At 65.1% G+C, this 57,671-nt stretch carries 46 protein-coding genes (2 of these 46 running past the window's edge); 25 read left to right on the top strand and 21 right to left on the bottom strand.

The genetic code is table 11. The annotated features are described in order from the left end of the window. From J8F10_RS33395 to J8F10_RS33380, 4 genes are all read right to left on the bottom strand, one after another. Window positions 1–107: the 5' end (the start) of a sigma-54-dependent transcriptional regulator gene (locus tag J8F10_RS33395; protein ID WP_210661231.1), read on the bottom strand. 1,381 nt of this gene lie to the left of the window's left edge; the window shows 107 of its 1,488 coding nt (coding positions 1–107); the start codon lies at window positions 105–107; its stop codon lies off the left edge, out of view. 24 nt (window positions 108–131) lie between these two features. Continuing rightward, window positions 132–1,523 carry a sensor histidine kinase gene (locus J8F10_RS40470; protein WP_210661229.1) on the bottom strand — a complete coding sequence of 464 codons (1,392 nt, stop codon included), beginning with the start codon at window positions 1,521–1,523 and terminating at the stop codon, window positions 132–134. A 472-nt stretch (window positions 1,524–1,995) separates the two neighbouring features. Next, window positions 1,996–2,322 (bottom strand): ATP-dependent Clp protease adaptor ClpS, encoded by a 327-nt coding sequence (locus J8F10_RS33385; RefSeq protein WP_210661227.1) that lies wholly within the window; start codon window positions 2,320–2,322, stop codon window positions 1,996–1,998. A gap of 235 nt (window positions 2,323–2,557) precedes the next feature. After that, a complete protein-coding gene (locus J8F10_RS33380) occupies window positions 2,558–4,321 on the bottom strand; it encodes a SpoIIE family protein phosphatase (protein WP_210661225.1) in 1,764 nt (587 codons plus the stop codon). A 193-nt stretch (window positions 4,322–4,514) separates the two neighbouring features. Between J8F10_RS33380 and J8F10_RS33375 the strand changes: the two genes are divergently transcribed. The 4 genes from J8F10_RS33375 to J8F10_RS33360 all read left to right on the top strand — a co-directional run bounded on the left by J8F10_RS33375 (window position 4,515) and on the right by J8F10_RS33360 (window position 8,305). Continuing rightward, window positions 4,515–4,787: a hypothetical protein gene (locus J8F10_RS33375; protein WP_210661223.1), complete on the top strand. Its 273-nt coding sequence runs from the start codon at window positions 4,515–4,517 to the stop codon at window positions 4,785–4,787. Between the two features lie 362 nt (window positions 4,788–5,149). After that, the gene (locus J8F10_RS33370; protein WP_210661220.1) at window positions 5,150–5,716 is read left to right on the top strand and encodes an RNA polymerase sigma factor; all 567 of its coding nucleotides are present in this window, start codon (window positions 5,150–5,152) and stop codon (window positions 5,714–5,716) included. A 7-nt stretch (window positions 5,717–5,723) separates the two neighbouring features. Next, window positions 5,724–6,494, top strand: coding sequence for a hypothetical protein (locus tag J8F10_RS33365; RefSeq protein ID WP_210661218.1), 771 nt, complete (start codon window positions 5,724–5,726; stop codon window positions 6,492–6,494). Between the two features lie 95 nt (window positions 6,495–6,589). After that, window positions 6,590–8,305, top strand: a complete 1,716-nt coding sequence (locus J8F10_RS33360) for a hypothetical protein (protein WP_210661216.1) — start codon at window positions 6,590–6,592, stop codon at window positions 8,303–8,305. 73 nt (window positions 8,306–8,378) lie between these two features. Here J8F10_RS33360 and J8F10_RS33355 read toward each other — a convergent pair whose 3' ends face one another. Continuing rightward, entirely contained in the window at window positions 8,379–9,779 is a 1,401-nt protein-coding gene (locus tag J8F10_RS33355; protein WP_210661214.1) for a BBP7 family outer membrane beta-barrel protein, read from the bottom strand. Window positions 9,780–9,909: 130 nt separating this feature from the next. Here J8F10_RS33355 and hemB point away from each other — a divergent pair, with 130 nt between their 5' ends. Next, the gene (gene hemB, locus J8F10_RS33350; protein ID WP_210661212.1) at window positions 9,910–10,932 is read left to right on the top strand and encodes a porphobilinogen synthase; all 1,023 of its coding nucleotides are present in this window, start codon (window positions 9,910–9,912) and stop codon (window positions 10,930–10,932) included. Window positions 10,933–11,005: 73 nt separating this feature from the next. Here the strand turns inward: hemB and J8F10_RS33345 are convergent, their stop codons facing one another. Then, window positions 11,006–11,500, bottom strand: coding sequence for a sigma-70 family RNA polymerase sigma factor (locus tag J8F10_RS33345; protein ID WP_210661210.1), 495 nt, complete (start codon window positions 11,498–11,500; stop codon window positions 11,006–11,008). 568 nt (window positions 11,501–12,068) lie between these two features. On the opposite strand from J8F10_RS33345, the gene rtcA reads away from it, so the two are divergent. The 9 genes from rtcA (at window position 12,069) to J8F10_RS33305 (ending at window position 25,923) form a co-directional block, all read left to right on the top strand. Beyond that, window positions 12,069–13,103 carry an RNA 3'-terminal phosphate cyclase gene (gene rtcA / locus J8F10_RS33340; protein ID WP_210661208.1) on the top strand — a complete coding sequence of 345 codons (1,035 nt, stop codon included), beginning with the start codon at window positions 12,069–12,071 and terminating at the stop codon, window positions 13,101–13,103. Then, complete coding sequence (locus tag J8F10_RS33335) at window positions 13,103–13,819, top strand: 4Fe-4S single cluster domain-containing protein (RefSeq protein ID WP_246523730.1); 717 nt, start codon at window positions 13,103–13,105, stop codon at window positions 13,817–13,819. The genes rtcA and J8F10_RS33335 overlap by 1 nt, the downstream gene beginning before the upstream one ends. Continuing rightward, complete coding sequence (locus J8F10_RS33330; RefSeq protein WP_210661206.1) at window positions 13,816–14,994, top strand: hypothetical protein; 1,179 nt, start codon at window positions 13,816–13,818, stop codon at window positions 14,992–14,994. Before J8F10_RS33335 ends, J8F10_RS33330 begins: the two co-directional genes overlap by 4 nt. A gap of 104 nt (window positions 14,995–15,098) precedes the next feature. After that, a complete protein-coding gene (locus J8F10_RS33325; RefSeq protein ID WP_210661204.1) occupies window positions 15,099–15,671 on the top strand; it encodes a hypothetical protein in 573 nt (190 codons plus the stop codon). 163 nt (window positions 15,672–15,834) lie between these two features. Continuing rightward, window positions 15,835–18,054, top strand: a complete 2,220-nt coding sequence (locus tag J8F10_RS33320) for an AAA family ATPase (RefSeq protein ID WP_210661202.1) — start codon at window positions 15,835–15,837, stop codon at window positions 18,052–18,054. A gap of 47 nt (window positions 18,055–18,101) precedes the next feature. Next, a complete protein-coding gene (locus J8F10_RS39525) occupies window positions 18,102–18,284 on the top strand; it encodes a hypothetical protein (protein ID WP_246523728.1) in 183 nt (60 codons plus the stop codon). A 33-nt stretch (window positions 18,285–18,317) separates the two neighbouring features. Then, window positions 18,318–18,584 carry a hypothetical protein gene (locus tag J8F10_RS33315; RefSeq protein WP_210661200.1) on the top strand — a complete coding sequence of 89 codons (267 nt, stop codon included), beginning with the start codon at window positions 18,318–18,320 and terminating at the stop codon, window positions 18,582–18,584. Window positions 18,585–18,841: 257 nt separating this feature from the next. Next, a complete protein-coding gene (locus J8F10_RS33310; protein ID WP_210661198.1) occupies window positions 18,842–22,342 on the top strand; it encodes a hypothetical protein in 3,501 nt (1,166 codons plus the stop codon). Window positions 22,343–22,482: 140 nt separating this feature from the next. Beyond that, window positions 22,483–25,923 carry a hypothetical protein gene (locus tag J8F10_RS33305; protein ID WP_210661197.1) on the top strand — a complete coding sequence of 1,147 codons (3,441 nt, stop codon included), beginning with the start codon at window positions 22,483–22,485 and terminating at the stop codon, window positions 25,921–25,923. Window positions 25,924–26,279: 356 nt separating this feature from the next. Here the strand turns inward: J8F10_RS33305 and J8F10_RS33300 are convergent, their stop codons facing one another. Continuing rightward, window positions 26,280–26,999 (bottom strand): DUF1264 domain-containing protein, encoded by a 720-nt coding sequence (locus J8F10_RS33300; protein ID WP_210661195.1) that lies wholly within the window; start codon window positions 26,997–26,999, stop codon window positions 26,280–26,282. A 523-nt stretch (window positions 27,000–27,522) separates the two neighbouring features. After that, the gene (locus J8F10_RS33295) at window positions 27,523–28,848 is read right to left on the bottom strand and encodes an MFS transporter (RefSeq protein WP_210661193.1); all 1,326 of its coding nucleotides are present in this window, start codon (window positions 28,846–28,848) and stop codon (window positions 27,523–27,525) included. Window positions 28,849–29,300: 452 nt separating this feature from the next. Here J8F10_RS33295 and J8F10_RS33290 point away from each other — a divergent pair, with 452 nt between their 5' ends. Continuing rightward, window positions 29,301–30,650 carry a DUF1501 domain-containing protein gene (locus J8F10_RS33290; protein ID WP_210661191.1) on the top strand — a complete coding sequence of 450 codons (1,350 nt, stop codon included), beginning with the start codon at window positions 29,301–29,303 and terminating at the stop codon, window positions 30,648–30,650. 348 nt (window positions 30,651–30,998) lie between these two features. Here the strand turns inward: J8F10_RS33290 and ypfJ are convergent, their stop codons facing one another. From ypfJ to J8F10_RS33270, 4 genes are all read right to left on the bottom strand, one after another. Beyond that, on the bottom strand, window positions 30,999–31,802 hold the full coding sequence (gene ypfJ, locus J8F10_RS33285) for a KPN_02809 family neutral zinc metallopeptidase (RefSeq protein WP_210661189.1): 804 nt from the start codon (window positions 31,800–31,802) through the stop codon (window positions 30,999–31,001). Window positions 31,803–31,841: 39 nt separating this feature from the next. Then, the gene (locus tag J8F10_RS33280) at window positions 31,842–32,225 is read right to left on the bottom strand and encodes a DUF2237 family protein (RefSeq protein WP_210661187.1); all 384 of its coding nucleotides are present in this window, start codon (window positions 32,223–32,225) and stop codon (window positions 31,842–31,844) included. A 2-nt stretch (window positions 32,226–32,227) separates the two neighbouring features. Continuing rightward, window positions 32,228–32,875: an alpha/beta fold hydrolase gene (locus tag J8F10_RS33275; protein ID WP_210661185.1), complete on the bottom strand. Its 648-nt coding sequence runs from the start codon at window positions 32,873–32,875 to the stop codon at window positions 32,228–32,230. A 97-nt stretch (window positions 32,876–32,972) separates the two neighbouring features. After that, window positions 32,973–33,962, bottom strand: coding sequence for a malate dehydrogenase (locus J8F10_RS33270; protein WP_210661183.1), 990 nt, complete (start codon window positions 33,960–33,962; stop codon window positions 32,973–32,975). Window positions 33,963–34,420: 458 nt separating this feature from the next. Here J8F10_RS33270 and gap point away from each other — a divergent pair, with 458 nt between their 5' ends. From gap to J8F10_RS33245, 5 genes are all read left to right on the top strand, one after another. Next, window positions 34,421–35,470, top strand: a complete 1,050-nt coding sequence (gene gap, locus J8F10_RS33265) for a type I glyceraldehyde-3-phosphate dehydrogenase (RefSeq protein WP_210661181.1) — start codon at window positions 34,421–34,423, stop codon at window positions 35,468–35,470. Window positions 35,471–35,654: 184 nt separating this feature from the next. Then, window positions 35,655–36,860: a phosphoglycerate kinase gene (locus J8F10_RS33260; RefSeq protein WP_210661179.1), complete on the top strand. Its 1,206-nt coding sequence runs from the start codon at window positions 35,655–35,657 to the stop codon at window positions 36,858–36,860. A gap of 96 nt (window positions 36,861–36,956) precedes the next feature. Then, complete coding sequence (gene accD, locus J8F10_RS33255) at window positions 36,957–37,805, top strand: acetyl-CoA carboxylase, carboxyltransferase subunit beta (RefSeq protein WP_390891156.1); 849 nt, start codon at window positions 36,957–36,959, stop codon at window positions 37,803–37,805. Window positions 37,806–37,927: 122 nt separating this feature from the next. Next, window positions 37,928–38,830 carry a serine/threonine protein kinase gene (locus tag J8F10_RS33250; RefSeq protein WP_210661175.1) on the top strand — a complete coding sequence of 301 codons (903 nt, stop codon included), beginning with the start codon at window positions 37,928–37,930 and terminating at the stop codon, window positions 38,828–38,830. A gap of 237 nt (window positions 38,831–39,067) precedes the next feature. After that, window positions 39,068–40,660 carry a DUF6798 domain-containing protein gene (locus tag J8F10_RS33245; protein ID WP_210661173.1) on the top strand — a complete coding sequence of 531 codons (1,593 nt, stop codon included), beginning with the start codon at window positions 39,068–39,070 and terminating at the stop codon, window positions 40,658–40,660. Window positions 40,661–40,672: 12 nt separating this feature from the next. Here the strand turns inward: J8F10_RS33245 and J8F10_RS33240 are convergent, their stop codons facing one another. The 3 genes from J8F10_RS33240 to J8F10_RS33230 form a co-directional block, all read right to left on the bottom strand. Next, window positions 40,673–41,410: a Uma2 family endonuclease gene (locus J8F10_RS33240; protein WP_210661171.1), complete on the bottom strand. Its 738-nt coding sequence runs from the start codon at window positions 41,408–41,410 to the stop codon at window positions 40,673–40,675. A gap of 71 nt (window positions 41,411–41,481) precedes the next feature. Next, a complete protein-coding gene (locus tag J8F10_RS33235) occupies window positions 41,482–44,013 on the bottom strand; it encodes an ATP-dependent Clp protease ATP-binding subunit (RefSeq protein WP_210661169.1) in 2,532 nt (843 codons plus the stop codon). Window positions 44,014–44,312: 299 nt separating this feature from the next. Continuing rightward, the gene (locus J8F10_RS33230; protein WP_210661167.1) at window positions 44,313–44,888 is read right to left on the bottom strand and encodes a DUF6940 family protein; all 576 of its coding nucleotides are present in this window, start codon (window positions 44,886–44,888) and stop codon (window positions 44,313–44,315) included. A gap of 486 nt (window positions 44,889–45,374) precedes the next feature. On the opposite strand from J8F10_RS33230, the gene J8F10_RS33225 reads away from it, so the two are divergent. Beyond that, window positions 45,375–47,231, top strand: coding sequence for a WD40 repeat domain-containing protein (locus J8F10_RS33225; protein ID WP_210661165.1), 1,857 nt, complete (start codon window positions 45,375–45,377; stop codon window positions 47,229–47,231). A 181-nt stretch (window positions 47,232–47,412) separates the two neighbouring features. Then, window positions 47,413–48,540 (top strand): hypothetical protein, encoded by a 1,128-nt coding sequence (locus tag J8F10_RS33220; protein ID WP_210661163.1) that lies wholly within the window; start codon window positions 47,413–47,415, stop codon window positions 48,538–48,540. A 147-nt stretch (window positions 48,541–48,687) separates the two neighbouring features. Here the strand turns inward: J8F10_RS33220 and J8F10_RS33215 are convergent, their stop codons facing one another. From J8F10_RS33215 to J8F10_RS33205, 3 genes are all read right to left on the bottom strand, one after another. Continuing rightward, complete coding sequence (locus tag J8F10_RS33215) at window positions 48,688–49,542, bottom strand: DUF3472 domain-containing protein (protein WP_210661161.1); 855 nt, start codon at window positions 49,540–49,542, stop codon at window positions 48,688–48,690. A gap of 14 nt (window positions 49,543–49,556) precedes the next feature. Further along, entirely contained in the window at window positions 49,557–50,579 is a 1,023-nt protein-coding gene (locus J8F10_RS33210) for a DUF4419 domain-containing protein (RefSeq protein WP_210661159.1), read from the bottom strand. Window positions 50,580–50,810: 231 nt separating this feature from the next. Further along, window positions 50,811–51,236 (bottom strand): TIGR03067 domain-containing protein, encoded by a 426-nt coding sequence (locus J8F10_RS33205; RefSeq protein WP_210661157.1) that lies wholly within the window; start codon window positions 51,234–51,236, stop codon window positions 50,811–50,813. Window positions 51,237–51,445: 209 nt separating this feature from the next. Here J8F10_RS33205 and J8F10_RS33200 point away from each other — a divergent pair, with 209 nt between their 5' ends. Continuing rightward, window positions 51,446–52,723, top strand: a complete 1,278-nt coding sequence (locus J8F10_RS33200) for a tetratricopeptide repeat protein (RefSeq protein WP_210661155.1) — start codon at window positions 51,446–51,448, stop codon at window positions 52,721–52,723. A gap of 193 nt (window positions 52,724–52,916) precedes the next feature. Here the strand turns inward: J8F10_RS33200 and J8F10_RS33195 are convergent, their stop codons facing one another. From J8F10_RS33195 to J8F10_RS33185, 3 genes are all read right to left on the bottom strand, one after another. Next, entirely contained in the window at window positions 52,917–53,957 is a 1,041-nt protein-coding gene (locus tag J8F10_RS33195; RefSeq protein ID WP_210661153.1) for a DUF933 domain-containing protein, read from the bottom strand. Between the two features lie 108 nt (window positions 53,958–54,065). Then, window positions 54,066–54,794, bottom strand: a complete 729-nt coding sequence (locus tag J8F10_RS33190; RefSeq protein ID WP_210661150.1) for a head GIN domain-containing protein — start codon at window positions 54,792–54,794, stop codon at window positions 54,066–54,068. Between the two features lie 27 nt (window positions 54,795–54,821). After that, complete coding sequence (locus J8F10_RS33185; RefSeq protein ID WP_210662301.1) at window positions 54,822–55,607, bottom strand: MBL fold metallo-hydrolase; 786 nt, start codon at window positions 55,605–55,607, stop codon at window positions 54,822–54,824. Window positions 55,608–55,827: 220 nt separating this feature from the next. Here J8F10_RS33185 and J8F10_RS33180 point away from each other — a divergent pair, with 220 nt between their 5' ends. Beyond that, window positions 55,828–56,850, top strand: coding sequence for a DUF1559 domain-containing protein (locus J8F10_RS33180; protein WP_210662299.1), 1,023 nt, complete (start codon window positions 55,828–55,830; stop codon window positions 56,848–56,850). A 305-nt stretch (window positions 56,851–57,155) separates the two neighbouring features. Next, window positions 57,156–57,671, top strand: partial view of a response regulator gene (locus tag J8F10_RS33175; RefSeq protein WP_210662296.1) — the 5' portion only. It continues 195 nt past the right edge of the window; 516 of the gene's 711 nt are visible here — the first part of the coding sequence; it begins with the start codon at window positions 57,156–57,158; its stop codon lies beyond the right edge, outside the window.

Genomic DNA, 57,671 nt, shown 5'->3' with positions numbered 1-57,671 from the left:
TCGTCCGCGGTTCGGACCGTGAGCGTTTCGTAAGTGGGCGGGTAGAACGCCTTGCGGAAGGCGTGCTGGATCGCCGGCTCGTCGTCGATCAGCAGTAACAGCGGCATCGCGTGTCTCGCGCCCGGGGCGCATTATCGGGTGGGGAGGCGAACCAAAAACGTGGCCCCGCCGGCCGGCCGATTGAACCCGTGCAGTCCCCCGCCGTGATCTTCCACGATTCGCCGGGACACCACCAGCCCAAGGCCGACCCCGGTCTCCTTGCCCGTCGCGAACGGCTCGAACAGGCGCGGGAGCATGTCCGGCGCGATCCCCGCCCCGGTGTCACTCACAGTGAGGGTGGCGTCGGTACCGTCGCGCCCGACGGTCAATTCGAGGGCACCGCCCGTCGGCATCGCGTCCAGCGCGTTGAGCATCAAGTTGACGACCACTTGGCGGAGCTGGCCCGGGTCCGCGTTGAGAGCCGTCGGCCCCGGTGGGGCGAACCGGACCGTGACCCCCTGCTGCGCCGCGCGCCCGCGAACCAGTTGTACGGCGCTGTCCGCGACCGCGGTCAGGTCGCACGCCACGCGCTCCAGTTTCGGCGGGCGTGCGTAGTCGAGCAACGTGCGCAGGGACTGCTCGATCCGGCCCAGTTCGTTGTCAATGAGGGTCAGATCGTCGTCCGTGAGCGCCCCGGCCTTGGGGTCCAGTCGGGCCATCTGAACGAGCAGTAGCACCGAGGTGAGCGGGTTGCGGATCTCGTGCGCGACCCCGGCGGCGAGTTGCCCCACGGCCGCCAGTCGCTCCGCCCGGCGCACGTCCTGTTCCCGCTGCTGTAATTGACGCACCACCTGTTCGACCCGGTTCGCGAGTTCGTCCGACCCGTCGGGGCCGGCGTGCCCGTCCCGTTGCCATTCGACGGTGGCGAGGTCCTGCATCCCGGACGCATCCTGGAGCCGAATCAGCAGCGAATCCACCGCCCGGCGGAGCCCGCGTGCCAACCCGTACCCGAGTAACAGACCGGCGGCCGACCCGAGCACCCCGACCGCGACGAACCCCCACGTCAGTCGGCGCAGGGTCGTCCGGTGGTCGAGTTCCGATTTCTCGATCTCCAGGGCGTTGAAGTCGCGCAACCGGTCGCACTCGGGAATGGTGTGCGAAGTCAGGTACTCGGCCGCCATCTCACCGAAGGTCAGCGAACACAGATACAGGTATTTGGTGAAACTCTCGGCCACCCGCTCCGCGAGGTCCTTCTCCGCCCCCTTGTCGGCCAGGCGCACGATCTCCGCGAGGTGCGACTTGACCCGCTCGTGGAGCGGCTCCAGGTTGGTTACCCCGCGCTGGTGGAGCGCGGCGAGATCAACGAGCGTCTCGTGCAGGTTGGCGGCCGCGCGCCGGCTCCCGATGTTCTCGTTCAGAACTTCGGCCGTTCGGAGCTGTTGCGCGTTCAGGTATACCGCCACCGCGACGGACGTGGCCAGCAGGAGCGCGCTGGACACGCTGGTAGCGAGTAACAGGCGCCCGGGGTAATTGTGTAACGGCACATCGCACCCGTGTCGGTGTCGGGCATCACCGGCAATATACTCTCCGCCCCCGCGCCCAGCGGACCAAGTGTCGTACCGGCGCGAAGTTCTCTTAGCGGCTCGGGCCGCACGGCGAACATCGCCTTAACAGCGGAGCACTCGCGATCCTCCGCTCGGCCCGAGTCCGATTCAGACGAAGCGCGGAGATTAGAAGAGCTTCCCAGTGAACGGGACGGCGCGAACGGATCGCGGTCTCGGCTTCGACCCAACTGATGTCCGCCGCAAAGCCGGGGGCCTCGAACGGTACGAACGCGCCGGGCCAACCCGATGTGGTTGCGCAGCGCGGGCGCTCGTGCGGCTGGAGTACCGTCGGCTCACCACCGGCGCCAGTTGGTTCGCGCCCAAGTGAGGATCGTCCGCGGGGCCGCTTGGCCAAGCCCCTCCATCGACTTCCCAACCCCGCTACTACGTAACTCGTACACCTTTTGCCTTGTCATTCGGCGGCTTCCAGTTCCGCGGTCATGGCCCCTTTGCAGCGCGGGATGCGGGGGTCGGCGCCGTAAGAGTGGATCTGGTCGCGCTTCAGTTCGGCGCGCTCCAGGCTGGTGGTGCAGACGATGGCGCGGCCCTTCGTGTCCACGATCTTCGCGAGCTGGTACCCCTTCTCGATCGGGTGGCCGAACAGGGCCTTCAGCATCTCGATCACGTACTCGTAGCTGTGGTCGTCGTCGTTGAGCAGCACGACGTGATAGGGGGGCTGCCGCTTCGTGCGCTGGTCCGTCTCGACTTCAGTGTCGGGGAGAGTGGCCGGTCCGGGCATGTCGCGTTCTCCGTAGCCCAGTGAGTCCCCTCTTATTGTCACCGATCCCGGCGCGGGGTCAACCCGTCAGGGGTTCTAAGTTCCAGAGTTCCAGCGGTTACACGTTCCAACAGTTCCACGTTTCACAGTTCCAAGTGGAGATGAAAAGCGAACGCATTTCGACTTGGGGCGCGGAGCCGCCGGAGCTCCGCGACTGTTGGAACGTGGGACGTGGGTCTCGGGCACTCCCGACGGATCACACCCGCATCTTCTGAATGCCGGCGGCGGCGATGCGGCTCGTGTTGGTGGTCGGCCCGGCGCCGGGCTCGAGGCGCCCGAAGGTGACCACGGCGATGTCGTCGTTCTGCGCGCGGCCGTTGGCGTGCTTGCGCACCGCGTTAACGAGGCGCTCGCCCAGGTGCTTGGGGCGCTGGGCGTCGGCGTTCAGGGCCGAGTCGTCGGGGACGAGGCACCGGTCCACGGCCTCGGGGCCGAACATCGCGCCGGCCGGGTTCATCGCGTCCGTCACGCCGTCGGTGAACATGGCCAGCGAGTCGCCCACGTCCAGCCGGACCGTGACCTGCACGAACGGGTACCCGGGCTGGGCGCCGATGGGCGTGCCGGTGTCGTCGAGGGAGATCGCGTCGATCAGTTGGTCGGTGGCCGCGCGGTACAGCTTGGGGCTCATGTGCCCGGCGTTCACGATGGTGAGCGCGTGGTCGATCGGGTCGAGGACCAGGACCGCGAGGGTCACGAACCGGTCGCCCATCGAGTTGCTCATCTGGTCGTTGAGCAGGGCCACGGCTTGCGCGAGGTCGGGCACGGTGAGCAGGCAGAACCGTACTTCGGAACTGAGTTTGGCGACGAGCAGCGCCGCCGAGACGCCCTTCCCGGCCACGTCGCCGAGCACGATGGCCATGCGCCCGTCGCGGAGCGGCACGAAGTCGTAGTAGTCGCCGCCGACCGTCTGGGCCGGCGAGTAGTGCGAGTAGAACTCGTACCCCAGCACGTCGGGCAGCGTTTGGGGCAGGAACCCGAGCTGCACCTTGCGGGCCAACTCGATCTCCTTCGCCTCCTTCTCGCGCTCGAGCATCTGGGCGAGCATCCGGGCCTTCTCGATCGAGATGCTCGCGAGATTGGCGACGATCGTGAGCAGGTTCAGGTCGTCGAGGCTGAACTTCTTGGTGCGGTCCTGGGTGTCCAGTTGGAGCGCCCCGATGGGGCGCCCGTCGGCGGTCGCGAGCGGCACGCACATCACCGAGCGGATCTTGAACTCGGCGATGCTCGCGGCCGGGCCGAGCGAGGCGTCGTTGCCCGCGTCCTCACTCAGGTACGACTGCATCGAGTCGAGGGTCTTCTTCACGATGGTCTTGCTGAACCGCGTGTCCTCCATCCCGGCCCGGCGGCTCTTGACCACTTTGGGCAGGGCGCGGCCGTTCTCCTCGAGCATCAGAACGAAGCACCGGTCGGCCTGCTTGAAGACCCCGAACAGCGTGTCGGCGATCTGCGCGAGCAGCGGGTCGAATTCGTGCGTGCGGGACAGGTTCGTGCTGATTTCCAGGAGCGCGCGGAGCCGGTCCGACGGGGCCACTTCCAGGAAGCTCTGGGCGGCCCCCTTCGTGGCCGAGCCCTCGATCGTGGTCTGCCCGTTCTCTTCCTCGTCGTCGGCGGTGCGGCCCTTGGACAGCCAGTCCGGGAGCGGCTGCGGGCGGACCGCGCGCTCGTCGTGGAACCGGAACAGGAAGTCGCAGATCTTGATCCGGTCGTCCGGCTTGAGCGCCAGCCGGCCCGTGACCTCTTTGCTGTTCACGTATGTGCGGTTGCGGCTCTTGAGATCCTCAATGAAGAACTGCCCCCCGACCCGCAGCACCTGCGCGTGCCTGCGGCTCACCGCGTGGTGCGGGATGACGATCTGGCACTCCTTCTCGTCGCGCCCGATCACGAGGGTCTCCCCGTTCAGGGGAATGTTCTTGTTCGGCGCGGACCCTTCGGGTGACTTCAACAGAATGAGTGACGGCATGGACAGCGCCCGCAATGTAGAAAACGGAACGACGATCGGAACAACGCGGACAAATCACCTCGAATGGTACCGCTCCGGCCCAATTTCCGCAAGCAACCAAACCAGGCGCACGCGCGCAGTTTCAGTTCAAGATAGAATACGCTTAACGGGGTCCGTGTCGGACAACACAGACGTAATTATCAGGGGAATAGTCATGTCCGGGAAGAAACCTCAGCGGCGGAAGAAAACCGCACCCAAGGTCACCGGAGTGGTCGGCGTGGGACTGGACGGTGAGGACGGGCACACCCGCGTGACCCGCACCGAGGAGATGGTCGTGGTCGGCGGCTCCGCGGGCACCCACGAGCGGATGCAGGAAACGGCGATCCGGTTCGGCGAGAACCTCGAAAAGCGGGGCAAAACGCTTCAGGAAGCGTCCGTCCACGAGGTCATCGACCTGCTCCGCGCCGCGATCGAAAAAACGGGCTGACCAATGAGGAAGAGTGGCCGCCGATGAACGCAGATAGACGCGGATTCAGAACAAGGCAGATTGGCCACAAAAAAGCACAAAGGGCACAAAAGAAGACCGAAAACCAAGTCGAGAAAGTAGTAACGGAACAGAGCGACTTTTGAGGTTCTGTCTTCTGACCTCTGATTTCTGTTCTCTTGGTTCCCTTTTGTGCCCTTTGTGCTTTTTTGTGGCCAATCTGTCTTTTGCTTTAATCGTGCCTTTCATCTGCGGCTCATCTTTCTCTTCGTGCTTTCGGTCCAAATTCCGCTCTGTGAGCCGCGAACACCATTTCTGAAACCCCTCCTTGCGTTCGCGGGTACATCAGAGTCAGAGGGTAGGTCGTGTCCGCCGACGCCGCGCTCGTGAAACGGTGCCTGACCGGTTGCCCGGCATCGGCGCGCGAACTGGTCGAGCGGTTCCAGTCCGACGTTCTCGCCGTTTGTCGGCGCCTACTCGCGAGCGAGCACGACGCCGAAGACGTTGCACAGGAAGTGTTTATCCGCGTGTTCCGGAGCATGAACCGGTGGGACACCGAGCGCCCGCTGCGCCCGTGGGTTCTGGGCATCGCGGTGAACCGGTGCCGCACCTGGATCGGCAAACGTGCCCGTGCGCCGAGCCTGGCGGACTACCTCGACGACACCCCCGACCGCAAGCCCGCGGACGACTCGGTGGAGCTGGCCGGCGAACTCCGCGCCGCGGTGGACGGGCTGCGACACGAGTACCGCGAAGTGTTCGTGCTGTTCCACGAGCACGGCCAGCCGTATGAGGAGATCGCGGAAGCGGTGGGGCGCCCGGTTGGGACGGTGAAAACGTGGCTGCACCGCGCGCGGCTCGAAATTCTGGATCGCCTGCGGAGTCGCGGACTCGTACCCGAAGAAGAAGTACCCAAAGCCCCTAGCCCGGGGTGAGCGAGCCATGCGAGAGCCTTACGATCTCTTCGACACCGAACCCACTCCGCCGGCGTGCCGTGCGACCGTTGACGGCATCCAGCGCGTGCTCGACGGCGACGTTCCGCCCGAAGCGCTCGACGCGGATCCGCACTTCGGCGCGTGCGCGACCTGCCGCGAGCGCCTGCGTGCCGCGCGGGTGCTCCTCTCCGTTCTCGCGACACCGAGCGAACCGGCCCCAGCGCCCGTAGACTTCACGGATCGCGTGCTCCACGCGGTACACGCAGATCGGCACACGCAGACGCGCCGAAGTGTCTACAAGGCCGCAACGTGGGCCGTGCTCACCGCGGCGGTTCTCTTGGCGGTGTTCGCCATTACGAATCCGGCCCAAAAGCCCGAACAGGACCCGGATATGTGGCTCCCGAAAGAAACGGCAAAACAAACGGAGGTCGCCCCGGAACCGCGTGTGAAGGGCACGCGCCCGACCCCGGACCCGATCCACATCGGCGATGAGGTCGCGAAAGCCGGTCAGGTGTTCCGCGACGCCCCGAAGCCGATCACGGATTCCGTCGCGCTCGCGCCGAAGCTGATCGATGTACTGGCCAACCCGTTCACGATGCCGGCCGGCCCGGGCGCGCCGATGGGAATGGAAGAGGTGCTGCAGCCGGCCCGCAAGTCGATCTCGGAACTGCCCGAGGCCGCCCGCCTCGTTCTCGAACCGGTCACCGGGACCGCACAGAAGGCGTTCAGCCGTTTGCTGCGCGACGTGGCTTCCGTGAACCCCAAACCGAACTCTTGAGTGCTTGGTGCGTTCTGCGTGCCGGCTCGTCTTAATCGTCTCCGAGTGACGGGCACGCTTCGGGTGCCCACTACTTTCAAACCGAGCGCCTTCCCATGCTCGTCCGCGCCGCTCTCGTTCTCACGCTCCTCCTCGGTCTCAGCGTTCCGGTTCTCGCGGCTCCCGTTCCGACCGCGCGCGACGAGGCCCTGCGGCTCGCGCCCACCGACTGCGCGATCGTGCTCGTGGTGCAGAACCTCCGCGACCACATGACGGCCCTCAGCGAGTCGCCGTTCGCCGCGTGGTTCCCCACGTCCGCACACGGCAAGCACCTCCTGAACTCGGACGACTTCAAGAAGTTCACCGACGGCGCGACGCCCGTTCTCGGCGCGCTCGGGCTCACCCCCACGGACCTGTTTCACGACATCATCGGCGACGCGGTGGTGTTCGCATACGCGCCCGCGCCGGCCGGCAACCCGAAGGGCGAGCGGTCGGTGATTCTTATCCGCCCGCGAAAGCCCGATGCGCTCGCAAAAGTGCTCGATGCGCTCAACGACATCCAGATGAAGTCGAAAGAGCTGAAGTCGCTGATCGAGCGCAAATCCTCTGGCGAAGTGTACTTCGAGCGTCAGAAACCCGACGGCCCGTCGGACTTCTACTGCTTCCGCGACGGCGTGTTCGCGTTCTCGCAATCGGAACCCGACATCAAGGCGGTCATCGAACGCGACAGGGGCGCAAAAGACAAGCCGCCGGTACTCGTCGAGCGCCTGACGAAGCTCGGTGTGGCCGATGCCGCGGCCGTCGTGCTCGTGAATCCACGTGCTTTAGACCTGGAACTCACGGCCAAGATCAAGAACGCAAACCCCGACGAAAAAGGGTTCCTCACGAAGTTCGCCGAGGTGTGGACCGCGACTGATGCCGCTGCGCTGTACCTGTCCGTTGAGAAAGACGTCGAACTCGGAGTGTCACTGCATTTCACCCCCGAGAAGCTCCCCGTCGGTCTGAAACCGTGGATCGTGGGCGAGCGCACGCCGTCCGCCCTGTGGAGCAGCGTTCCCGATAACGCCCTACTCGCGCTCGCGGGCCGCGCGAAGGTGAACGACATCATCGACGTGCTGGCGGCGCTCGCACCCATGAACGGCAAGCCCGGCGTTCGCGAGACACTGGAGCAAACGCTCGGCCCCGTCGTCGGGAAGGACAAACTCTCTCTGGTCTTGGAGGCGCTCGGCCCCGACGCGGTGGTGTGGGCCGCTCCGCCCGCGAAGGGCGCGACCGTGCCCGTAGTGGTCGCTGCATTGAAAGTGCAAACCGATGGGCCAAAGGGGGCGGAGGCGTCGAAGGCGCTGGTGCAGGCGCTGGAGTACGGCTTCCAGGTGGTTCGCATCGCGTACAACGCGAGCCACAAAGACCAGATCGAGCTGAAAGAAGAGAAGGACGGCGACGCGGTCATCAAGTCGCTCGCCAGCGACGGGTTCCCCGCGGGGGTGCGCCCGTGCTTCGCGCTGAAAAGTGGGTATCTGCTCGTTTCCTCGTCACCAGACGCAATCAAGTCGTTCCGCGCGCCCGCGAACGACGCCAAATCCGGGGGCGATGTCCCTCTCGCGCGATTCAACGCGGTCTCGGCACGCGACTACCTGACCGCACACGCTCCGCAACTCGCGAAGCTCCTGGCCGAAGCCGGCGCGGGCGACGAAATGGCACTGACAGCGCAACTCGGGGTGCTAGCCGCGGTTCTGGAGCCGATCGACAAAGTGGAACTGCTCACCCGCGGCGACGCGAACGGGCTGAAGGTCATGCTCCGGGTGAAGACCGCGAAGCCGCTGAAGAAGTAGGTCGCGGCTCGTTCGCTCATTCCCAGGTGCACGTGCCGCGTTTCGCGCACTTGGGGTGTGGTATCAAACCAACTCAGTACCGCGTTTCCAAGCCAATAATCAGCCCCTGTGCCCAGAAGTCGGAGCGGTTCACGATTCGTGCGGGGCGGTCGGACGCGAACCCGGGTCCGGCGCCGTTCACGATCGGGATTTGCCCCGGGTTCAGCGTGCGGTCGATCTGGTCGCCGGGCCGGACCGCGTCACTCAAGTAGACGAACGTGTAGCCGAGGTACACGCGGCCCGCGTCACCGAGCCGGAAGCCGAATTTGATCGTCCCCTCAGGCACTACCGCGAACACACCGTTGGCCGTGCGGCCCGCACTCGATGGCTGCACGTAAATGCCGCTCCCACCGAACCCGCGCGTCGCCAGTCCGCCGAGAACCGGCGTTTGCAGGACCGTCATCCCCTCGTTCTTCACCACCTCGTAGTTCTGGCCGAACGCGACCTTCGCGGTCATTTCGCAGAACACGCTCCCGCTGCGTGCGTCCGCGTGCAGCCCGAGTTGCCCGCCGTGGAACCGGTTGTGTGCGTCGAACTGGTCCGCGGTCCGGGCGATTCCGGGCATGTCCGCGAACCGGAGCTGCGTTTGCTCCATGCGCAAGCCCTCGTGAACCTGGAAGTAGCGCCAGCCCGCGAGCGCGTTGATTTTCAGGGACTTGTCGTCGACCAGGTTCGCGACCGTGTTTATTTCCCACCCCTGCACCCGGGTCGAAGTGGACACAGTAAACAGCGAACTGTTCACCCCCGGTTGCGCGAGTGTCAGGTACTCGTTCGCGCCGGTGGTGGCGTTCGTGTAGGGCAGCCCGAAGCTGCGCACGGCGCCGTTCAGATCGGTGACGCGCTCGCGGAACGTGCGCGTACCGAGGAACATGTACGTGATCTCGTAACCAACCGTCTCGGAACTGTTCAGCGTCGAGCCCATCGTGAAGCGCCCGCCGGCGCTCGGGTCCGAGTCGATCGCCCGACCTCCAACCAGTAACGAGGTGCCGGGATCACCGAATACGGGCGGGAGCCCGGTCCGCGCGCCGGACACGAGCGGCGGAACCGGCTGGCGCGACGGCCACCAGTACAGCAGTTCGGCGCTGCTCCAGTTCGGGCCGAGCGGCCCGCGCGAGCCGTTCGGCGTGCCGATTTTCACTTCCACACCGGGCTTCACCTCCGGCACCGGCTTCGGCTTCGCATCCGGGGGCGGCGGGGGTTCCAGTTTGGGTTCGGACTTGGCGGCGGGCGGCTCCCGGTCGCCGGGCATGGGGCCGACCGGTGTGAGCGGCTGCGACACTTCTTGACCGGGTTGCAAGAACGGCGGTTCGACCCCGGCCGGTATCACCTGCCCCGGGGGCAGCGGCGCGGGCGGCGGTGGAGAGGCCGGCACCGGTTGCGCGAGGACCGCGACCGGTAGAAATGCGAAGGCGATCACGGCGAGCACCGTGCGCATGCGCGAACTCCCTGCAAGGAATCTCGTCTCCGCGGGGTATGCCGAAAGGCGAAGAACGTGTCCAGATGAACCCACCGGGCGGTAAGATGGGCGAGACGCACCCCCGCTTCCCTCCACGCTCACGGCACCGATGAACCACCCAATTTGTGGCGACGCGTCTCCGGCCCCCACTTTTCCCGTTGCGCGCCCGCGGCGGTTGCGCTACAACCCGCTCGTGCGCGAACTGGTGCGCGAAACGGAACTCTCCCCGCGCGACCTGATCCTTCCACTCTTCGTGCGCCCCGGCAAAGGCGTGCGCCAGGAAATCAGCTCGATGCCGGGCAACTTCCAGTTGAGCACCGACACGCTCGTGGACGAGGTCGGCGCGGCCCGCGATCTGGGCATCAAGGGGTTCATCCTGTTCGGCATCCCCGAATACAAGGACGCGACCGGGTCCAGCGCGCTCAAGGACGAAGGGATCGTGCAGCAAGCCCTGCGTGCGCTCCGCAAGGCACACGGCTCGGACGTGCTCCTCATGACGGACGAGTGCTTCTGCGAGTACACCGACCACGGGCACTGCGGCATCCTGTGCGACCGCGGCGGCATCCTCGACGTGGACAACGACGCGACGCTCCCCATCCTGGCGGAGCAGTGCGTGAGTCACGCGAGGGCGGGCGCGGACGTGATCGCGCCCAGCGGCATGATGGACGGCATGGTGCGCGCGATCCGCACGGGACTGGACGATGCGGGGTACAAAGACATCCCGATTCTGAGCTACGCGGCGAAGTACGCGAGCGGGTTCTACGGCCCGTTCCGCGAAGCGGCCGAAAGCCCGCCGTCGTTCGGCGATCGCAACACCTATCAGATGGACCCGGGCAACGCGGACGAAGCGATGAAGGAGGTCGCGATCGACCTGGCCGAAGGCGCGGACATGATTATGGTGAAGCCGGCGCTGTCGTACCTGGACATCATCCGGCGCGTGAAGGAGAAGTTCCGCGTGCCGGTGGCGGCGTACAACGTGAGCGGCGAGTTCGCGATGGTGAAGGCGGCCGCCGCCAAGGGCTGGATCGACGAGCGCCGGGTGACGCTGGAGATCCTCACGAGCATTCGCAGGGCCGGGTCCGACATGATCCTCACCTACCACGCGCGCGATGTCGCGAAGTGGCTGAAGTAACCGAGAGGCATTATGCCAGGGTGCGTTCTCCGTGTTGACGGAACTGACTTCGATCCCGATGCGTTCCTGGCCGTCACGCGGGGGAAGTACCTCCGGTTTCTTGGGGCGTTTCCTTACACGCTTCAGGACCGGGACTAGTGGGCGGCGTGGTGTCAGGAGTCGTACTGACCCCTCCCCCGAACAGCGCCGCGCCGAGCTTTCGCCGCGCCCGTTTCCACTGCTTCTCGACTTCCTCGTCCGGCATTCCAAGTTCTTCCGAGATACCCGTATAAGGAGCGCCGAGTATCCGCATGCGCGCAACCTGTATCTCGTCGTCCGTGAGTTGCGCGAACGCGGTCTGCAGTTCCGCGAGCGCCGCGGTGCGATCAAACGGAGGTTGTTCTGGCAGAAACGTGTTGGGATAAAGCTCTACGATCTCCAGTGGTGGGCCGCCCGCCCGCATTTCAACAGGAAGCGGAAGCGGAAGTCCGGCCTTATCGCCGTCACTGACGAGTTCGATGATCTCAGCCGATTCAGTCGGCGGTTTGGCTCCCGGAAGCGGAGCGGCCCAGCGATTGCGACGGTTCATGGTCCACGCTCCACGAAGAAATGTGTGTCAGCAACGACCGCCCACCGCCCTCTCCGCCATACCGAAGCGGGGAGGAGCCGGATCAACCGAACGGTGTGCCTCCCGGCGCCACGAAGTTGGACGTTTTGTAGGCGAAATACACGGTCGCGGACCAACTCATCTGGGCGAAACGGCACCAAGAACGGGCCGTACTGCTCGATGAGGTCTCGTCGGTTCAGACGCGGACAATCGTCCCACCACACCCGTAAATAATACTCGACCGGATTCGCACGGTTAAGGTAGAACCGCGTGAACAAGTCCAGCCGCCCGAAGACGCGAGGGAACTCGGTGTCACCTGGCACCTCGCGCCAGTAATTCACGTCCAGTAGATCGGACGTGCGTGCCCCGCTCCCGTACTGTCGCGTTGTCAAGTTCGCGACGAAGTGGTGCACGCTCACTCTTCGACTCATCGGGCGATCTCCGCGGCTCCAATTCACTCTACCCCATCGTTCTCGGTGGTACAATTCGCTCGGCGTTCGCTCTGAACCGCTCCCGCACTCCCGGTGTCCGTGTTGCCATGAGTGATGGCATGATCGAACTTGACGGCTCGGAAGGCGAAGGCGGGGGGCAGATCCTGCGGTCGGCGCTCGCGCTTTCGATCCTCACCGGGCGGCCGTTCAAGCTGGTGAACATCCGGGCCAACCGCTCGAAGCCGGGGTTGCAACCGCAGCACCTGATGTGCGTGCGCGCGGCGGGCACGATCAGCGGCGCGGTGTACAAGGGCGCCTCGAACGGGTCGTCCGTGCTGTACTTCGAGCCGGGGCCGGTCAAAAGCGGTGACTACACGTTCTCGATCGGCACCGCGGGCGCTACGGCGCTCGTGCTCCACACGGTGTACCTCCCGCTCGCGCTGCGCGGCGACAAGCCGAGCACCGTGACCGTCACCGGCGGCACGCACAACCAGCACGCTCCGTGCTACCACTTCCTTGAAACCACGTGGGCCGCGTACCTCGTGCGAATGGGCGTTCAGGTCGAATTGGAGATGGTCCGCCCCGGCTTCTATCCGCGTGGCGGCGGCGAGATTCGCGCGGTGATCCATCCGTGTTCCCGTGTGAAGGGGCTCTCGCTCCTGACGTGCCCGGAACTGACCACCGCGGGCGGGTTCAGCGCGTTCGCGGGGTTACCGGAATCCGTGGGTAAGCGCCAGGCGCGTCGGTTGAGTGTGCAGTTGAAAGCGGAGGGCGTCGAGTCGCACATCCCGGTCGAAGAGTGGGAGGCCGCGAACCCGGGTAGCGTCGCGGCGGTGATCTTCCGGCAGGCGCCAGTGCCGGCGCTGTTCTTCGGGCTCGGCGAGCGCGGCAAGCCGTCGGAAAGTGTCGCCGACGACGCGATGCACGAAGCCGTCCCGTTCCGCGACGCAAAGTGCCCCGTCGATCCGCACTCCGCCGACCAACTCTTGCTCCCGCTCGCGTTCAGTGACGACGCCAGTGAGTACCGCACCTCGGAAATCACGCGGCACCTGACAACCAACGTGGAAACCGTGCGGAAGTTCGTGGATCGTACCATTCAGATTGAGGATGGCGAACGCAAATCAGGGGTTGTGCGCATCGCCCAGCGGGTATAATGCCGCAACCCTTTTGGAGCGACCAACACGCGATGACCGGCACCGCGGAAGACCTGACGATGCAGATCGCCCAAGTGGTACCCTGCACCGAAGCCGAAGGACCGGGCAAGCGGTTCGCGCTGTGGTTCCAGGGGTGCCCGCTGCGTTGCCCCGGGTGCTGCAACCCGGAGTTCCTGTCGTTTAAGGGTGGCGCAACGAAAACGCTCCGTGAAATGACCGCGTCGATTCAAAAAGCACGCGACGAAAGCGGCATTGAGGGAATCACGCTGCTCGGCGGCGAACCCACCGCTCACGCGCCCGCGGCTCTCGCACTCGCACAAGCCTCTCGCGAGCTCGGATTGTCCGTCATGATTTTTAGCGGATTCACCATCGAAGAATTGCGGGAAAAGGCCGATCCGGACATCGTGGAGTTGATCGGCCTGACGGACATTCTCGTGGACGGCCCGTATCTCCGCGAAGAGCCCGATACGGAGCGCCGGTGGATCGGTTCCCGCAACCAGCGCATCCACTTCTTGACGCCGCGGTACTCCTACGACGAACAGTGGCGGACGAAGAACACACTGGAGATCCGCGTCGTCGGGCGCGAGATCAGCGTGAATGGCTTTCCGGCCGCGAATGCTGTAGGCTTGTGGAAGGGTTGGAGACGCAAAAAACCGGTCCCGCTCCCGATCGCCCCTGAGACGAAAAGCACCACGCACGAGACCGACGCCAAATGACGCGCGCTGCGCCCCCACCGTCTCGACCGCCGGAACCGGACGGGCCGCGGCAGGTGTCGAAGTTCGAGTTCAACCTGCTCCGCATCCTGCGGTTCCTCGTCGGGCATTTCCCGGCCGATCAGGGTCTGCAACTCGTTCGCACCGCGACCACCAAACCGGACTGCATCAGCGGCGGCGCGGTCGATCTGGTGAAGGACACGCTGGGCAAAGCTCTGGTGCTGTTCCTGACGCGCGCCGGCGGTTGGCGGAACGACAAATACTTGCGGACCCACGCCCCCGTCGCCGGGCGCGTCTGGGACCGCATCCCGCTCGACGAGCGGACGCTCCAGTTCTCGCGCCCGGTGTTCGATTTCCTGTTCTGGCTGACGGCCGAAAAGGTCCATGAAACGAAACTGATGTGGGACGCGGCACCGAAAGCGCTCACACCAACCGACGAGTTGTTCTTCGCGCTGGCGTTCGACGCGATGCGGTCGGACCCGGACGTGCTCACGGTCCTGCGGCGCAAGGACACGTTCGCGCGGAACCCGTTTTGCTGGCTCATTGCCCCGCAAGACGCGGCCGACCCGGAGAGCACCAAGCCGCAACCGCCCGATTTCGCCCCGATGTTTACGGGACTGAGCGCGGTGCTTCTGGAGTGCATGCAAACGCACCTCACGCACCGCTGGGTGAAATCGGAACGCGACAAAGGACAGATCGGCGACTGGAAGAAGATGCGGCACCAGGGACAAGCCGAATTTGCGGCCCTGCGGGGGTTCGTCCAAGCAGCGGAAGTCGCGCGCCGAACGGACCTCGCGCGGTTCGTCTTGCGAACCAATGCACAGGTGCTTCAGTCTGATTTAACGCCGGTGTTCTGGACGGGCGGGTTACAGGGGAGCGGCCCGCAGCGCCTCGCCGACCGCCTGGAGACGCAGCGTGCCGCGCTCGCACTCCCGCGCCAGATGGAAGTTCTGGAAACCTGGCAGGAGCGTGCCCGGTTCGTCGGGTATTTTGACGACGACTACCAGGCCAGTCAGATGTGGAAGGCGGACTGGGAGGCGGCCAACGGCGATCGCGTCGCCGCCCGCGCTCGCGCCGCGGTCGAAATGCTCGAACCGCTCCGCGGTCCCGTGGCCGGACAGCCCGGAGCGGGCGGCACAGCCTCGGGCGGCGAAAACCCCGAAGGTAGCCCCGGCTAATCGAGAGCCGATATCCGTTCCGAACGACGCTTTCGTAGGGTGGGCAGCGTCCACCACCGGCACCGACCCGAATGGTGGGCACGACCCACCCTACAGGAGTAACCATGAGCCGCGCGTACCGCATTACCGTGAAAGAATCCGAGACCCGCAATCTCAAGGCCGGGGACGAGATCTGCACGGAACTCGAGATCCTCGAAATCCTGCCGCCCGAAGACATGGCCACGCTCCTCAAAGAGGAGCTCAAGAAGCGCGGGTTTGAAGAACAAGACGACGGCACGATGACCCGCAAGGACGGCGAGCTGACGGTGAAGATCGACCCCTGCACCGGTGAGGTTTCGGTCAAGGCCGAGACCGAAGAAACGATCAACCAGGAAGTGAAGCGCGAGGCCACCGGCTTCAACGACGTCGGGCCGAACGAAAAGAACCTCCGCGAGAAGGTCAAGGACCAGCTCAAGCAAGACCTCGACAAGAAGTTCGACCAGGAGCAGTCGCGGCTCCAGGGCAAGGCGACCGAGGCGCTGGAAAAGCACCTCCAGGAGCTCCAGCCCGAAATCTCCGAAGTGGTCAACCAGGTGACCCGCGACGCGCTCAAGCAGAAGGCCCAACAGATGGGCACCGTGAAGGAAATCAGCGAAGACCCCGAGAGCGGTTCGCTCACGATCAAGGTCGAAGTGTGAACCTTACGGTCGGTGCCACAGGGCTTCCGCCCTGTGCTACGGAAGCCGGCCCCTCCGGGGCGAAGAGAAAGCCGCGCTGTCTTCCGCCCGGAGGGCCGGCTGTTGTAGCACAGGGCGGAAGCCCTGTGACCTTTAAGACTCCGAATCCTGACCCCCGCGACACATGAGCATCACGATCACCGAAAAAGACCTGCCCACCTCGCTCACGCCGGGCGAAGCAGTCGAGGCAGCGTACAGCCAGGAACTCGCGGAGGTGGCCAGCAAGCTCATCCGCGGGCTGCCCACGCTCATCGAGTGCGACAAGGAACTCGCGCCGTACCTGTTCATGAATGTGCGTGACCGGCTGCGCCAGGCCAAGCTCCAGTGCATCTACCTCGACGGCCGGCAGCGCGACCCGCAACAGGGCGCGATGCCAATGGGCCTCATCGGGACCATGATCGGGCAACTGCGCGACGCCGTCCGCGGCGCCACCGAGCGCCGAGTCGTTGTGCTTCCGCACCTGGACCTGCTCACCACCAGCCAGGGCGGGCTCACGAGCGAAGCGCGCGAGGTGATTCCGCTCCTGTACGAGAACCCCGAACTCGTGTGGCTCGGGTTCAAAGACCCGTCGTTCTCGCTGCCGAAGGTGATCGAGAACCTGTTCCCGCACTGGCTGAGCATCCTCGGCACCTCGCGGAACCGGTTGCGCCACCTCATCACGCAGAAGGAGAGCCGCAAGTTCGGCAAGGACTTCTCGCCGTGGCAGCTCTACAAGTACGTCTCCGGCGTGAACGCGGTGCGCCTGCGCCGGCTGCTCTCCACGCTCGAGGGCGAGGACTACCCCGCCGACCCGAAGCGCGCCTACGCGCAGGTGCGGCAATCGACGCTCAGCGGGAACATGGAGATCCCGTCCGTCGATCTGGACAAGGACATCGGCGGCTACGTGAAGGTGAAGGCGAAGCTCAAGAGCGAAATCCTCGACACGCTCTCGAAGCGCGACCGCGCCACGGACCCCGAAGAGGTCTCGCGCCTCGAAGAGCTCATTCCGCGCGGCATGATCTTCTGGGGGCCACCGGGTACCGGTAAGACCTACTTCGCGAAGGCCATCGCCGCGAGCATCGGCGCCGCGATCACCATCGTGTCCGGCCCGGAACTGAAGTCGAAGTGGGTCGGCGAATCGGAAGAGAACCTGCGCCAGATCTTCCACAAGGCCCGGCAATCGGCGCCGTCGATCATCGTGTTCGACGAAATCGATTCGTTCGCCACCGCACGCGGGACGTACACCGGCAGCGGCGTCGAGCACTCGATGGTGAACCAACTGCTCACCGAAATGGACGGGTTCCACAAGGACGAACTCGTGTTCATCGTGGGCACGACCAACTTCGTGGAGTCGCTCGACCCCGCCCTGCTCCGCCCCGGCCGGTTCGAGTTCCACATCCACATCCCGTACCCGGACGACGACGACCGCCGCGCGATCTTCGAGATCTACAACAAGAAGATGAAGCTCCAGTTCACCGAAGAGGCGATGGAGTACGCGATCAACCGCACCGGCAACCGGTACATGACGCCGACCGGCACCGCGTTCAGCGGCGACCACCTGAACGCCCTGTGCCGATCGGTGGCGCGCCTGCGGATGCGCGAAAACATTACCGGCGAAACGACGCCCAAACTGATCGAAAAAGCGATCACCGAGTTCGATGAGAAGGTGGAGGTTCACGAGAAGGATCTACCCGTCGTGGCCACACACGAGGCCGGGCACTTCCTCGTGTCCATCTTCTGCGAGCACCACCAGCAGCCCGAGAAGGTGACGATCCAGAGCGACATGCCGTGGGCGCCGTTCTTCACGCAGTTCAAGCACGAGAAGAACCGGATCGGTATGAGCCGCAACGAGATGCTCGACCAGATCACGGTGCTGTACGGCGGGATCGAGGCGGAGCGGTTGCTCGTCGGCGACGTGTCCACGGGCGCCAGCGGGATGGGTGCAGCGAACTCGGACCTGTCGCGGGCGTCGATGTTCGCGGAGTACATCGTCGAGGTGTGCGGGATGTCGAACCTCGCGGCCCCGCTGCGGTCGTTCCGCGACCACAAGGGCGACCGGCAGGTGCTCTCCGGCTCAATGGCCGAAGCGATCGACCGACAGGTGAACACGCTCATCGTCGAAGCCCAAGCCCGCGCCGCGGCGATCCTCACCAAGCACAAGGCGGACCTCCTGAAGATCCGCGACGAGCTGACGGAGAAGAAGACGATCGAGGGCGACCGGACGAAGGAAATCATCGAAGAGTTGCGGGCGAAGTACCCGAAGGACGTGGGCGCGCCCGGCCCGGAAGTGAAGCTCGGCACCGGCGCCGGGACCACGACCGAAGCGAGCGGCGAGAAGAAGCCCGCGAAGAAGAAAGACGACTAACGCTCGTGGCGAACGGCCGGTGTGAGCCGGCTGGTGGGGGGGGCAAAATGGAGATCCGCGAGCGGCGAAATCCGACTACGGGGAAGATCGATTTAATCATCGTAGTCGAGTTCCCTGCGACGCCGATTGAGCACGAGCAGATGCACCGCACCCTTGTCGAGAAACTCATCGACAAGGGAGTTAAGCCCGAGGACATGGGCGAGATCATCATCGAGCGCGAGAGCGCCTGACCGAAACCGAGCACTCAACACAAAGGCGTTTCGATGGCCGAAATGATTATCATGCTCCGCCGCGACCCGAACACCGGCAAGCAGAACATCATCATCAAGCTCGACTCCGACCCGGACGCGCTGCCAATCGAGCACGAGCAGATGCACCGCGCGCTGGTTGAGAAGCTCATCGGCAAGGGCATCAAGCCCGAAGACATGGGCGAGATCATCGTCGAGCGCGAGAGCGAAGCGCAACCGGCCGGCCCGGTGAGCCAGCCCAACGAGCCGGAAAAACAAAAGGCCGGTAACAAGGGCTCGTAGTTCGCTCCGCCGGGGAGTCCCGTGGTGAAGAGCAAGCCGGGCGAACGGCGGCGTAAGCCCGCCGGTAGAGCTACCAAATCCGGTGAACGACTTGGTGGAAAAGCAAATGTGGGTTGATGCTTAACCGGCGGGCTTACGCCGCGCCGTTCGCAAATACCTGCTGCAATTGCTCGCTGGTGGAGCTCGAACACCCGACCGGCTATCGCCAAACGTACTCGCACTCAAACTCAAGCACAGCCCTTTTCGCAGTTGAACCCATGATCCTGCTGTTCCCCGATCTCGACACGGTTCGCCTCGCCCTCACGAGCGGCATCGTGCCCGCGGACGTCACCCTCGCGCCCGCGGCCGTGAGCTTCGACGACCAGGGCAAGATCTACGTCGAATCGACCGCGAACCTCACGCGCACGGTCACCAAGAACCTGGACCGCATCGGCGTGAAGGGATCGAAGCGCCACGCCTCCGATAATCCGCAAGAGATCACCTGCTGGCCGCAGTTGCTCCCGGTCACGCGCGACCCGATCGCGCCCACCGTCTCGAACCAGGCCCCCGTGCTCTTCGAGCTGGAGAAGGCGGAAGACCTGCCCACGCTCGTCTCCGAAATGCTGCGCCTGGGCAACGACCGGCAGGGGTTCCGGTGGTTCGCGACGGACGGCGACGGCGAGAGCAAGCGGGTGTTGCTCCGCGTCATCGGCCCGCCGTACTACACCCTGCTCCGCGCGGTCGACAGTAGCTCGTCCGGCACCGCGGGCACGATCCGCGCCTACCTGGAGCGCGCGCCGCGGGTGTGGGTCGAAGTCGGGCACACGCTCCCGCTCGCACAGCAACTCCGCGTGTCCGATAAGCAACTGCTTCTGATCCGCGAACCGCGCGAGTGGCTCTACCTGGACGAGGCCCCGTTCCAGGACGTTTACGACATCATGCAGTTCAAACTGCCGACGGCGCCGGTGGGGTGGACCGAGACCAAAGCGCCCAAGAAGATGTCCGTCCCGCTGAAGCTCACCGGCGGGAACGCGAGCGACACGGCGGAGCTGTGGGTGCTGCGGGAGAACGCCGTCGAGCAGCTCGATACGCTCGTGCGCGACTCCGACGACCGCTTGCTCCAGCGCCTCATGTTCGCGGTCGCGACCGACGCACAGGGCACGCGCACGGTCGTGCTCCGCGTGCGCCCGTCGAAGCTCACGCCCCCGGTCCTCGCGCTCGACCACGCGCTCGCGTTCAAGCCGTTCTGGAAGCTGCCGAACCTGTTCCTCCCGGTCGGCAAGCGGCTCCACCCCACGCTCCGGCGCGACGCGGTGCGCAAGCTCCTCGCCGACGACGCCGATCAGGTCGTGTGGCTCTACCCCGACGACAAGAGCGGGTTCACGCCGGAGTTCATCCCGGACGCCGCGTTCCGCTCGATCGAGGACTGGGTCGATTACGTCATCGAGGCGGAACAGCAGGCGCTCGCCGCGTGGATCGAGGCGACGCGGTTCGACTTCGATCACTTCGTGTGCAAGGACGTGGGCGGCCCGAAGAACAAGCCGGACAAGGGCGACAAAGACCCGAAGGAGAAGGACGACGACGTGAAGGCGCCGAAGGGCGTCGGCACCGCACCCAAAGCCGGCGCGAAGGGCAAGCCCGCGGGCGGTAAGCCCACAACGTCCGCGGAGTTCCTGCCGCCCGTTGAAGAGGTGAAGAAGCCGAACGAGTGGAAGCTCAAGGCCACGGAACTGGAAACTCAGTTCCTCGCGCTCGAAGGCCCGCTTGATGGCCCCGAGCGCCAGGCGATTTGGCCCGAACTCGCGGCCGCCTATTCGGGCGCCAAAGAGCCGATGGACGCGGCCATTTGTTGGCTCGACGCCCTGTGGGACGCGGACCCGCTGCCCCCGGCGTGGCTCGCGGGGTGGGTGCGGAGCGAGCTCCCGAGCGCCGGGGCGACCATCAAGGCCGACGAGTTCGACAAGCTCCTGCACCACACGGGGTCGGGGCTGGCCGAGTCGCGCGCGGTGGTGTCGGCGTTCCTGTGGCTCGCGTCGCAACAGCCGGTCCCGCCGTGGCTCCTCGCCCGGCTCCCCGCGGTCCAGAACTACCTCGAGACGCACGACAGTTCGCTCCCGGTCCGGGCCGTGTGGCTCGCGGGCTTCCGCCTCGCGCAGCTCTCCGGTGCGGACGTGCTGGGGCTCGCCCGGGTCCGCGACCGGCTCCTGAAGCGGCTGCTCGAGCAGGGGCTCCAGGCCGAGCGCGACCTGCCGTACTTCCTCCGCGTGGCCGGGGTGAAGGACTCCGAGCGCATGCGCGTGGTGCGCGACAAGTCGATGGAGCTGCACACCACGATCCGCAAGTGGATCGACGACTCCGCCGCGGTGCAGAAGAACGAGCACCTCAAGGCGAACCACCCGCTCGTGGACCTGCTGTTCGCGTTCGCGGTGGCGAAGCTCGGCGAGACGACGCAGGCAAAGAAGCTCCTCGACGACGCGCGCAAGGTGATGGAGGGGCCGGTCCCGGTCAGCACCAACCCGCAGTCCGAACAAGCCGTTACGGGGGCCATCGTCCGCAACTTCTTGTTCAAGGCGTTCCGGTACCGCATCGAACAGGTTCTGGCCGGCAAACCGCACACGGGACAAATGGCCCCCGAGGTGCTCGACGATCTGGAAGAGATCACCAAGAAGCTCGGCTCCGGCCCGGTGAACAACCCGTACAAGCTGGCGAAGTACGTGGTCGATCGGATGCGCGAGCAGTCCCGCATCATGGAGCCGCACGAGAAACCGGACCCGTATGCCGACTGGACCAAGCACAGTGACGACACGAAGAAGGCGCTGGCCGAATTGCACACGATCCGCGACCCGAACAAGCTCGCGGAGCGCGTTCGCAAACTGTACAAGGACGGCGTGACCGGGAAGCCGATCAAGGAAGTGCAGTTCCACGTTCTGCACGAAGCGCTCCCGCTCGCGGCGCGCGTCAGTGAAGCGTTCACCGTCGAACTGCTCGCGCTGGTACCGGCCGCGCTCCAGGGCACCGGCGGGGCGAACGAATCGCCCGACATGCCCAAAAAACAAGGTGAGCTGCTCGAACGCGCGATGTTCCAGGCCGGGCACTTCGCCCGCGAAGACATTGTGAAGAAACTCGTGGACGACTTCACCGCGCTCGTCCACACGAAGCCGCAGGACATGCGGTTCAAGCTCATTAACGTGGTCGCGGGCCAGTGTATGCGGAGCCTCAAGAAGCTCGGGCTGTCGAACGAGATCGACCGGTTCCTGACGAAGCTCCACAGCGAGGTTCTGGGCGGCGCGTCCACCGAGGAACTGAGGAAGAAGCACCAGGCCAAGCCGGAAACGTGGGCCGCAGTGCTCCAGACGCTCCTCAACCTGGCCGGCGGGTGGCTCCATTTCGGCCGCCAGGACCGGGCGAACCCGATCCTGGAAGCGGCGCGGAACGAGTTGCTCAACTCGAACGCGGTCTCGCTCCAGCCCAAGGACTACACCGAACTGGCCCGGGCCTATGTCACCGCGCTGGGCCAGGGGCAGGCCGAGAGCGCACTGGTGCGGATGGTCGAGTTGTTCAAGCGGATGTCGCCGGCGAAGATCACGAACACGTGGACGACCGCGCAATACTACTCGCGGTTCCACCTGAACCTCGTGGAGGACGTGATCCGGGCCGTGGTGAACGACGACGCGGCCCTCGGCCCGTCCGGGCGCCGGTGGCTCGACGACGACGAGTACCTGGTCCGCCGCCGCATCCACGCGGACATGAAGCGGAACCTGCTGAAGAGCAACCTGTGACGGCGAACCGCTAGAAACTCGAAATCCCAATCGCGAAATCCGAAAGAAGTTACCGTCAATCGCACGGATTCGACCGGCCTTCTTTCGTGTTTCGTACTTTGAATTTCGGATTTCCCGTCTGCGGGCACTACACTTCGGACATGCCCGCACTGTTCTTCCCGAACCTGGACGCCCTCCGGCTCGCGCTCGCCAGCGGGCTCGTGCCGGTCGCGCTCACGTCAGCGCCGGTGCGGGCCCGGGTGGACGCGCCCCACATCTGGATCGAACTGGACGAACTTTTACCCCGCGAAACGATCACCGCGCTCGGGCGCCTCGGAGTGATCGCGCTCGGCACCCCCGGCGCGCCCACACAAACGACCCGCTCCTGGGCCGAACTGCTCCCGCTCCGTAAAGCCGCTCCCGGTCCCGGGCCGGTCCTGTTCGATGTGCCGGACAAGCTACTCGCGGCGTTCGTCGGGCGCCTTCGGCGCCTGCGCGCGGGGCCGACCGGTGTTCACTTGCTCCCCGAGCCGCACACGGGCCGCGCGTGGGTCACAGTTCCCGCGCCGCCGCTCGCCGTTCTGCTCTGGGCCGAGGAGCCGGGCGCGCCGGTCCGCGCGTACCGACAACAGTCACCCGACGTGTGGACCGCGCGGGGGTGGGAGCACCCGCTCGCGGGGCACCTCACGGTTCCGGCCGGGTGCGTGCTGCTGTGCGATCCCGAGCGCGGCGCGACCGCGGTCGCAGCGCCCGTACCGCTCCCCGTCGATGACGAATTCGCTCTCACCACCAAAACGTGCCCCACCGCGGCACCGAAATCCGCCGCGCGGGTCGAGGTCCGCTTCCGGCTCTCGCGCTGCAACGCGCCCGTGAGCGAATCGCTCTGGGTACTCGCACCGCCAGAGCAAGAGGGCTTCCGCGAGTTCTGCCGCAACGCCGACGAGCGCCTGCTCCGCCGGTTCCATGTTGCGACGACTCAACTCGGAACAGAAACGCGCGTGCTCGTTCGGCGCACGCCCGAAGACGACGCCACGGCGCTGCCCGTGTCCGCTGACGGGTTCGGTGCGGACCCGCGGGTGCCGGCGCTGTTCGTACCCACCGGCTACGCGCTGCGCCCCCGGGTCCGCACCACGGAACTCGTGCGCGAGTTGCGGCTCGCCGCCGAGCACCTTACCTGGCTCGAACCGCACGGGCGCAACGAGTTCGCGGTCCACGCGGTCGCGGTCGCGGCCTTCCGCCCGGTGAGCGAACAGATCGAGTACGCGGCGCCCGCGGGTACGGCGCTCGCGGCACTGCGAATCCCCGCGGACCCGTTCCCGTTCTCGAAGTTCGCGCTCCGGGTCGAACCGGTCGCCGAACCGGAGCCGGAAGTCGAAGAGTCAACGGACGAGTACCCCGCCCTGCCCGCCGAAGAGGAGCCGAGTTGGGTCGCGAAATCGGTCGGCCTCATGGTGAAGTGGTTGCGCGGGCGGAGCGCACACGAGTCGGCCGAAGCGGGGGCGCCGGCGCCCGACCCGAGGGCCGCGCGCCGGGACGATCGGAAGGCGCGCCCCACCGAACCGCAGGGCGAGCGCGTCGAGCGGAAGCTCAGTTCCGCGGACGCGCTGTTGCACGGGCACGACCGCGCGGCCCGGCGCCACGACCTGGAGAGCCGGTTACTCACGGACTTCCCGAAACTCGGCCCGGACGAGCGGGCCGCGCGCTGGGCCGAACTCGCCGGCGTGTACGGCGCGACCGGGCAGGCGCTCGACGCGGCCGTGTGCTGGGTGAACGCGACCTGGGAGTGCGCCGCGCCGCCCGCGGAGTGGCTCGAGCAGTGGGCGGAATCGGAGTGCCACGCGGTGAAGCGCGGCGACCGCACGGTCGGACTGGACCGGTGGCTCGCCGAACCGGGGCGCCCCGGCACCGGGCGCGTGGTCGCGGCGCTGGCGGCGAGCGCCGGGTTCCAACCGACTCCCCCGCCGGACTTCGTCGCGGCCCTTCCCCGCGTGCTCGCGGTGCTGGACCAGCACTTCGACGACATTCCCGTTCGCGGCGCGTGGTTGGCCCGGATCGCGGTGGCGCGATCGTGCGACGGCGACGTACTCGGTCTCGCGCGCTGGCGCGACCGGCTCGTGGCCCGGTTACACGATCGCGGCCCCGGCTTGGACCTGGACGAACCCTCGTTCTTGCGCTTTCGCGGACCGGCCAGCGCGGAACGGTTCAAGACGGCCCGCGAGTGGCTCACGCGCGTCAAGGAGCCGGTGCTGGCCTGGGTGCAGCGACACACGGGCGGGGGCCGGTTCGCGTGGACCGGGCTGGAAGCCGAAACGGACGCGACCGCGGTGTACGCGCAGTTCCTTCTCGCCTGGGGCCTCGGCGCGCTGGGCGAACGCGCCCGCGCGCGGGACTGGTCCGCACGCGCACGAAAGGCCCTCACCCGTGCGAGCGGCCCCCAAGCGGACCCGGCCACACACGCACTACTCGGCGACCTGTTCCTTCACCGGATCAAGGACGCCCACGAGGGCGGCGCACCCAAGTCGGGGCTCCCGCCGGAACTGCACGAGCGCCTGGAACGGCTCCCCGAACTCGCGCGCTACGCCGTCGATCGACTGCGCGAGCACTGCCGCATTCTGGAACCCCTCGGCGGGGTGCGCGGGTCCGCGCTGGCGCTGAAAACGCTCTGGGGAACCGACCGGCTCGGGGAGCGCCTATCAGTATTCGGTTCGCGCACCAGCGCGGCCCAACTCAACGACGAGGCCCGGGCACTGCTCGCGGTGGCGAGCGCGGAACCGACCACCGCGACCGTTCCGCGCATCGTCTTCGCGCTGTTGGAAGTCGCTGCGCACCTGGAGCCGCCCGTACTCGAGCCGCTCCTCGCGCTCGTCCCAACGGCACTCGACTGGATGGAAGCGTGGGTGCGCACGGGCCGCTGGCGCGAGGACGAACGCGCCGCGACCGTGGCGCGCTACCAGAAGTCGATGCTCGATACCGCGTTCGCGGTCGCGCCGGCCGCAACCACCGGTACCCTGCTCCGCCATCTGGCGCGCGGCGCCGCGACCGGTCACTTGCTCGCTGCCGCGACTGCCGCGGCCCCCCGAGCGTTCCGCGCCGCGCGCAAGTTCGGGCTCGTGGCGGACGCGGACGCGCTCATGCGCGTCTTGGACCCGGCCGGCGCGGAGTGGGGAACGCAACCGGTGACGGCGGAACGGGTCGGGTTGGCGATCGGGTGGTTCGCGGCGGGCGACGAGGAGGCCGGCAACCGCGTCCTGAACGCGGCCCGCGAGCACCTGTTCCTGGCCGCGCCGAACGACCGACAGGAGCGCACCGCGGTGGCACTGGCATACGCGGAAGCCCTCGGGTTCGCGCCGGCGGGTATCGCGCTGGGGCGCCTCGAAGAACTGTTCCAGCGCCTCGACCGCGTCACCGTGGGCGGGTCCACGAACTGCTACTTCACACTGCAACCGCTGCGGCTCATCGACACCGTGGTGCGCTCGGTCGTAACGGACGAGTTCACCCTCGGCGCCACGGTCCGCGCGTGGCTCGACGAGGACGAGTTCCTCATCCGCCGGCGCATCCACCGCGACATGGCCGCGCTCCTGCGCGAGAGCGAATTGGGTTGATCGTCTTATCTCGTAATCGTCGAACTGTGGTAAACGAGCCGCGACCGCAAGGGAGCGGGAGGCACAACAGTTTTTCACGAGCCGCGACCGCAAGGGAGCGGGAGGCACAACCAGTTCCTAGCGGTTGTCGCACCACAACCGGGAGTCACGGCCCGCTCCCTTGCGGTCGCGGCTCGTAACCCAACGAAGCCGCACTTACGTGGCCGGGCGGGTGAACTCCATGCCCTTCGTTCGGCGGTTCTTGGCTGCTTCTTCCGACCTGACCAGTTGAACCACGTCTCGTTGGCGGAGGCCCGCCCGACCACTTCAGACGGGACGCCCGGGACGAATGATCTCGCCCGGGCCTTTGATCGCCGTCAATTTTTCTTCGGCTTCGGCTCGTCCTTGCCCTCGTTCGTCCACTGCCGGCCGATGGTGTTCATGTCCTTCGGCAAAGCCACGCTCGGCACGTCCAGGCCGAACTCCTTGATGCGCGCCTCGCGGATCTTATCGGTCTCGACTTTGAATTCCTTGTCGCGCTGGGCAACGACCTTGGGGTCCGCCTGCCCGTCGCCCATCAGCGACCAGATGAGGAGCGGTTCGCCGGTCGGCACCGCGGTGGAGGGGTCGGGCCACGTGTGCCACGCCTTGCCCCACGTCTTGATGACGACCTTCATGAACTTCATCTCGTCTTCGGCCGACATGCCCGGGGCGATGAGCCCGCCGCCGAGGACTTCGTAGGTGTGCGCGTGCCAGTACTTCTTCTCGGTGTCCGGCAGTTTGCGGTACGCTTCGTCGGAAATGAGGTACTCGACGCCGACGAGTTTCGCGTTCTTACCCGTGCCGTCGAACAGCGTACACTGGAACACGTCCCCCTCCGACCCGCCCGTATGCGCAGCGCAATAGTGCTGCGTGACGAACTGGAGTTTGGGGTTGTTCTTGGCCATGTGAATGCCGCAGAAATGGAAGTGCGGCGCGGACATCGGCCCCTCGCCCTTCGCCCCGTGGTCGGCCTTCGCGCTCGCTTCCGCGACCGCGCCACACACGGGACCCGCGCCCAGCGCGGTCAGCGCACCGAACAACTCGCGACGATCCATAAATGCACTCTCGAGTAGGGAGCATGGAACCGAAGGACGGCAACGCCCCACGCGGCCGTCGTGAGATACGCCCGCACTCTCGCGCCCCGGGCGCAATGACATTGGCATCGCAATTTGTGTCGCGAAAGAGCGGTGTCGAAATTGTTATTGCGTGCCCGGGGCGGCTGCCAGTGAATTATCGGTAGCGCGGTGATGATTAACTAAACTGATGTCCAAAGTGTGAAAACGAACGGCCCTGCAAACCTGATTTCTTTGGCCTGATCGACGGCAACAGCGACTTGGACGCGAGCGGAAAAAATGGTTCCACTTCTTCGCTCGTCTCAGGATCGTCTGGTTGGACGAGCCGCGACCGCAAGGGAGCGGAAGCGCCCCCGCTCCCTTGCGGTCGCGGCTCGCTACAGAGCCTGAAATCGGACTAATCGTAGCCGAAAACGGCCATACGAAACGCACGAACCCGGCACATCAACAACTGGAGAAACTCTCCGCGTCGATGAGCCGGGTTCGGGTGCGACTTGCGGGTGCCTTAACTCATAACCTCGACGACTTCTTCTGTCGCAACCGGGGCGGGAACGCTCACCAACTCCTTCGGCGTCACCGCATCGAGCGGCGACTTGTCCGCTCGCGCCGGTTTCAACAGCCCCACGAGCACTAACGAGACCGCGGCCGTACCCGCTGCGACCCATCCCACATTCGGGTACCCGATCGCGACTCCGGGCTTGATCGTCACGAGCGCGCCGGCGATCAGCGGAGCGAGCCCCGTCGCCGCGTGCTGAACGGACGTGTTCACGCTCATGAACGCGCCGCGGTTCTTCGGTTGAGCTACTCCCAGGAGCAGTGCCTGAACCGGCACCATGCGCCCGGCCGCGGCCACCATGAACCCGCTCATCACGACCACGGCCACCCAGAGCGGACCGGGCGGCAGATTCGTCACCACGATCGCCATCACGAGGGCCGCACTCCCGAGCACGCGGAACAACCCGAGTCGCGGAACCCGGTCCGCGAGTCGGCCGACAACGGTCATGCCGAGAAGCGTGCAAACACCGGCTACGAAATAAATTTGCGAGAGCTGCCCCTCCGTCCAGCCGTTGATCGCGGTCAGGTACGGCCCGATGAACGACGCGACCGTGAACGTGCCCAGCACCAGGAAGAACGAGAACGCGAACGCACCGAGGTAGCCCCGGTTGCTCACAACGTCCCCGAACTCGGCCCAGCGGTTCGGGCGCGCAGCCGTCAGGTGCCCGCGGATGGGTGGTAACTTCGCCCAGGCGAGTACCCACACGAGCCCGCTGAGTCCCGCGAGCGCGACGAACGGCGCGCCCCGGCCGAACCACTCCGCGAGCATCAGCCCGGCCGGGAGTCCCGCAATCGACGCGACCGCAAACGACGAGATCACGGCCCCGCTCGCGCGACCGCGCTTCTCGGGCGGGAACACGTCCCCGATCACGGACATCAGCGCGACCGCGGCCGTTCCGCCGAACGCCCCCGCCAGCGTGCGCGAGACCAGGAGCCACTCGTACCCCGCGGCGAGACCGCAAAACAGCGTGCTGAGGGTGAACCCGGCGTACATCGCGAGCAGAACGGTTTTCCGGTCGAACCGGTCCATCACGAAACTCGCGAGCAAACTCGCGATCCCCGCCGCCCACGCATAAGCCGACACGATGTGCGCGAACTGCCCTTCCGTAAGAGACAGTTCTCTCATCAACCGGCCGCCGAGCGGCATGATGATGACGAAGTCCACCATGTGCGTGAACTGGATGGCGACGAGAACGAGAATCAGCCCCCACTCGGCCCGCGTGATTTTCGCGGACGGGGCACGCGGTCGCGAAGCGGGTTCTTCCGATACGGCCATCAAGCTCCTCCAAACGGCAGGCAACACTACGAATACCCGAAACGGGCGGGCGGATTACAGGGACGTTTTGCGACCCGAACAGGATCGCGCGAGAATCACTTCACAAGCGAATTTACCGACGCCGACACGAATAGAGTTCACCCGTTCCGAACGCGGATCGGCCCGGATACGAAGCGCAAACGCCCCGGAACGATGGGGTTAGCTCTCACTGATGTGTGAGTAGACCGTCCGACTCAAGATCTCGTGTGCGCGTGCCCGATTCGGAGAGCGGGCGATTTCGGAGTTTTTCGTGGGTGTTCGGGAACTCCGGGAGCGGCCCCGCGTCAGAATGTAAGAAGCGGCTCGCGGCACCCGTCGATCACTCCTAACTGCTTGCACGGGCCGAACTTTCAGGATACACTCGTTCTTCACACCTGCCGGGTTGAACCCACCGGCTCAAATCGGAGCGATTCATGTTCGGGACCACCGATCGTCGGCACTTCATGGCACACGCGGCGGCCGGTGCCGCTGTCGCCGTTCCCGGCCTTTCGTTCCTCGCCGGTCTCAAGGCCCGCGCCGCGGACCTCAAGAAGAAGCAAAAGAGCCTCATCGTCCTGTGGATGGGCGGCGGCCCGTCGACGATCGACCTCTGGGACATGAAGCCGGGCAGCCCGAACGGGGGCGAGCACAAGCCCAAGCCCACCGCGGCCAGCGGTATCGAGATCACCGAGCACATGCCGAAGGTGGCCGAGCAGTTCAAGAACCTGTCCATCATCCGCTCGCTGAACTCGCTCGAAGGCGACCACGCCCGCGGCACGTTCATCATGAACACGGGCAAGCAGCGCAGCCCGATCCTCGACTACCCCTCCGTCGGCTCGGTCCTGTCGTACCACCAGAACCTCGACCCGGAAGCCGCCAAGAACGCGGACATCCCGGCCTTCATTTCCGTGGGCGGCACCCAAATCGGGTCCGGCTTCCTCGGCATGAAGTACGCCCCGTTCACGGTCCAGAACCCGGGCCAACCGCCGGAAAACGTCTCCTCCGCCGTCGCCGACGACCGCACCGTCCGCCGCGCCGCGATCTTCGAGCGGCTCGAGGGCGGGCTCGTTCAGCACGCCGACAAGAAGCCGGTGATGGACGCGGCCCAGGCCCACAAAGAAGTGTACGAAAAGGCCCTCAGCCTCGTCGTCTCGACCCGTAAGGAAGTGTTCAACCTCGAAAAGGAAATCGACGGCAAGGCGATCGACACGAAGCTGAAGGAAGAGTACGGTGCGGCCGGGGCCGGCGCCAACAACTTCGGCCGCGGGTGCCTCCTGGCCCGCAAGCTGGTCGAAGCCGGCGTCGCCTGCGTCGAAGTGAGCCTCGGCGGTTGGGACATGCACAACGGCATCTTCAACGCCCTCGCCACCCGCACGCTCCCGACGCTCGACAAGGGCATGGGTACGCTGATGAAGGATCTGGCCCAGCGCGGCCGGTTGAAGGACACCGTGGTGGTGTGGATGGGCGACTTCGGGCGCACCCCGCGCATCAACCAGAACGGCGGCCGCGACCACTACCCGCGTGCGTGGAGCGTGGTCGTCGGCGGCGGTAACATCAAGGGCGGCGTCGCCTACGGTGCGACCGACAAGGACGGCACCGCAGCCACCGACAACCCGACGGCGATCACCGACGTCTACGGCACGATCTACCGCGCCCTCGGCATCGACCCGACACCGGAAACCAACGCCAGCGTCCGCGACAACCTCGGCCGCCCCTACTACGTGGCCGGCGAAAAGCCGAACGAGAAGACCAGCTCCTACTGGATCAAGGAACTCGTCAGCTAAGTGAACTTGCACAGTAACGCAAGATGGCCGGGGCAAAAGCTCCGGCCGTCTTCGTTTTTAGAGCGGGGGGAAGACGCAATCCGCCGCAGATGAACGCGGATTAAGACCAAAGGCAGATTGGCCACAAAAAAGCACAAAGGGCACAAAAGAAGACCGAAAACCAAGTCGAGAAAGTAGTAACGGAACAGAGCGACTTTTGAGGTTCTGTCTTCTGACCTCTGATTTCTGTTCTCTTGGCTCGCTTTTGTGCCCTTTGTGCTTTTTTGTGGCCAATCTGCCTTTGCTTATCTCTTGTCCGATCCGTGTTTATCTGCGTTTATCTGCGGCGGATTTGCTGACCGTCGACAGTCACAGATCCTTTGACGATCGCGCTTTGAAGAACTGGTCGAGCTTCCCTTTGCTCGCGTCCCCGGTCTTCAACCCGTCCTGGAACCACTTCACTCGCTGTGCGGACGTGCCGTGCGTGAACTTCTCCGGGTGAACGAAGCCGCCCGAGCGCTTCTGCAGCCGGTCGTCGCCGATCGCGTTGGCGGTTTTGATCGCGGAGTCCACGTCGCCGGGCTCGATGAAGTTGAACTTCTTCTGCCCGTGGTGCGCCCACACCCCGGCGAGGTAATCCGCCTGAAGTTCCAGGCGCACAGAGCCGTCGTTGTCTTTGGGATCGGCGTGGTACCCCAACAGGCGCTGAACGTGGTGCCCGACCTCGTGGGCGATCACATACGCCTTCGAGAAGTCCGCTTTGGAGCCGCCGAGCTTCCGTTCGAGTTCTTCAAAGAACGTCGGGTCGATGTACACCTTCTGGTCGACCGGGCAGTAGAACGGGCCGACCGCGGACGGCGCGTGACCGCACCCCGTATCGACGCTGTTGCTGAACAACTCCAGTTGCGGCTTCTTGTAGCGCTTCCCCATCTTGTGGAACTCGTCGTCCCACACTTCCTCGGTGGTACCGAGCACCTTCTGGGTGAACGTGAGTGTCTCTTTGTCCGGCGGTGCGCTGGGGCCGACGGCCTGCCGCCCCCCGCCGAGATCGACACCGAAAATCAGCCCCAGGATGACGACGAGGATGCCACCGACCCCACCGACGGCCAGTTTCCCGCCCATCCCGCGACTGTCCGTAACGTTGCTACTTTCCGGGGCGTCGTCGAGTTGCATTGGCTGGGTCTCTCGAGGGTTTTAGAAGCGCGCGTGGCTTCAGGTTTTCCGTTCGATGCTAACAGCGTGCCGTTGCAGTTCTTCCAGATCGACGTACTCGAGCGCGTGCATGTGCGTGGCCTCGAGGACGACCGGGCAGGCCATCCCCGCTTCGAGCGACTGCTTCCACCGCGTGATGCACACGCACCACCGGTCGCCGGGGCGCAACCCGGGGAACCCGTACACCGGAAACGGCGTGCTCAGGTCGTTGCCGATGTGCTGCTGGTGCGCGAGGAACTCGGCCGTGACCTGGCAGCAAATGGTGTGGAGCCCCTCGTCTTCCGCGCCGGTGTTGCAGCACCCGTCGCGGTAGAACCCGGTGAGCGGGCTCATGGAACACGTTTGAAGGGGGCCACCGAGGACGTTCTTCGCGTTGGACGGCATGGCTACGATTCCAGAACGAGGGGACGAGCATTAACGCTCACACCCTCCATGATAGCCAAGATTCGCGTGCGCACAGTAACCGAGTCCATGATGAGCGTGTGAACTGCGGGAACCAGTTCCGGTTCGGCGCCGGCCACGCGCGTTTCTGCTACCGCCACGACCCCATCGTTCGGCTCGGCCCCGAACGGGCTCCACCGCCCGCACGGGCCGGCGGTCCCGGCAATCAGCGTGAACGGCACGCGCAGTTCGGGGAGCTTCGCGAACGCCTCCGCCGATCCGAGGAACCGCCCGCAATCGCGGGTGTAGAGCCGGAAAAGTGGGAACCACCGCCAGGCGAGAGTTGCCATTCGCGGTACCGACGCGGGAGTGCCGAGCGTCACGAAATGATGGACCTTCAGTTCCGGTACCGCAGTTAGTGCCACACGCAGAAGCAAGCCGCCGAGCGAGTGCCCGACGAGCCCGACCGGTTCCCCTCGGGCCGCGATCGCCCGTAACCGCACGGTCAGCCGGCGAACGATTCGCGGAAGTGATTCGAGAGCCGGTAGGTAGCCGAAGAACCGCGTGTGGTGCCCGGCGCGTCGCAGAGCGGCGGCCAGTCCGAAGAGCGATAGTGGAGTGCGGCCGAGACCGTGGACGAGAAGCATCTGCATAAACAATAAATTCGGAACCCGAAGCACGAAATTCAAAAGAGAAGCAGGGCTTTCTTTACTTTTGAATTTCGTACTTCGGGTTCCGAATTTACTCCCATTAGGACGGGAGCAGATCCTTCACCACTTCTTGTTCCTGGAGCAGTTCGTCCAGCGTCTTCTTGAATTTCTCCTGGCCGAACGCATCAAATTGCAGCCCCTCGACGACCTTCCAGTTGTTGTCGCCGGCCGCCGTGCAGGGGTAGCCGAACACCAGCCCCGGGGGGATGCCGTACTCGCCCTTCGAGACGATCGCGGCGCTGGTCCAGTCGCCCGCCGCGGTACCGCGAACGAGGGTCTTGATGTGATCGATGGCCCCGTTCGCGGCCGAGAACGACGACGACACCTTCGTCGTGTCGATGATGAACTTCCCGCGGTCCTGCGTGTTCGGGACGAAGGTGGTTTCGAGCCACGCGCGGTCGGTGATGACGCTCGTCGCGGGCTTGCCGCCGATCTTCGCGTTGGTGAAGTCCGGGAACTGTGTGTTCGAGTGGTTACCCCAAATCGTGACGCAGGTGATCGCGTCGTTGGTCACGCCGGCCTTCGATGCGAGGGCGGACACGGCGCGGTTGTGATCGAGCCGGGTCATCGCGTGCCAGCGGTCCGCGGGAACGTCCCGCCCGTTCTTGTAGGCGATGAGGCAGTTCGTGTTACACGGGTTGCCGACCACGAGGACGCGCACGTCACTGGCCGCATTCTTCGCGATGGCCTGCCCCTGCCCGACGAAGATCGGGCCGTTCTTGCGGATCAGATCCTTGCGCTGTTCGCCCGGTCCGCGCGGCGCAGCACCCACGAGCAGTGCGTAGTTGCAGTCCTTGAACGCGACGTTCGCGTCGTCAGTAATAACGACGTCCTTGAGCGTCGAGAACCCGCAGTCCTGGAGCTCGTACATCGCGCCTTCGAGGTTCTTCAGCGCGGCCGGCAGTTCGAGCAACTGGAGGACGACTTTCGTTTCCGGCCCGAACACTTCACCGGACGCGAGCCGCACGATGAGACTGCTGGAAACGCGACCGGCCGCACCGGTCACGGCCACACGAACGACCTTCGACATTGGGTGTACTCCGAACGGCGGCTCAACGGGCCACCGGGTGAGGGTAATTGTGTTGATCTACGCCGGTGGCAGCCCCAAACAAGAGCGAGGCCGAGCCGCGATCCGCAGAAACGAAATCGGGTCGCCGGATGAACCGGCGACCCGATCATTAAACGCGCTCAACGCCCGACACGCGCCGAACCGGCTGTGCGGTTCGGCGATTCAAGCCGGCGGAGCGATTCAATAATGAATTCGATTCCCCGATGAAGCGCCCGCGGCTGTGTGGAGATTGGATGAATAATACGATCAAAGGACCGCGACGCTCCGCAACCGCCCGTTCCGACCGCCCGACAACTCCGCGCGGCACTGGAATCGTCCCGGCCGAGCCATACCGTAACTAGTGAACGCGGACTCCGGCACTGCGGCTCGCCATGCCGCACCGAGCGCCGGACACACTTGCAAAACGGGAGACAACTGAGATGGCCGTAAAGGTCGGGATCAACGGGTTCGGGCGCATCGGGCGGCTCGTGTTCCGCGCGCTGGTCGATCAGGGGCTGTTGGGCAAACAAGTGGACGTGGTCGCGGTCAACGACCTCGTGCCGGCGGACAACCTCGCCTACCTGCTCAAGTACGATTCGACCCAGGGCCGGTTCGCCGCGGAAGTGTCCAGCAAGAAGTCCGCGGGCGCGGCCGAGGACGACACCCTCGTCGTGAACGGGCACGAGATCAAGTCCCTCGGCCTGCGCGCCACGCCCGAGCAGATCCCCTGGAAGGACCTGGGCGTCGAGTACGTGATCGAGAGCACCGGGCTGTGGACCGCGGCCGCCAAAGCGCGCGGGCACATTACCGCGGGCGCGAAGAAAGTCATCATCTCGGCCCCGGCCCAGGAAGAAGACATCACGGTCGTGATGGGCGTCAACCACGACAAGTACGACGCCGCCAAGCACAACATCGTGTCCAACGCGAGCTGCACCACCAACTGCCTCGCGCCGCTCGTTCACGTGCTCCTCAAGGAGGGGTTCGGGATCGAAGAGGGGCTGATGACGACCGTCCACAGCTACACCGCGACCCAGAAGACGGTGGACGGCCCCGGCGGGAAGAAGGACTGGAAGGGCGGGCGCGCCGCGGCCGTGAACATCATCCCGAGCACCACCGGCGCGGCCCGGGCCGTCGGGCTCGTGTGCCCGGAGGTGAAGGGCAAGCTCACCGGCATGTCCTTCCGCGTGCCCACGCCGACCGTCTCCGTGGTCGACCTCACGGTCAAGACCACGAAGGCGACGAGCTACCAGGAGATCAGCGACGCGATGAAGCGCGCGAGCGAGACGTACCTCAAGGGCGTGCTCGTGCATACCGCTGACGACGTCGTCTCGTCGGACTTCATCCACGACCCGGCCAGCAGCATCTTCGACGCCGGCAGCGGCATCGAGCTGAACAACAAGTTCTTCAAGCTGGTCTCGTGGTACGACAACGAGTGGGGCTACAGCAACCGCTGCGTGGACCTGCTCAAGCACATGATTTCCAAGGCGTAAGCGCCCGCGGCGAACGGTCGGCGTGAGCCGGCCGGTGGCACAACCGGGCGCCCCCTGCGGTGCCCCCCACCGGCCCACTCGTGCCGACCGTTTTTCTCACTCGTTCAAGCGCCCCGGTTGCGGCGTGAGCCGACCGGTGCCACTCACCAGCCGGCTCACGCCGGCCGTTCGCCCGGAGATTCCAATGGCCAAGAAGACCCTGAACGACCTCGGCGACCTGAAGGGCAAGAAGGTACTCGTGCGCGTGGACTTCAACGTCCCGCTCGACAAGAAGACCGGGGCCGTGAAGAACGACCGGCGCATCCGGGCCGCGCTGCCGACCATCAGGCACCTCCTCGACGCCGGCGCGAGCGTGATCGCGATGAGCCACCTCGGGCGCCCGGAAAAGGCGACGCCGGACGAGCGCAAGAACCTCACGATGGATAAAGTCGCCGCGAAGTTCGGCGAACTGCTCACCGTACCGGTGGCGAAGGCCGCGAGCGACGTGGTCGGGCCGGCGGTGACGGCCGCGGTCGCCGCACTCAAGCCCGGCGGGGTTCTGCTGCTCGAGAACTTGCGGTTCGATCCGCGCGAGCAGAAGAACGATCCCGAGTTCGCGGCCGCGCTCGCGGCGCTCGGCGACGCCTACGTGAACGACGCCTTCGGCACCTGCCAGAACGACAAAGACACGTCGATGGTGGGCCTCCCGGCGAACCTGAAGGCCGCGGGCAAGCCGCGCGCGATCGGGCTGCTCGTCGCGAAGGAACTCGAGATCATCGACGGCCTGATGACCGAACCGAAGCCCCCGGTGCTCGGGATCATGGGCGGGGCGAAGGTGTCCGACAAGATCGCCTTCATCAACACGCTCCTCGCGAAGGTCGATCACCTGCTCATCGGCGGGAAGATGACGTACACGTTCCTCAAGGCGCAGGGCGTGGACGTGGGCGCGACGCGCGTGGGCGACGAAGAAATCGAGGCGGCCAAGCCGCTGCTCGCGTTCGTCGGCAAGAAGATCACACTGCCGGTCGATTACGTCGCCGCGAAGAGCGACGACCTGCTCCAGACGCAGGTGTGCGAGGGCGCGATCCCCGCGGGGTTCGAGGGCGTGGACATCGGCCCCAAGACGATCGAGCACTACAAAGTGCAGATCAAAGAGTCGGCCACGGTCATCTGGAACGGCCCGCTGGGGTGGTTCGAGCAGACCGCGTTCTCGCGCGGCACGCAGTACATCGCCGAGGCGATGGCCGCGAGCGCGGGCGTCACCGTGGTCGGCGGGGGCGAAACGGCCGAGGCCGCCGAGCAGTTCGGGTTCGCCGAGAAGATGACACACGTCTCGACCGGCGGCGGGGCGTTCCTCGCCTACGTCGAGGGCAAGAAGTTCCAGAGTCTGGCCCAGATCGACGATAAGTAATCTGGAAAATTCAAAACCCGAAGCACGAAATCCGAAAGAAAACAATCAGGTTGTCTGGTTTCCATTTGTTTCGGGTTTCGTGCTTGGTTATTTAGAATTTCCTCGAAGGAGGCAGGGGTGGAACGCATGGCGACGGAGCGGCCGAAGCGGGGCGTACCGGAAGGCCTGTGGATCCGGTGTACGAACTGCAAAACCACGGTGTACAAGAAGGAAGTTGTGGCCCGGCACCACGTGTGCCCGGACTGCGACCACCACTTCACCATGCCCGCGAAGGACCGCGTCGCGCAACTGCTCGACGAGGGCACCTTCGAGGAGTGGGACACCGACCTGCGCCCGTGCGACCCGCTCTACTTCGTGGACCGCCTCCCGTACCACCAGCGCCTCGCCGATGAGCAGAAGAAGACCGGGATGCCCGACGCGGCCGTCACCGGCAAGGGCTTCATCCGCGGGCGCCCGGTCGTCCTCGGCATCACCGACTTCGCGTTCATGGCCGGGAGCATGGGCAGCGTGGTCGGCGAGAAGCTGACCCGCGCCGCCGAGCGCGCGACGGAACTCAAGTTGCCGCTGATCTTTGTGAGCGGCTCCGGGGGCGGCGCCCGGATGCAGGAGGGGATTCTGTCCCTCATGCAGATGGCGAAAATCTCCGCGGCGCTGGGGCGATACGACTCCGCGGGCGGGCTCTACGTGTGCATCCTCACCAACCCGACGATGGGCGGCGTGGCGGCGAGTTGGGCGCTCCAGGGCGACATCACGCTCGCCGAACCGGGCGCGATGGTCGGGTTCGCCGGGCGGCGGGTCATCACGAACACCGTGCGCGTCGAGTTGCCGGAGAACTTCCAGACGAGCGAGTTTCTCCTGAAGCACGGGTTCGTGGACCGGATCGTTCACCGCAAGGACCTGCGCACGGAGGTCGCCCGCATTGTAGACTACTGCCAGATTCGGTAGCGCGGGGTGCGGAGTCGGGAGCGCGGAGTTAAAATTAATCACGTCCGCCGGGCGGTTTTCCGCAATTCGCCTTCACCCCGCGTTTCGCGCTCCGCGTTCCGCGCTGACTCCGAGGGTTCGCCGTGGGTGTGCTCGACTTCTTGTTCGGCAAAGGCAAAGGTAGAAGCGGCGGCAGCCCCAAAAAAGGGCTGAAGAAGATCAACGTCGCGAAGCGGTTCGATCTCGTCGGGCGCACCGGACAGGGGAGCATGTCGAAGGTGTTCCGCGCCTACGACCGCGAACTCGGGCGCACCGTCTGCCTGAAGCTCCTGGACAAGGCCAAAACCAAGAAGTTCGAGGAACGGTTCATCGGGCTCAAGAAGCCGCACGAGGGCGAGATCTGCGAGGCCCTCAAGCACGACAACATCGTGCGCACCTACGAGCAAGGGATCACCACCGACGGCGAACCGTACCTGGTCATGGAGTTGGTGGACGGGTTGGGGCTGAACTACCTCGTCGAGACCCGCGCCCCGCAACTGACCGGCAACCGCATCAACTTTCTGAGCCAGCTCTGCAACGCTCTCCAGTACATGCACGACAGCAAGTGGCTCCACCGCGACCTCTGCACGCGCAACGTGATGGTGGACAAGGAGGGCGTGCTGAAGCTGATCGACTTCGGCCTCACCGTCCCGTACACGCCGGCGTTCTGCGTGAGCGGCAACCGCACGGGCACGCCGGACATCCTCGCGCCGGAAATCATCAAACGGAAGGCGACCGACCACCGGGTGGACCTGTTCGCGCTCGGCGTGACGGCCTACGAGGTGTTCACCGGTCAGTTGCCGTGGGAGCGCTCGCCGTCGAGCGAGGAAACGTTCCGGCGCCGGCTCAACACCCTGCCCCGCGAGGCCAAAGACCTGAACCCGAACGTCGACGAGCGGCTCTCGGCGATCCTCCTGAAGTCCATCTCGCGCGACCCGGCCGACCGGTACCCCAGCGCGACCGCCTTCAAGGAGGCGCTCACGCGGCTGGAGAAACAAGACTATTGACCGCCTACCAGCTTAAACCACCGCAACAAAACGCGGCCCCACTTTCGCGGGCCGCGGTCTCGGAACTGGTAGTGGCCCGCGAATGTTGCGCGGGTCGGTATCAGAATTCGGGGCGATTTAGCACTTGTGTAACATTCGCAGGCCACCCCAATTCCCTCCGCGTTGTAAATAGGGCCGGCCTCTTTTCTGGGCGCGGCGCCTTCACCGTTTCCTGACACGGCTTCGTAAAACGAACGCATGCCTCCACCCGCTCCCGCGCCGACCGGCCGCGTCCGCACGATTGAAGCCGTCCTGCTCGCGATCGCGTTCGCGGTGGCACACACGCAGTCCCCGCTGTACTACTCGAACCAGAACCAGTACCTCCTGCACGGCGCGGCACTCGCGGGACACGGGCACCTCGCCCGCGACTGGCTCGCCACCACCAGTGACCCGACGCCGCTCTTCTCCGCGCTCGTTGCGGGGGCCTGCGCGATTCACCCGTGGGTGCTCCAGCCCGCGTACTTCGTGCTCCTGATGGCGTACTTTCTGGCGGTGCGCTGGCTGGTGGCGACCGTGCCGAACGTCCCCGATACCCGCGCCACACGAATCACTTTCGCAGCACTCTTCACAGCAACCCACGCGGCCATTTTGCGGTGGCTCTCGGTTCAGACAGTGGGCGTAGACTACCCGTGGTACCTGCAAGCCGGCGTCGCCGCCCAGTACCTGCTCGGGCCGGGAATTCAGCCGTCGGCGTTCGGAGTGTTGCTCGTGTTCGCGCTGGCCGCGTTCGCACACGGCCGACCGGTCCTGGCGTGCGCGCTGGCCGCAGTCACCTGCTGGTTCCATTCCACGTATCTGCTGCCCGCCGGATTACTTGTGCTCGGGTTCGTGCTGGAGTTGCTGCGCGAGGGGCGCACACGAGCAGGAATCGGGGCGGGGTCGGTCGCGCTGACGGTGGTTGTGCCGGTGATCGCGTTCACCGTTTGGCGATTCGACCCGTTCGGCTCGAACACCGATCGCGCGATGCACGTTCTCGCACACACGCGAATCCCGCACCACTGTCTGCCGGCGCGGTGGTTCGATCCGGTGGCCGGTGTGCAACTGGCGTGGCTCACGTTCGGACTCTTGCTCGCGCGGCGCGCCCCCTTTGGGCGCGCGCTCGCAGTTGCGGTGCTCGGGGGCGCACTCATCACGGGTGTGGAACTCGTTCTTCAGAAGGATTCACTGGCGCTCGCGTTTCCGTGGCGCGTCTCGGTGCTACTCGTGCCGGTCGCGACGACGGTCATCATCGCGCAACTGCTTGCGCGGAAGCCGCCCGGGACACGGGCCGCACGAATCGCTCTCGCGGGGCTGGTCGCGCTCGTTGCGGGCGGGGTCGTTGTGACGGTGGGGGGGCTCGGTTACCGCGGGGCCGATGAGCGCGAGTTGTACGATTACGTGCATGCGACCGCGGGGCCGGACGACGTGTACCTGATCCCGACCGCGTTCCCGAAGGTGGGCGCGGGCCGCGGGGCCGTATCGAACACGTTCGCGCCGCCCCCGCGTGCGAAAGAGGGGACGAACCAGGTTCCCGTGGACCTCCAACGGTTCCGGCTCGCGACCGGTGCGCGCATCTACGTCGATTTCAAGTCGGTGCCGTATGCCGCGGCGGAAGTGGAGGAGTGGGAGCGCCGGATGAAGTTCGCTTCGGCGCTTACGGTCGGGGGAGCATGGGACGCGCCCGGACGGCCCGAACAGTTGAAGTCGGAGGGGATCACGCACGTCATCTGGCCACGCACGCAGCCACTTTCCGCAAAGTATCTGGAAGAAGTGCATTCCGATTCGGCGTACACCGTTTACCGAGTGAGATGACACTCCGCTCGCTCACACCGCATCGGGATCGATGCCGAGTTCGCGGAGCCGCGCCGCGAGTCGCTCGGCCTTTTGTCGCGCCTCTTCCGCGCGTAGCCGTTCTTGTTCCGCACGCTGGCGCTCTTCTTCCGCGTGTTGCTCTGCGGTTTCGGCTCGCGTTTGAGTTTCGTGTTGCAGTGCGCCGAGATCGACGTAGCTCAGGAACCGTCGGCCGTCCGGGTGGTACACCGCGATGTTCCCGCGCTGCAACTCGAAGCGGATACCGAGCCGCGGGCTGAAGTGCCCGTTCATGTTCTCAACGCGTTCGAGCTTCTCGCCCTTGCTCAACCAACCGTCGAGGTGGGCCGGGAACTCCGGGTACACGATGTAGTATTCTTCCGCTCCGTACCGGGCGTAGAAGTCCCGCTTGTCTTCCATCTGGGTGAAGCGGTTACCCGGCGACCAGACCTCGAAGATTACTTGCGGGAAGACGTGGTCTTCCTCGAACACCTTGTAGCTACCCCAGTGCCCCTTGGGGCGCCCGAACGCGACGTACACGTCCGGCGCCTGGCGGACGTCCGCATTGCCCTCAACGGGGTAGATGAGGTGGTCGCCCGCGACAAACACGTCCTTCTGGTCCCGGAACATCAGGTCGATGTTGCCCTGGAGCGTGACGATCCACTCGAACTGGAGCGTGTTATCGGCCATCGGCTGACCGTCGGAGTCGGGGTAGTGGACCGCCGGCGGGGGCGTTTTGGTGATTGACGACATGCCTTACCAATAACAGAAGAGGGCCACGCGCTGCAAGCGCGTGGCCCTCGGGTTTTCAGATCACCGGGCCCTTACGCGGGGCCGGTGGTGACGGCGGGTGCGACCGCGTGGGAATCGAACCCGAGCTTCTTCTCGCCGTTCTCCTCCACGATCTTCACGGTCAGCGTGTCCGCCCCGTGGAACGTGCCCTTGAGCAGCTCCTCGGCGAGCATGTCCTCGAGGTGCTGCTCGATGGCCCGGCGGAGCGGGCGCGCACCATACTCGACGCTGGAGCCCTTGTCGATCAGGTACTCCTTGGCCTCATCGGTCACGGTCAACTTGATGCCCTTCTCGCCCAGCCGCTTGGCGACCTTCAGCAGTTCCATGTTCACGATGGCCTTGAGGTCGTCGTTGTTCAGCTTGCGGAACACGATGATCTCGTCGAGGCGGTTCAGGAACTCGGGTTTGAACTCCTTTTCCATCCTCCCCTTGAGCTTCTTCTGCATGTCCTGGTAGCTGGTCTCGGTGTCCTTCTTAACCCCGCGGAGCCACGGCGTGTTCATGTCGCCCTGGTCCACGATCGTCTCGGCCCCGATGTTCGTGGTCATGATGAGAATGGTGTTCTTGAAGTCCACCACCCGGCCCACGTTGTCGGTCAGCCGGCCCTCTTCCATGATCTGGAGAAGCATGTTCCACACGTCCGGGTGGGCCTTCTCGATTTCGTCGAGCAGCACCACCGAGTACGGCTTACGGCGGATCTTCTCGGTGAGCTGGCCGCCCTCCTCGTACCCGATGTAGCCCGGGGGGGCGCCGACCAGCCGCGACACGTTGTGCTTCTCCATGTACTCGGACATGTCGAGCTGCACGATGTTGTTTTCGTCGCCGAACATGAACTTCGCGAGCTGCTTCGCGAGCAGCGTCTTGCCCACCCCGGTCGGGCCGGCGAAGATGAAGCTCCCGATGGGCCGCTTCGGGTCCTTCATCCCGGACCGGCTCTTGCGCACCGCCTTGGCGATCGAGTGGATGGCCTCGTTCTGGCTGATGACGGCCGTGTGCAGCTCGGCCTCCATGTTGAGGAGCCGCCGCGTCTCGTCCTCGCCGACCTTGCGGAGCGGCACACCGGTCATCTTGCTGACCACCTCGGCGATCACCTCTTCGTCCACCACGCCGTCGGTTTCCTTGGCCTTCTCGCGCCACTGCTTGTGCGTGGTTTCCTTTTCCTTGCGGAGCTTCTCGGACTGGTCGCGCAGGCTCGCCGCGCGCTCGAAGTCCTGGTCCATGACCGCGGCTTCTTTTTCCTGGTTCAGCTTCTCGATCTTCTCGTCGAGTTCCTTGAGGTCCGGCGGCCGGGTCATGCCCTTCAGCCGCACCCGCGCGCCGGCCTCGTCGATCACGTCGATGGCCTTGTCCGGCAGGCAGTGGCCGGTGATGTAGCGCTCGGACAGTTCGACCGCGTGCTTGAGCGCGGCGTCGGTGATCTGGACCCGGTGGTGCGCCTCGTAGCGGTCGCGCAGGCCCTTGAGGATCTCTACCGTTTCCGCCATCGACGGCGGGTTCACGATGATCGCCTGGAACCGGCGGGCCAGGGCCGCGTCCTTCTCGATGTACTTGCGGTACTCGTCGAGCGTGGTCGCGCCGATGCACTGGATCTCGCCGCGCGCCAGCGCCGGCTTCAGCACGTTGGAGGCGTCGATGGCGCCCTCGGCCCCGCCCGCGCCGACGAGCGTGTGCAACTCGTCGATGAACAGCATGGTGTTCTTCGCGCGGCGCACCTCGTTCATCACCGCCTTGATGCGCTCCTCGAACTGCCCGCGGTACTTGGTCCCGGCGACCATCATCGCGAGGTCGAGCACGACGATGCGCTTGTCGCGGAGCAGCTCCGGCACGTTCTGGTCGATGACCAGTTGCGCGAGCCCTTCCACGATGGCCGTCTTGCCGACCCCGGCCTCGCCGAGGAGCACCGGGTTGTTCTTCTGCCGGCGCGACAGGATCTGGATGACGCGCTCGATCTCGGCCGTGCGCCCGATCACGGGGTCGAGCTTGCCCTGGCGGGCCAGTTCGGTGAGGTCGCGCCCGAAGCTGTCGAGCGCCGGGGTCTTGGATTTGTTGCGCCCGGCGCGCTCGGACCCGCTGCGCTCGCCGCCCTCGCGCCCGCTGTTGCCTTCGGATTCGTTCGGCATGTTGTGCCCCAAGAGATTCAGGACTTCTTCACGCACGTCTTCGAGTTTGAGACCCAGGTTCATGAGAACCTGGGCGGCGACGCCCTCCTGCTCGCGCAGGAGGCCGAGCAACAGGTGCTCGGTGCCGACGTAGTTGTGGTTCAGGTTCCGAGCCTCCTCGATGGAGTACTCGATGACCTTCTTGGCCCTGGGGGTGTGCGGGAGGCGCCCCATGACGACCTGCTCGCCGCCCGGCCCGTGCTGGACGATCTTCTCGACCTCGAGCCGGATCTTCCGGAGGTCGATGTCCAGGTTCTTGAGCACGTTGGCCGCGACGCCCGACCCCTCTTTAACGAGGCCGAGCAGCACATGCTCGGTCCCGATGTACTCGTGGTTAAAGCGCTGGGCCTCCTGGTTGGCCAGCTGCATCACCTTCCGCGCCCGATCCGTGAATCGTTCATACATCGACGCCGTCTCCCGCGACTGGGGATGAATCTGCTGAGCGCCGTAACGCGGCAGACCGTGTTCGGCTCCAACCCATCATATTCCTTTTGAGGCGGGAACCAGCAAAAGGTTTCAAGGAAGGGCCGTTGGCCGTTCGGTGTTGACCCGTTGCGTTCGACCGTCTCGGACGGGAAAACCCGGGGGAACCGGGGGAGAGGAGTGTGAAGCCTGCGGAATTCTAGACGCCGGTATGCGCTGAATCAAGGCGGCGGCCAAAGGATACTGTCGGACGTTACGCGCCGGGAGGAATGTGCGCCGGGTCACCGGCGGTACGGGACGTGGCCGTAGTATTTGGGCCGGGCGTCCAATCGCACGTGGAGCCACGGCACCCCGGCCCCGGCCGTGCTGAGCCACACGGGTGCGGACCCGAGCCGGCGCGTCATCGCTTCGCCGACCAGTGTCCAGAGTTCGTCGCGCTGCGCTTCGGGGGCGTTCCGCACAAACGCCGCGAGGTGCCCGTAGGCCGATGGCGCGCCGATCGGACACGGGACGACCATGATCGCGTCGCCACTGAGGTTCGGGAACTCGAGCGCTCCGGTCCCGGGCGAACGGTGGAAGTGTTCGTCGAATGCGGCCGGATCGGGGCGCCGGGAGAGGTGAGGGGCATCGAGCGCAACGAACTCGAACGCCCGCACCGCGGTCGCCTCCGTGACGCCGGGCGTTTCCCACCGGAACGCGGAATACGGCACGTCGGCGAGGAGCGCGTTGAACCACGACCTGAATTCGGCATCGGACCGGAGTGCGTGAACTACGTCCACGAAGGGTGCGGCGCGCGCGTCGCGATGAACGGCGAAGCGAAGGCCGGTGGGTAGCTCTTCACAGTGCGAGGTCCACATGCTGTGTCCTTATGTGGCGGAGCGTGAATTCAATCGACCGGCGCAATTGCGGGGAGGCTCACCATTATCCGACGCACGGGCCGCCGGATTCATTTTGTGGTCGCGCCCGAGGGATTGTTCTAATGTGTGTCTTCGGCTGGGTAGCCTTTTCCAACTTCGTCGCGTTTGAGTTGACGGTGTCGGCTTTCTGGGACAATAATCTCCCCATCGCCGTCTGTTAGTAGCGAATTTTCACGGGCGACGGGAAAAATATCGCAAGAGCCGCTAAACAGTCCGTTTCGCCCTCGTGCCCTTAACGTGTTGACCCACCTGATGTTCAGCCGCCGCAGCAATTCGGCCCGCACCAGATCTTCGCGATCCGCCGATTTTTCCGACTGTTGTGCCTGATTTTCTCGCCAGATCGAAAACGCTGTTCTACACTCGAAGCACCGGTTCCGCCCCAATCACCGCTCACCCGGAACCTGGCCGCACAGACGAAGGGGTTTCATGTCCACACCCGTAACCACCACCCACACCGAAGATAGCGCACCCATCCGCCCGTCGCCGCTCGTCAAACGTGTCTTCGGCGAACCGCGATTCCACACCGACGGCGACATCGCCGCGATCGCGTTTTCGGCGGACGGTTCGCTCCTGTCCATCGACGAAGCGGGCGTGCTCCGGCACTGGGCGCCGGACGGCGCCCAACTCGCGCGGCACTTCCTCAGCGACATCGAAACACTGTGGTGCTTCAGCGCTGGCGCGAAACTGCTCGCCAGCGGAAACGACGATCTCCTTTTGTGGGACGTGAAGACCGGTCAGCTCCTGCGCCGCATCGAACAACCGGCCGACCAGCAGTCGTGGGTCACCGCGATCGCGTTCAGTGCGGACGGGAGCACCGTCGCGAGCGGGCACGACGACGGCAAAATCCGGTTCTGGGACACGGCCGCGTACAAGTTCGTCGGGGAGATCGCCGCGCACCCGCGGAAGGGGATCGCCGCGATCGCGTTCTCGCCCAACGGCGCGTTCGTCGCCACCGCGGGCGAAGACCTCAGCGTGCGGGTGTGGGACGCGGACACGCACAAGCCCGTCGCCGAGCTGAAGAGCCACACCGACCGCGTCCCGGCGCTCACCTGGAGCCCCGATTCGAGCCTGCTGATTTCTGCGGGGTGGGACACGTCCGCGCGCGTCTGGCGCCCCACCCACCCGGACCCGCTCATGCTGCTCAACAGCCACGCGGACCAGGTGGTGACGGTCGCGTTCAGCCCGGAGGGGAAGTACCTCGCCTGCGCCGATTCGGACTTCGACATCCACCTGTGGCTCGACGCAGAGGCCGCCACGCGCGGCCCGGTGCTCCGCGGCCACAACGACGAGATCCGCTGTCTCGCTTTTAGCCCCGACGGGACGAGGCTCGCCAGCGCCGGCGCGGACCGGGTCGTTCACGTGTGGGACGTGCGCGACGGGAAGCTCATTGCGGGTCCGAACCCGCGCGGCCGCCACGCGATCACGATCATCCCGGGCGCGCCGCTGCGGTTGGCGAGTTCCGGCGCCGCGAACGTGCGCGTGTGGGACGTCGAGAGCGGCGACGAAGTGGCCCCGACGAACCTGTGCTCGGCGTTCTCGGTCGCGGCCAGCCCGGACGGGAAATGGCTCGGCGTCGGCGGCACGGACTACTTCACGCAGTTGTGGGACGCGGCCGACGGGCACCTCGCCGCGTCGCTCGAGGCGACCAAGCCGCCGATCGGGTTCGTCACGTTCAGCCCGGACTCCAAGGTTCTGGCGCACACCAGCCCGGCCGACGGCCTCGTGTGGCTGTGGACGTGCGCGAGCGGCCAGCCGGACATGATTATCGTCGAGGCCGCCGACGCCTGCACCCTGGAGACGCTCGCGTTCCACCCGAACGGTAAGTGGATCGCGTGCGGCGGCGTCGATTACATGTCCACCTGCGAGCGCGACGGCGCGGTGTGCGTGTGGGACGTGACGACGAAGGAGAAGCTCTGCACCTACGACACGGGCGTGACCGCGCTCGCGTTCGACCCGCAGGGCAAGTACCTCGCGGGCGCCGGGCTCGACGACGCGGTGTACGTGTGGGACGCGGAAACGCAGCACACCGTGTTCGTGTTCGGCGGGCACCAGCAGAACATCAACGCGGTGGTGTTCGACCCGACCGGCAGCTACCTGCTCAGCGCGGGCGACGACGGCACCGTGCGGGCGTGGGACGTCCTCAGCGGCCGGCACCTCGTGGCCCGCGCGTTCGACTGCCCGGTGCAGTCGCTCGCGTTCAGCCCGGACGGGAAGTACCTCTTCTGCGGCAACAGCAACACGACCTGCTACCAGGTCGAGTTCAAGAAGTTCCTGGAAGAGTGAAAATAGGCTCGTGAACCGAAGTGAGGGCCGTGCTCGCGAACCATCGCGGGCGCGGCCTTTTTCTTTCTGACAACTTCACAAACGCGAGCGCCAGGGTTCCGTTGTGCTTCGGAACTCTGGCGGCGCGAACCGGCCGCCCCTTCCACGCGAAATTCCCGTGCGCGAGGGCCGACACGTGTTAATGGCGCTGGCATTTCTCGTTGCCCTCGGTCCGGCCACCGCTTCGGCACAGGGCGCAAAGCCTCTACTCGAAGACGTGCGCGACCGCCACCGCGCCGCGATCGAAGCGATCCGCACCGTGACCTATTCCTACGAATGGAAGCACCTGAAGGACGAACCGATCCAGTACGACAATGTGTCGGCCGGGCCAGCCTTAGTTGGCGTATCGATTGATTCGGCGCACGAAACGGGGCCGGGACAATACTGGCAGTCGCCCGATGCCTGGAGAACCCGGGCGCTCTGGTCGGACGGGCGGACCGTTGATGAAGTGTTTCGCTTCGGTCGGCTGATACGGGCACAGACGGCGAAGAAAAAGAACCCCGATCAGAGCCTCGAGGTAACGTCTGAAACAATGTCGGCGTTTCAACGCGGTCACGGCTTGGCGGTGCTCTTCGCGCACTGGTCGCGTGACTCGGAGATCCTGCCTTTTCACGGTTTACTGCACCAACCTCACAAGATCCGTTCTGTAGAGCGACTTGCGGCGCGGTCCGATGGGTCCCCCGGCGAAATTCGGGTCGTGCTGGAGAACGACAAGTGCGTCTGTGAATTTTGGTTCAGCCCGAAACACAATTACTTGATTCGCAAGCGGATCGAGCACCCGGCCGACCAACTCCGCCACCGGCACGAAGACGAGGTCTCGGAGTTCGTCGAACCGAACCCCGGCCAGTTTTTTCCGGCGCGGATCGAGAGGCGCTCGTTCGAGGCCGGCGAACTCAAGCAGCACACTCGGAGGAATTTGTCCGAGGTGCGGATCAATCGCCCGGTTCCTAACGAAGCGTTTCGGATTCCCGGTATCGAGGGCTGTCTGTGCGACGATCAGACAACGGGAACGCAGTTCCGCGTTGATGCGGATGGGTACCGATTTGGTGCCGAGTGCCCCATTCCCCCGACGACAATTCACCAAATGGCCCACTTCGGGAACCCCACGCATCCGGCGTCCCCACCCGTGTCCGGGGATCAGTCAACGGTGTTTTGGCTCGGAGTTACGATCACCGTTCTGGTGCTAGGACTTTGCGTTGCGATATTTGAAATCCGCTGGTTGCGGGCCGAATTGCGAAAGAGGCCGGTTCCAAAACTCAGCGGCAATTGAGAGCACAGTTGCTCCTGGTTCCCGGTGATTGAACGCGCTACGGTTGTATCGCGTTCCTCGATACTGGTCCCGACAGGGATCAATACTCGCCTTCTGTTCTTTTCTCCGCGCCCTCTCGCGCCCTCTGCGGTGAATACTCCGCCCGCCTCACTCCCACTTCGGCAGGTCCGCGGGCGGCTTCGCTTCGAGCTTCTCTTTGTCGCGGGCGATTTGCTCCTTCAGTTTGGTCGTTTTGTTCTCGATGTCGCCGCCCGTCGCGAGGAAGTAGTGACCCGCAGTCGCGCCCGCGTCGATGTTCAGCACGGGGTTCGCGTCCGCGGTAAATCGCGCGTTGTCGAGCGCCACCCACTCACCCTTCTTGGTTTTCACCCAACCGTTGCCGAAGGCGGCGCGCCGCTCTTTTGTGGTGGACACTTTGTTCCGCCGGAAGTCTTCCACGAACGAGTAGCAGCCCTTGAGCAGGTCGCCCTTCGTGAGCGTCGAGAACGTGACGAGGTGCTTCCACTCCTTCTTTTCGGGCACGAAGAAGTAGCCGCTGTACGCGGTCCGCGCGTCGCCGTCGGGCTTCGCGGTCACGAGGAAGCGGTACGTCTGGCCGACCTTCCATTCGTAGTCGAAGAACGATTGCCCGCCGGTGCCCTCGCCGCCGAACCGCTGGACGCGCACCGCGTCGTCCTTGTGCAGCATCTTCACGCGCTTCTCGGCGTCCACCTTCTTGGGGTCGTCGCCGGCCGTCGGATCCCACACGGAGAACAGCACGAGCTTCTTTCCGTTCGCGAGTTCCTGGATGCCGAAGTACCCCTTACCCCACCCGGCGGCCATGAAGTACGTGCCGTCGGCGGACTTCTCGACGGTCATCTCGTTGTAAAACGCGACCCCTTCCGGCGCCGGGTAGCCGAGGTGGACCGACCGGCACGCGATGCCCTTCAGTTTCTCGTCCGCGGGGCTGGAACAGACAGCAAAAGTGGTAAGCGCAAGAGTCGCGATGGCGAGGCGTGTCATGGGTTCTCTGAATGTCAGGAGTGGAGAAGGGGCGGCGCGTCGTCACAGATCGCCCACCCGATTTCGGGGCGGAGTGCGAGCGTGTCTTCGTCTTGTGCGACACCGAGCAACCCGCCGACGAATCGCATGTCGAACTTCTCGGACCGATAGAGCCACTCGAAAGGCGCGTCCGAGTGCCCGGTCGGGAAGCCGTCTGGGGCCGGCGCCCAACTACGGGGATCTTCGTGGAATAGCGGTGACGGGATCAGACGCACAATGCCGTCTACGGGTGCTTTAACATATGGGAACAGCAGCTTGATCCACCCCCTGACATACGGCGGATTGCAGCCCGATTTCCCCCACATGTACATATCGTCCCAAAAATCCGGGTCCGCATTGCCGCGGGCGGACGACGCGATGGCTTCCAGGATCGGTACCAATTCGTTCACCCAACGAGTCAGACCGAACTCGCCGAACCGTTTCACGCGCTCGGTGATTGCGTGCCAGTCGTCTGGGGTTCCTTCAAGCACGATGGAGGGAATACCACACAGACCGAGGAACGTGTAGCGGCAGTACGGCTGCATCGCGTCGAACAGCACGACCTCCATTGCGGCGCGATTGGTCGGGGTAGTGGTCGAGAAGTCCGCCACAAAGAGCTCGTGACGGTCGCGACCAATGAGTTCGCGGATCAGTTCCGAGAACTTTTCAAACGCCTCCGGCCACGGGTTCTCTGGTGAACCCTTGATGAAATCGTCCCGGCGCACAACCAGCTCTTCCTGGCCGACATGGGAGACGAACTTGTGGCGCAGTTCCTCGGCATTCAGCCGGACGTGTCGCGCGAGCCCCTGCGTAATCGTTAACCAGATCACATCGGGTGAAATAACTACGGGGTAGTGCTGCTGATAGGCCGCGTGCATCGCGGCAATGAGCGGGTTCACCGGTCCTTGGCGGAACAACAGGGAACCGAAACGAACCAATTTCCCGTAGTACCTCGAGGCCGATTCGACGCGCCGCCCGATCAGGTGGCGCACGGCAGCGTAGTACGGTTCTTGTCGCATGCGTCGACGTGCGGGCTCCACATCGGCCACGTGAATGGTGATGGCGGTTTTGGCCCGGTGTGGGAGCGGCGGGCGACGAAAAAGATGACGAAGTGAGATCATCTGGGCACCGAATTGCCAACGGTAGGATGTGAATGCCGTGCCCGTGATTGTAACACCGACACGGCGGGCGCTACCGTGATAAACGTCTGCGGCCCCGAGTCATTCCGGGCCGCAGGGGGATCGCTGTAGTTACTTGGCCTTCTCTTTCTTCAGCTCGAAGTAGTAGCCGGTTTTGCCGTCGAAGTCCTTCGGGCGCTTGTCCTTCTCGACCGAGTAAGCGAGCTTGAGCGTGCCGTCCTTGAGTTCGACGATACCGAGCGCTTTGGCCCCCTTCGTCCCGTCCGGGCCTTCGAGGATCTCCATGTCGATCGCGGCCGGTGTCGCGGTCGCGTCGAGTTTGTACTTCATCACGAATTTGACCTCGCCACCCTTGATGGTGAACGTGTCCCCGGTCGCGGTGTACTCCGCCTTCTTTGCGGTTTCGTCCGCGTCCGCGCCGTTCTTCTTGCCGGCCACCAGCGTGTACTTGCCGGCCAGGTCGATTTTGTCGTCGGCCGCCCGCGCGGGCTGTAAGAAGCACGCGGCCAGGCCCGCCACCAGTACGAACGTTTTCATCCGGATTCCTCGCCATCCAGGTTCGCCGCGCGCCCGGACCGTCCGGCGCGCGCGGCGGACGTGATTGTACGTTCGCGGACCGAGAGGTGAAAAAAGAGCAAGTGAATCGCGGCGGGGCCGGCGGCTAAAGCGGCATGGCACCGGTTACGGGGCGTCGGTAGAATCGTCACCAAGGGTAGAATTTCGCCATCTTCCTTTGGAGGAGCGCCATGGTTACGGCGGGAGTGCGACGGGCAGTTCTGGTCATCGCCGCGGTCGGGTTCGCGGGCCTGATCGGTTCGCAGGCGCGCGGGGACGAAGAGAAGAAGGACAAGAACCCGCTGCGCGAGGAGCTACTCAAGCTCAACTCCGTCACCGGCGAGGACGCGCAGAAGGACAAACTGGTCGCGCTGGCCAAGGACAAGGACAAGGCGAAGAAGCTCGTGACCGAGGCCGGCAAGATGCTGAAAGAGGCGAAGGGGAAAGAGAACCCCTTCAACTTCAACGGCGCGATCATGGTCGCCCGGCTCGCGCACTTCAACAAACAATTCGACATCGCCGAACCGTTCTACGAGTACCTCGTGGATTCCGCGACGAAGCTCAAGAGCGGCAGCAAGATGGTCCAGGCCTACGAGGGCCTGATCGACATGTACTGGGACAACAAGAAGTACGCGCTCGTGACGGAGACGTGCCAAAAGTTCGTCGACGACATGGGACCGGACGAGTACGAGCAGGCCAAGCCGTTTATCCTCGAGCGGCTCGCGCAATCGACGGCCAAGGAGGGGAAGTTCGACGACGCGCTGCGGCTCGCCGACCTGCTCATCGAGGCCGACAAGGGGGGCTGGTACTTCTTGCAGCTCAAGGGCTGGGTGCTCCGCGAGCAGGGCAAACTGCCGGCCGCGATCGAGACGTACACCGAGTCGCTCGACAAGATCGACGCGAACAAGGTGCTGAAGGCCGACGTGAAGGACCGGTTCAAGGACCGCACGCGGTACATCCTCACCGGGCTGTACGTCGACAACAAGGACGTCGAGAAGGCCGCGAAGAACCTCCAGACGCTCATCAAGCGGAACCCGGACAACGCCACATACAAGAACGACCTCGGGTTCATCTGGGCCGACAACGACCTGAACTTTGAGGAGTCCGAGAAGCTCATCAAGGACGCCATCGATCTCGACAAGAAGGAAAAAGAGAAGCTCAAGAAGGACGGAAAACTGGACGAGGTGAAGCCGAACGCCGCGTACCTCGACAGCCTCGGCTGGGTGCTGTTCAAGCAGAAGAAGTACACGGAGGCGCTGGTGCCGTTGAAGGAGGCCGCGGCCGACGACGAGGACGGCAGTCACCTGGAAATCTGGGACCACCTCGCGGACTGCCACCTGGCGCTGGGCCAGAAGAAGGAGGCCGTCGCCGCGTGGGAGAAGGCGCTCAAGCACGAGGACCTGTCGAAGCGCGACGGCGAGCGCCGGCGCAAGGTGAGCGAGAAGCTCAAGAAGGCCCGGGCGGAGTAGTTGATCGCTGGCGCCCCGCCCACAAAGGCGGGGCGCCGAATGACTGGTTCGGGCACTTCCTTCAACCAATTCCAACCACGAGCCGCATCGAGTTTTTAACCCTCTTCTCTTGCGGGAGAAGACCAGCGCGCTTCGCGGTAGGGGTACGGGAATTTACAGCGATTGAGCCGCGATCCCCGGCCCGACACCCAACTCAGCTACTCGCAAGGATGTGCAGGATATCGGCGTCCTTCACGACGTAGGTCTTGCCCTCGGTGCGGTTCAGGCCCTTCGTCTTGGCTTCTTTTTCCGAGTAGTGGCACGCGACGAAGTCGTCGTACCCGATCACGTTCACGCGAACGAATTTCTCACTCAGGTCTTTGTGAATGCACCCCGCGGCTTCCACCGCTTCGCACCCCTTCGGGATCGACCACGTGCGGCACTCGTCCTCGCCCACCGTGAAGAACGCCTCGCGACCCACGCCGTAGAACATCACGCGAATGGTCGTACCGCGGCGAAATTCCGTTACACCTAAGTCGGCCATGAACGTCGCCCGGTCCTCGTCGCCGAGCGCGAGGAGCTCGTTCTCCAACTTCACCGGGGCTTGCACCGTGTGCGGTTCGAGTGCCAACAGGTCCGCGGGCAGCGGATCGTTGAACCCGCTGTCGCCGCGGTTCACGAACGCGATTTCGGGCTTGAGTGTGAGCAACTGGAAACTGCGCAGCGCCTTGTCTTCGTCCGCGGTGAGCCCGATCGCCGACGCGGGCGTTCCGGCCTCGAACGCGGCGACGACCCGCTGGAGGAGGGCGAGTTCGGCCTCGTCCGCTTCGCGTTCCTTTGCGGGCTTGGCCTTCTTCAATCCCGCCACGACCTTCGGCACGCGGTTCGACACCACTTCGAGGTCCGCGAACAGCAGTTCCTCGCGGAACTTTTTGAGCTGGTCCGCGAAATCAGTGCGCGAGAACCCGTCGAGCACGATGACTATGCCGTTCGCTTCGCGGATGACCCCGAGCCGGCGCGCGTTGTCCTTCTGCTCGCCGATCATCAGGCCCGGCGTGTCGAGCACCGCGACCTTCGTATAGGTGGTCTTCTTCGGTTTGAGAACCGACGCGATTTTGGCGAGCCGCTCGTCGGGGACGTCGGCCATCGCCGTCTGCCCCTGCTGCACCTTCGACGGGTCCGGTTTCTCGCCGGTCAGCCACTCGAATACCGTGCTCTTGCCGGTCCCCGCGAACCCGACCAAGCCCATCTTCATGGCGAACCTCACGTGTTGGCGAGCGCGGCGCGTGCCCCTCGTGATAGAGTACGAAAACGCGAACAGGGGGCAGTTGCCCCCTGTTCGTTGAAGTGCCCGCAGTGCCCGTTATTCCAGGGGGCGGACGCTCCCGGCCCCGCTCACCTTCTGTTCGAGCTGCGGGGTGCCCTTGTACTTGACTCCACCCGCGCCCGAAACGTTGGCCTTCAGTTCGCGTGCCGCCCACACATTGGCGTGTCCCGCACCGGAGACGCGCACGTCGGCGGACACGGCCTGCAACCCTGTGGCGTCGATCTTGCCCGCCCCGGAGAGTTTGAACGTGGTCCGCGTCGCGGTGCCGGTCGCGGTCGCTTTCCCGGCGCCACTCAGATCGAGCGCGAGTTCCTTGTAAGTCACTTCGCGGAGCGTCGCGGTACCGGCCCCGGAGAGCTTCACCTTCAGGTCGTCGCCGGTCAGTTTCTCGACCGTCACGTTCCCCGCACCGGAAACAGTGAGCGCATCCAGTTGCGGGACCGTAACCACATACGCGATCTTCGTCTTGGGGCGCATCGAAGAGGAGCGCGTCGAGAGGCGGAGCTTGTTACCGTTCGACTCGGACACGAGCAGCGGCAAAATGTTGTCGTCCGCGGTGACCCGCAGCGAGGCCACGTCGCCCTGTTTGATGACCACGTCGCCGACGCCCGAGAGCGTGACCTCGGATACGGGACCGATCGAGCGCTCTTCGGTGACCGAGTTACCGGAGCCCTCGACAGTGGGGCGGGAGACCGCCCAGGCGACCATCCCACCGAACCCCAGCGCGGCCACGTACAACGAGTGTTTGATCGCCCAGCGAATCATGACGCCCCCGGAAATGAAGCCGACGGCTCACAGCTCCGGCATCTTCCCCGCGAGGATGTCCCGCTTCCACTCTTCCTCGAGCGGCCACGAAACGGTGCAGGTGCCGAAGTCGGCCATGTGCTGATACTTCGTCAGCCGGTCGATGGCATTTTGGAGAATCGCGGGGTCTTTGCGAAATACCGGGCCGTGACTGGGAAGGAGGAACTCCGCGTCATCGTCGCGGATGCGCGCGAGCGACGAAATGAAGCTCGGTAAGTGCGAGCCGTGGTGGGCGTCGATCGCGCCCACGCAGCCGTCCTTGTAGATATTGTCCCCACTGAACAGCAGGTTCCCGAGCCTGAAACTGAGCTGCCCGGGCGTGTGCCCGGGCGTGTGCCAGACCTTCAGTTTCAGTTTACCGACCTTGATCTCGTCGCCCTCGGTCAACTTCACGTCGATCTTGCACGGCGGCATCGGCATGTCGATGTTCTGCGCCGTGATCCGCGCGAACGTCTGCACGGTGTCGCCGGCCTCGAGCGCGACCGCGGCGCGCGGGTGCGCGCCGGTCTTCGCCTTCAGCCGGTCGCGCGCCGCGGCGAGCGCCTGCACGTGGTCCGCGTCCGCGTGCGTGGCGATGAGCATCTTGCACTTCGAGAGCGGGAAATCGAGCTTGCGGATCAGCTCGATCACCTCGCCGAGCGTATCGTCCAGCCCGACGTCGATGAGCGCCCATTCGGTGCCGCCGTCGATGAGGTAGAGGTTCACCCCGAACGACTGGCCCGCCTGGAGATTCAACTCGATCACGCCGGGAAAGAGGTACTTCCGCTGAACCATCGCGGTCTCCATCCTGTGTATCCGTTCATCTTACCCCGCCCGAATCGCAATTCAACCGAACACCGGCGCGGGCACGCCATGTCCACCAGTGGCCATTCTGCGCTCACCGCTCTACGCCGCACGACCGGAATCCCCGAAAAACGGTCGGTTTCGGTGCGGCACCGGGGTTGCTAAGGTTAGAACTGCCAAGCCTCCAATCCAGAAAGGACCGATTCTCGCCATGCCCCGCTGCTATTTGCCGCACCCGGTACCGCGTGCCCGCCGCGGATTCACGCTGATCGAGTTGCTAGTCGTGATCGCGATCATTGCGATCCTCATTGGGCTTTTGCTCCCCGCCGTCCAGAAAGTGCGCGAAGCCGCCGCTCGCATGAGCTGCCAGAACAACCTCAAGCAAATCGGCCTGTCCGCGCACAGTTACGAGAGCGCCTACGGCTATTTCCCCGCGTCGAAGCGGACGACGCTCCCGCAACGGAGCTGGGCACCCGACCTGCTCCCGCACCTCGAACAGGCGAACGCTGTGTCCGGCGCGTACTACAACCTGAACGAGAACTGGTGGCGCACCACGGGGGAGGCCGCCCCGAACGTTGGTGTTACCATTCCCAACGGCACCACGGCCCAGACGTTCTTCAAGGTGTTCAACTGCCCGGCCACGCCGAACCAACCGCGCCTCCAGAACAAGCTCGAATCCGCCGCCGTTCAGAGCAAAATCGGCTCGACGACGGACTACTTCGCCGTCGAGGGGGCCAGCGCCGCCCTGTACTCCGAACTCGGGCTAACCGCGAGCGACGGGCGCGGCGTGCTGCGTGACATCGTGGAGGGCACCACGCGGATCACGACGATCGGCGACGGCACCTCGAACACCGTCCTGTTCGCCGAGTGCGCCGGGCGCGAGGACGTGTACCGCTCGGGCAAACTCGTCGCCAAGGCACAAACGGACAAGAACGCCGCGTCTTGTGCGCGCGCCCGCGGCGGCGCGTGGGCGACGAACGACAACCCTTACGAAATCGGCCAGCGGCTCGAGTGGTGCAACAACGGTAACTCGGCCGCCGGCCCGAACACGGGGCTGGCGATGAAGATCAACAGCTCGAACGAGTGGGGCTTCCTCTTCTACAGTTTCCACACCGGCGGCGCGAACGTGTGCATGGCCGACGGGAGCGTCCGCATGGTGCGCGACAGTGCCCCCGCGACCGCGCTACTCGCTTTGGTGACACGCAACGGCGGCGAGGTGAGCGCCAACGACTGACCGGTCGCACGGGTTTCCGCGACCGATCGCGCCCGCCCGGACGGTCCGGGCGGGCTTTTCAGTTCCTGTCATACGAATAGACAGTTCTCAGCAGCACTTCACCCTTCCTTTACTCATTCTTCACGGTCCGTAACTACAACTCCTCCGCACCCAACGTCCGTTTTCCGGGTAAACTAGCGGTAGATGTCGGACCCGCTTTACGCACCCACGGAACCAACATCGTGATCGCGACCCCTGCCTTCCCGCGTCCCGGAACAGCCCCCACGCTCCAGGGCGGGCCGTCCGCCACGCACGAGGGAACCCCGATGGCGCAACCGCGGATTCTGATTATCGAAGACGAGCGCGGACTCACCCAGTCGCTCACCTGGTACTTCAACAAGGAAGGGTTCGAGGTCACGGTATCGGGCGACGGGCTGGAGGGGCTGCGCAAGGCCCAGACCACGCTGCCCGACGTGGTGCTGCTCGATCTGAACCTCCCGGGGATGAACGGGCTGGACGTGTGCCGCGAGCTCCGCGCCGGCGAGCGCACCCGCGACATGCCCATCATCATGATTACCGCCAAAACCGAGGAAACCGACCAGGTGGTCGGGTACTCCCTCGGCGCCGACGACTACGTGGGCAAGCCGTTCACCAACAAGATTTTGCTCCACAAGGTGAAGGCCCTCTTGCGCCGCGCCCAGGGGCAGGGCGAACCGGGCGACGTGACCGACTACAGCGGCGTGAAGATCGACCGCGTTCGGCACCGCGTCACGTTCGCCGATGAAGCGCTCGACCTGACGCCCACCGAGTTCCGGCTCCTGGAGTGTTTGGTCCGGCAACCG

This window comes from Gemmata palustris (assembly GCF_017939745.1).
Classification (GTDB): Bacteria; Planctomycetota; Planctomycetia; order Gemmatales; family Gemmataceae; genus Gemmata; species Gemmata palustris.
Note: the sequence above shows the minus strand (reverse complement) of the source record. Positions and strands in the feature narration are given on the sequence as shown.

Bases quoted from the DNA above. Each gene is read 5' to 3' on its own strand.
- J8F10_RS33385 (WP_210661227.1), bottom strand. From the start codon at position 2,322: ATGCCCGGACCGGCCACTCTCCCCGACACTGAAGTCGAGACGGACCAG.
- J8F10_RS33380 (WP_210661225.1), bottom strand. From the start codon at position 4,321: ATGCCGTCACTCATTCTGTTGAAGTCACCCGAAGGGTCCGCGCCGAAC.
- J8F10_RS33375 (WP_210661223.1), top strand. From the start codon at position 4,515: ATGTCCGGGAAGAAACCTCAGCGGCGGAAGAAAACCGCACCCAAGGTC.
- J8F10_RS33365 (WP_210661218.1), top strand. From the start codon at position 5,724: ATGCGAGAGCCTTACGATCTCTTCGACACCGAACCCACTCCGCCGGCG.
- J8F10_RS33360 (WP_210661216.1), top strand. From the start codon at position 6,590: ATGCTCGTCCGCGCCGCTCTCGTTCTCACGCTCCTCCTCGGTCTCAGC.
- J8F10_RS33355 (WP_210661214.1), bottom strand. From the start codon at position 9,779: ATGCGCACGGTGCTCGCCGTGATCGCCTTCGCATTTCTACCGGTCGCG.
- hemB (WP_210661212.1), top strand. From the start codon at position 9,910: ATGAACCACCCAATTTGTGGCGACGCGTCTCCGGCCCCCACTTTTCCC.
- J8F10_RS33345 (WP_210661210.1), bottom strand. From the start codon at position 11,500: ATGAACCGTCGCAATCGCTGGGCCGCTCCGCTTCCGGGAGCCAAACCG.
- rtcA (WP_210661208.1), top strand. From the start codon at position 12,069: ATGATCGAACTTGACGGCTCGGAAGGCGAAGGCGGGGGGCAGATCCTG.
- J8F10_RS33335 (WP_246523730.1), top strand. From the start codon at position 13,103: ATGCCGCAACCCTTTTGGAGCGACCAACACGCGATGACCGGCACCGCG.
- J8F10_RS33330 (WP_210661206.1), top strand. From the start codon at position 13,816: ATGACGCGCGCTGCGCCCCCACCGTCTCGACCGCCGGAACCGGACGGG.
- J8F10_RS33325 (WP_210661204.1), top strand. From the start codon at position 15,099: ATGAGCCGCGCGTACCGCATTACCGTGAAAGAATCCGAGACCCGCAAT.
- J8F10_RS33320 (WP_210661202.1), top strand. From the start codon at position 15,835: ATGAGCATCACGATCACCGAAAAAGACCTGCCCACCTCGCTCACGCCG.
- J8F10_RS39525 (WP_246523728.1), top strand. From the start codon at position 18,102: ATGGAGATCCGCGAGCGGCGAAATCCGACTACGGGGAAGATCGATTTA.
- J8F10_RS33315 (WP_210661200.1), top strand. From the start codon at position 18,318: ATGGCCGAAATGATTATCATGCTCCGCCGCGACCCGAACACCGGCAAG.
- J8F10_RS33310 (WP_210661198.1), top strand. From the start codon at position 18,842: ATGATCCTGCTGTTCCCCGATCTCGACACGGTTCGCCTCGCCCTCACG.
- J8F10_RS33305 (WP_210661197.1), top strand. From the start codon at position 22,483: ATGCCCGCACTGTTCTTCCCGAACCTGGACGCCCTCCGGCTCGCGCTC.
- J8F10_RS33300 (WP_210661195.1), bottom strand. From the start codon at position 26,999: ATGGATCGTCGCGAGTTGTTCGGTGCGCTGACCGCGCTGGGCGCGGGT.
- J8F10_RS33295 (WP_210661193.1), bottom strand. From the start codon at position 28,848: ATGGCCGTATCGGAAGAACCCGCTTCGCGACCGCGTGCCCCGTCCGCG.
- J8F10_RS33290 (WP_210661191.1), top strand. From the start codon at position 29,301: ATGTTCGGGACCACCGATCGTCGGCACTTCATGGCACACGCGGCGGCC.
- ypfJ (WP_210661189.1), bottom strand. From the start codon at position 31,802: ATGCAACTCGACGACGCCCCGGAAAGTAGCAACGTTACGGACAGTCGC.
- J8F10_RS33280 (WP_210661187.1), bottom strand. From the start codon at position 32,225: ATGCCGTCCAACGCGAAGAACGTCCTCGGTGGCCCCCTTCAAACGTGT.
- J8F10_RS33275 (WP_210661185.1), bottom strand. From the start codon at position 32,875: ATGCAGATGCTTCTCGTCCACGGTCTCGGCCGCACTCCACTATCGCTC.
- J8F10_RS33270 (WP_210661183.1), bottom strand. From the start codon at position 33,962: ATGTCGAAGGTCGTTCGTGTGGCCGTGACCGGTGCGGCCGGTCGCGTT.
- gap (WP_210661181.1), top strand. From the start codon at position 34,421: ATGGCCGTAAAGGTCGGGATCAACGGGTTCGGGCGCATCGGGCGGCTC.
- J8F10_RS33260 (WP_210661179.1), top strand. From the start codon at position 35,655: ATGGCCAAGAAGACCCTGAACGACCTCGGCGACCTGAAGGGCAAGAAG.
- J8F10_RS33245 (WP_210661173.1), top strand. From the start codon at position 39,068: ATGCCTCCACCCGCTCCCGCGCCGACCGGCCGCGTCCGCACGATTGAA.
- J8F10_RS33240 (WP_210661171.1), bottom strand. From the start codon at position 41,410: ATGTCGTCAATCACCAAAACGCCCCCGCCGGCGGTCCACTACCCCGAC.
- J8F10_RS33235 (WP_210661169.1), bottom strand. From the start codon at position 44,013: ATGTATGAACGATTCACGGATCGGGCGCGGAAGGTGATGCAGCTGGCC.
- J8F10_RS33230 (WP_210661167.1), bottom strand. From the start codon at position 44,888: ATGTGGACCTCGCACTGTGAAGAGCTACCCACCGGCCTTCGCTTCGCC.
- J8F10_RS33225 (WP_210661165.1), top strand. From the start codon at position 45,375: ATGTCCACACCCGTAACCACCACCCACACCGAAGATAGCGCACCCATC.
- J8F10_RS33220 (WP_210661163.1), top strand. From the start codon at position 47,413: ATGGCGCTGGCATTTCTCGTTGCCCTCGGTCCGGCCACCGCTTCGGCA.
- J8F10_RS33215 (WP_210661161.1), bottom strand. From the start codon at position 49,542: ATGACACGCCTCGCCATCGCGACTCTTGCGCTTACCACTTTTGCTGTC.
- J8F10_RS33210 (WP_210661159.1), bottom strand. From the start codon at position 50,579: ATGCGACAAGAACCGTACTACGCTGCCGTGCGCCACCTGATCGGGCGG.
- J8F10_RS33205 (WP_210661157.1), bottom strand. From the start codon at position 51,236: ATGAAAACGTTCGTACTGGTGGCGGGCCTGGCCGCGTGCTTCTTACAG.
- J8F10_RS33200 (WP_210661155.1), top strand. From the start codon at position 51,446: ATGGTTACGGCGGGAGTGCGACGGGCAGTTCTGGTCATCGCCGCGGTC.
- J8F10_RS33195 (WP_210661153.1), bottom strand. From the start codon at position 53,957: ATGAAGATGGGCTTGGTCGGGTTCGCGGGGACCGGCAAGAGCACGGTA.
- J8F10_RS33190 (WP_210661150.1), bottom strand. From the start codon at position 54,794: ATGATTCGCTGGGCGATCAAACACTCGTTGTACGTGGCCGCGCTGGGG.
- J8F10_RS33185 (WP_210662301.1), bottom strand. From the start codon at position 55,607: ATGGTTCAGCGGAAGTACCTCTTTCCCGGCGTGATCGAGTTGAATCTC.
- J8F10_RS33180 (WP_210662299.1), top strand. From the start codon at position 55,828: ATGCCCCGCTGCTATTTGCCGCACCCGGTACCGCGTGCCCGCCGCGGA.